A 51,217-nucleotide genomic window follows, 5' to 3' on the forward strand; every position below is an offset into this window, starting at 1 on the left:
AACACGGAAGTTAAGCTTCTCAGCGCCGATGGTAGTTGGGACGCAAGTCCCTGTGAGAGTAGGACGCTGCCGGGCAACAAAAAGACAACCTGAAAATGGTTGTCTTTTTTTGTTTATAAAGTGAAGCGTGAGTGATGCACGAGAACCGTCCCCATGCATCAATAAAAAATCGACATTAGACATACACCCAATTGTGAATGGCGACATATATTATTATTGCGGATACGAAAATTCGAAAAATTGTATACAAATTTTTGTTATCGGGCAGAATGGGTGTATGGAGGTGGAGCGATTGAGTTCAAACTTAGCACATAACCATTTGGGGGAAACATGCGTTATTTGTGAGAATCTTAAAGCGAAAGGCATACATCTATACACTTCTTTTATTTGCACAGAATGTGAAAATGATTTAATTCAAACAGACACGAGCGATCCAAAATATAAACATTATCTGAAACAGCTTAGAAAAATTACAACGCCCGAAATATTTTCATAACAAAGTCCTGATTGGGGCTTTATTTTTTTTCCCTAAAACGAGACAATAGGTTAGAATCTTAACAAGGATGTAAGGAAATGTTTAAGCAGATGAAAACACCTTTATATGATGCGTTAATAAAGCATGAATTCAGGAAACCAGTTTCCTTTCATGTTCCTGGACATAAATATGGTCTTATTTTTGATGCGAATGCACAGGAGCACTTTAAACAAATTCTAAAGCTGGATGCAACTGAGTTAACTGGACTAGATGACTTGCATTCTCCTGAAGGAGCAATTTTAGAAGCAGAAGACCTTTTAACGCAGCTTTATCAATCAAAGAAAAGCTACTTTCTTGTAAATGGCTCCACTGTAGGAAATATTTCCATGATTTTAACGGCGTGCTCGGAGGACGATACGGTCCTGGTACAAAGGAATAGCCATAAATCGGTCCTGAATGCTATACAGCTGGCCAAGGCAAGACCCATATTTCTGGAGCCGGAATATGACCAAGAATGGATGGTTCCCTCTGGAATATCAGTGGAGACTGTTAAAGAAGCCATCCGCAGGTATCCGAATGCAAAAGCCCTTATATTGACATACCCAAACTATTACGGGGTGGTCTATGATTTGCAAGGGATTATTCAGGAGGCGCACGGGCATAACATCCCAGTCCTAGTGGATGAGGCACACGGGCCCCATTTTATCCTCGGAAGACCTTTCCCAGCATCAGCTGTTCAACTTGGTGCGGATATTGTTGTGCAATCAGCGCATAAGACACTCCCGGCCATGACGATGGGGTCCTTTTTGCATTTTAATAGCTGTCTTCTTGACAATAAAAAGATCAAGGGTTACTTGGAAATGTTTCAGTCCAGCAGCCCGTCTTATCCAATCATGGCATCATTGGATTTGGCGAGAGGCTATCTAGCAGCCTATAAGCAGAGGGATTTAGAATTTTTACAAAGCGAGATCTCCTTATTTAAAAGGGATTTGGCCGATGTTTCCGCGATTAAGGTATTAGACTACCCAAATCAGCAAGGGGATTTATTAAAAATCACGCTTCAGTCACGAAGCAAATTAAGTGGCTTTGAGCTGCAGCAAAGGCTGGAGGAATACTCCATATATACAGAATTAGCAGATCCAAATAATCTCCTGTTCATTCTTCCACTACTGAAGGATGAACAAAAGTATTCCTTTAGGGAAACGGCCGCAAAAATAAATGAGGCTCTTAAAGATATTTTTTATGATTGTGACGAGGAAAAGGAAGAAATTCAATTAAGTAATAATCGAATTTCTGAGTTAGCTATTCCTTTCAAAAAGATGGGCGATTATGAGGAGTGGGAAATTTCTATTTCTGAAGCAGAGGACAAGGTTTGTGCGGAAACGATTATTCCTTATCCTCCTGGGATTCCGCTTTTGTTAAAAGGAGAGCGAATCACTGCTGAAAAGCTAAGCCGCTTACATAGGCTGATGAAAACGGGGGCAAGGTTTCAAGGTGGTTCCATATTAAGAAAAAGTATGCTGAAGGTTTTTTGGACAACTTAAGATATACAGTTTTGGAGGTTTCATAGATGACGAACGGAACGTTTATTACATTCGAGGGCCCGGATGGGGCAGGCAAATCTACAATCCTCAGTATGGTTGCTGAGCAGCTGTCAATGGCAATGGTTACAAGGGAACCTGGCGGCATTGATATTGCGGAACAAATCCGCCGCGTCATTTTGGCAAAAGAAAATACGGCCATGGACCCGCGGACGGAGGCGTTGCTCTATGCTGCCGCAAGAAGACAGCATTTAATTGAAAAAGTAAAGCCTGCCTTAGAAGAGGGAAAAGTTGTCTTGTGCGACCGCTTTGTTGACAGCTCCCTGGCTTATCAAGGTTACGCCCGGGGATTAGGAATTGAAGAGGTATGGACGATTAACCAATTTGCAATTGAGAAGATGATGCCGGATTTGACGCTTTACTTTGATATTGAGCCGGAAGCTGGGCTGGAGCGAATTAATAAGAATAAAGGCAGAGAAGTTAACCGCTTGGATTTGGAAGACCTGGAGTTTCACCAAAAGGTGAGAGAAGGCTATCATATCCTTTTAGACCGATTCCCCGGCCGGATTATCAAACTTGATGCCTCAGGAACAATTGAGGATGTTTTTCAACAAACACTCGACATAATCAAAACAAAGTTAACAGAAAAAAAGCCTTCGTGATAAGGCTTTTTTTTGCTAGCGAGGAAAACCTTCCTAATTATTGCGAATGTAAGTCCCCAAAGAAACTGTTATAATATAGGATAAGTAATGCCGGAAATTTTAAAGGAGAGGGCGGATTTACTATGAAACTTATTATTGCGGTGGTTCAAGACCAGGACAGCAATCGTTTGTCAAAGGCGTTAGTGGAAAATAATTTTAGAGCAACAAAGCTGGCGAGTACTGGCGGGTTTTTAAAATCAGGAAACACCACTTTCATAATCGGTACAGAAGATATTCGCGTTGACCGGGCTCTGCAGATTATTAAGGATAACTGCCGTGCCCGCGACCAGCTAGTGTCACCTGTTTCGCCAATGGGCGGCAATGCCGACTCATATGTTCCTTATCCAGTAGAAGTCGAGGTTGGCGGCGCAACGGTTTTCGTGCTGCCGATTGAGCAGTTTTTACATTTCTAGCTAATAAGAAAGTATAAACTTTCTTAACGCATAAGGGCAACTAAGCCTCATGAACCGCCCTAAGGGGGCTCGCCAATCGGCAAGTTTTCTTTAAAATTCCTATTCTTTAGTTAGTGAGTGATAATCTTGGTGAAAACCTGGGATCAACTGGAGGAGCTGCAGCCCGCGGTCCTCCGCATGTTAAAAAATAGCTTATTAAAAAATCGGGTGGCTCACGCTTACCTTTTTGAGGGCATGAGAGGAACGGGGAAAAAGGAAATCGCCGAACTTCTAACTAGGGCTCTTTTCTGTGAATCGTTAATTGATGGGTATAAACCTTGTGAGGCCTGCAGCAGCTGCCGGCGTATCAATAGCGGGAATCATCCAGATGTGCACATTATCGAGCCGGACGGTCAATCTATTAAGGTAGAACAAATCAGAAACCTCCAGGCGGAGTTTTCCAAAAAAGGAGTAGAATCCTTAAAAAAGGTTTATATGCTAGTTCATGCTGATAAGATGAGCGTAAGTGCTGCCAATAGCCTCCTTAAATTTCTTGAGGAACCAAATGCCGAAACGGCAGCATTATTACTAACCGAACAGCCTCAGAAAATCCTTCCGACGATTCTCTCAAGATGCCAGGCTTTGACCTTCCAACCGCTATCGCCGCAAAAAATGGTAAGTCAGTTGGTTGAAAATGGTGTAACACCGCAAAAAGCCCCACTACTTGCACAGTTGACTAATAGTCTGGATGAGGCGCTAGAATTAAATGTCGATGAATGGTTTGCACAAGCCCAAAAAATAGTGGTAAAATTATATGAGGTGTTAGAAAAAAATCCACTTGAAGCGATGGTCACGCTTCAGACCGATTGGTTCTTGCACTTTAAAGAGAAGGAACAAATTCAACGTGGGTTAGACTTATTACTTCTTATTTTTAAAGATTTATTATATATACAATTAGATAAGCAGGAGCAAATTGTTTTTCAAAATGATTTGGAACGCATGCGGCAGTTTGCTCTAAGAACATCAAGGCGGCGCTTAACGGCTCAAATGTCAGCTATTCTCGAAGCGAAGAGAAAGCTTGCTGCGAACATGAATCCTCAGCTGATGATGGAACAGCTTGTGCTTAAATTGCAGGAGGGATCTTGAATTTGTATGATGTTGTAGGAGTACGCTTTAAAAAAGCGGGGAAAATCTATTATTTTGATCCTGGAGACCTCCCAATTCAAAAAGATGACTTTGTCATTGTCGAAACCGTCCGCGGGGTGGAATATGGCAGGGCTGTGATACCCCGGAAGCGGGTTGAGGAGCATGATGTGGTCCTTCCGTTAAAAAAGGTTGTTAGAATTGCGGACCAGAAGGATCGGATGATTGTCGAGGAAAATAAGCAGGCGGCCCAGGAAGCCTATGAGGTTTGTAATGAAAAAGTAACTGAACATCAACTGGATATGAAGCTGGTGGATGTTGAATATACATTTGATCGTAATAAAATTATTTTCTATTTTACAGCGGATGGACGAGTTGATTTCCGTGAGCTTGTCAAGGATTTGGCAGCCATCTTTCGGACACGGATTGAATTGCGCCAAATTGGGGTCCGCGACGAAGCCAAGATGCTTGGCGGGATCGGCCCGTGTGGAAGAATGCTGTGCTGTTCCACTTTCTTAGGCGATTTTGACCCTGTGTCGATTAAAATGGCAAAGGATCAAAATCTATCTTTAAATCCTACCAAAATTTCAGGTTTATGCGGCCGGCTTATGTGCTGCTTAAAATATGAAAATGATGAATACGAATCTGCTAAAGAACAGCTGCCGGATTTGGGAGAAGTCATTGAAACTCCTAATGGCAGGGGAAAAGTGGTAGGTTTGAATATTTTAGAGCGGGTTCTTCAGGTGGAATTGACAGAACAAGAGCGGGTTCTGGAATATACACTAGATGAAATCATTAAAGAAGGTGCCTTTTCGATACAATCCACAGATTAATGAGGTGGAAGGCGTGGATAAAAAAGAGATATTTGAATCAGTAAGTAATATGGAAACACAAATTGGCCATCTTTACCAGCAGCTTGGGGAATTAAAGGAGCACTTAGCTGAAATACTAGAAGAAAATCATTGTTTAAAGCTTGAAAATGAGCATTTAAGACGCCGTTTAGATGTAACCACGGAAGCTGAGAAGAAGGATAGCAGCAGCAAAAAAGCAGAGGAGGCGGCACAAACACCATCTCCCAATGTAAAGCCATTTGATGTAGGAGAAGGCTATGATAATCTAGCCCGCCTTTATCAAGAGGGATTTCATATCTGCAATCTTCATTTTGGCAGTTTGCGCAAGGAAGGCGACTGTTTATTCTGTCTATCTTTCCTAAATAAGAAATAACGTTAAGAGGCTGACCTTTCATCAGCCTCTATTTTCATACTTTGATAAGGAATGAATGAACATGATTAACTTGAAGGATGATGAACGCTTAGATTATTTGCTGGCCGAGAACTTAAGAATTATTCAAAGTCCATCTGTATTTGCATTTTCACTGGATGCAGTCCTTTTGGCAAGGTTTGTTTATGTCCCCATCCAAAAGGGAAACCTTATCGACCTTTGCAGTGGCAACGGGGTTATTCCGCTGTTTTTAAGTGCCAGGACTAAAGGCAAAATTACAGGTGTGGAGATTCAGGAACGCCTTTACGATATGGCGGTCAGAAGTATTGAATATAATGGTCTTGAAAATAGGCTGGAGATGATTCTTGGGGATATTAAGGATATGCCGAAAAAATTGGGATACGGCAAATTTGATGTGGTTACCTGCAATCCTCCTTATTTTACGACACCATCAAAGGGAGAAATTAACCCAAATGAACATTTGGCGATCGCCCGTCATGAAATTCTCTGTACGCTTGAGGATGCTATAAAGGCATCCAGCGAACTTGTCAGGCAAGGTGGGAAAGTGGCATTCGTACACCGCCCGGGGCGACTATTGGATATCGTAACGTTTATGCGTCAATATAGGCTGGAGCCAAAGCGGATCCAATTTGTTTACCCAAAGATGGGGAAGGAAGCGAATACGATATTAGTCGAAGCCATTAAGGATGGAAGTCCTGATCTGAAAATTCTTCCACCGCTGATCGTTTATCAAGATAACGATGAATATACCCCAGAAATAAGAGAGATTTTATATGGAGAAAAATGAGCATTATTTTTATGTGCTGACCTGCAGGGACGGGAGCTTCTATGGGGGTTACACCAATAATCTAGAACGCAGGATTCAGCTTCACAATGATGGAAAAGGGGCCAAGTATACAAGGGGCCGCGGCCCGGTTAAACTGACGTATTATAAGGGATTTGAAAATAAGGGTGATGCCCTAAGAGCGGAATACCATTTTAAAAAGCTGACACGGAAACAAAAGTTGGATTTTTTAGTGAGAGAGATAGGTGATGATGATGTGGCAGCAAAAGAGCTTTGCGAATGAGGAGCATAAGGGAATTCTCTATTTGGTTCCAACCCCGATTGGAAATCTGGAGGATATGAGCTTTCGCGCGGTACGGATATTAAAAGAGGCAGACCTGATTGCCGCTGAGGATACAAGAAATACAAAAAAACTGTTGAATTACTTTGAAATTGACACCCCGGTGGTAAGCTACCATGAACATAACAAAGAAACGAGCGGGGAAAAGCTGATCCAAAGGTTAAATGATGGCGCCAAAATTGCCTTAGTGAGTGATGCTGGTACACCTGCCATTTCTGACCCTGGCTACGAGCTTGTCGTGCAAGCCACAGCCGAAATGCTGACGGTCGTTCCGCTGCCGGGAGCAAATGCGGGAATCACTTCGTTAATTGCCTCCGGCCTTGTCTGCCAGCCTTTCTATTTTTATGGGTTTCTGCCCCGTGGCAAAAAGGAAAAACGGGAGCAATTAGAAGGACTAAAGCGACAAACGGCTACCATCATATTTTATGAAGCCCCGCACAGGCTGAAGGAAACGTTAGCCCTCATGCTTGAAGTCCTTGGCAGCCGTAAGGTCGCCCTTTGCAGGGAGCTGACAAAAAAGTTTGAGGAATTCATCAGGGGGAATCTCGAAGAAGCCCTGCAATGGGCTAATGAAGAGGAGATCCGCGGGGAATTCTGCGTCATCGTTGAAGGAACCAGCGAATTACCGGAGCCCGAAGAGGCCGCTTGGTGGGAGCAGTTAACGATTGAAGAGCATGTCGGGCACTACATAACTGACAAAGATATGTCCTCTAAAGACGCCATTAAACAAACGGCGAAGGACAGGGGATTACATAAACGGGACGTTTACCAGGCATATCATATTGAACCATAAAAAGAGGCTGACAAAAATGTCAGCCTCTTGGTCTATTTATAAAAGAAGAGATTACCTCTGGCAAGGAATTCTTCTTATTTTACTACTTCAAAGTTGCTTTGGATTTCCTTGATTAACTGCTCTGCACCTTCGCGGCTTAGGATTAACTTTCCGCCTGCAAGAGCAAGATTATCATCAGAAACCTCACCAGTGATTTGGCAAGTCATATTTGGCTTGTATTTCTTTAAAATAATGCGGTCATCATCAACATAGATTTCAAGAGCATCCTTTTCAGCAATTCCAAGTGTACGTCTTAATTCGATCGGAATAACCACGCGGCCTAATTCATCAACCTTACGAACGATACCAGTAGATTTCATTTTTTGTAATCTCCTCTCACTATTAAACAATTATTTTTTTCTTTTATAATTCGTCATTATTCGACAAAAATTTCATATATTCATAATACCAGCGTTTCCCAAATTCGTCAATTATTTAATTTTGAAAAATAATAAGGAATTTTTACCCATTCGCAAAAGGCTGATTTAATAAGGGATTTTTGAATTTCTATTCAATAATTACTATCATTAACATTATAGATAACTAATATTAGTCATTGGACATAAATTCGACAATTCGACAAAATTCTACAAAATCCTATCTTATTTCAAAAATAAGTTTCGTAGTTTGTGGGGATTTTATGGGTGTGTTTTGGAAAAAATTTTTAAAAAATGGAATTCATCGAAATGCCGTTTCTTGCACAAAAACGTAATTTTCGGTATATTTTGATGTTAGAGACCAATAAAAAAGGGCAATAATGTTTAGATGGGGATTAATTGTCTATTACTAGAGGAGTGATACAAATGGCAGGAAAATCTTTTTATATTACGACACCGATTTATTATCCAAGCGGTAATTTACATATTGGACATGCCTATACGACGGTTGCAGGGGATGCAATGGCCCGTTATAAGCGCTTGCGCGGGTTTGATGTAAGATATCTAACAGGTACTGATGAGCACGGACAAAAAATTCAGCGCAAAGCGCAAGAATTAGGTGTGACCCCGCAGGCCTATGTCGATGAAATTGTTGGCGGAATTAAAGAGCTTTGGCAAAAGCTTGATATTTCCTATGATGATTTTATCCGAACAACAGAGGATCGGCATAAACAGGTTGTCGAAAAAATCTTTGCCAGACTGCTTGAGCAGGGCGATATTTATTTAGATCAATATGAAGGCTGGTACTGCACGCCTTGTGAATCCTTTTTTACTGACCGCCAGCTTGTTGACGGGAACTGCCCGGATTGCGGCCGCCCGGTCGAAAAAGTAAAGGAAGAATCGTACTTTTTCAGAATGAGCAAGTATGTGGACAGACTTCTGCAATATTATGAGGAGAATCCTGAATTTATCCAGCCGGAATCCCGCAAGAATGAAATGATCAACAACTTCATTAAGCCGGGACTTGAGGATTTGGCCGTATCTCGGACAACCTTTGACTGGGGCATCAAGGTGCCGGGCAATCCAAAGCATGTCATCTATGTTTGGATTGATGCGCTTTCCAATTATATTACCGCACTTGGGTATGGTACAGAAAACGACGCTAACTACTTAAAATACTGGCCGGCAGATGTACATTTAGTCGGTAAAGAAATTGTCCGTTTCCACACTATTTATTGGCCAATTATGCTGATGGCACTCGACCTTCCGCTGCCAAAGAAGGTATTTGCCCATGGCTGGCTGTTAATGAAGGATGGAAAAATGTCGAAGTCAAAGGGAAATGTTGTCGATCCAGTGACATTGATTGACCGCTATGGCCTTGATGCGCTTCGCTACTATCTGTTACGTGAGGTTCCTTTTGGAGCAGATGGTGTTTTCACTCCGGAAGGGTTTATCGAAAGAATCAACTTTGATTTGGCGAACGACCTTGGAAACCTCCTGAACAGGACCGTGGCGATGATTGAAAAATACTTTAATGGGGTTATTCCTGACTATGCTGGTTCTGTTGGTGAATTCGATGAGTCCTTGCTCCAAACAAATCGGGAAACCATTACAAAGTATGAAGAGGCGATGGAAAAAATGGAATTTTCTGTCGCATTAAGCTCTGTTTGGCAGCTAGTCAGCAGAACAAATAAATATATTGATGAAACACAGCCATGGGCGTTAGCGAAGGATGAGGCAAAGAAAAACGAGCTTGCGAGCGTAATGGTTCATTTAGCAGAATCGCTGCGCCGGATTGGCATTCTTCTTCAGCCGTTTTTAACCCGGACACCGAATGGCGTCTTTAAACAGTTAGGAATGAACGATGAAGGATTAAAAACATGGGAAAGCCTTGAAGCATTCGGCAATATTCCAAGTGGGACAAAGGTTGAAAAAGACGCACCATTGTTCCCAAGACTAGAAATCGCTGAGGAAGTTGAATTTATCAAGACTAAGATGCAAGGCGGAACGGCTCCATCACCTGTAGCAGAAGAAAAGAAAGAGGAGAAGCCTGAAGAACTTGCAGAAATTGCCATTGATGATTTCATGAAAATTGACCTGCGTGTAGCGGAGGTTATCCAGGCAGAACCTATTAAGAAGGCTGATAAATTATTAAAGCTTCAGTTGGATTTAGGCTATGAAAAACGCCAGGTTGTATCAGGAATTGCCCAGTACTACAAACCAGAAGAATTGGTAGGACGTAAGGTAATCTGCATCACAAACCTAAAACCGGTTAAGCTGCGTGGTGAATTATCACAAGGTATGATCCTGGCTGGCTCCAAAGATGGGCAGCTGTCTCTGGCAACAGTGGACCAAACACTGCCGAATGGCTCAAAGGTAAAATAAAAATAAATGGGGAAATGTTCCACGTGAAACAAATTTCGTGGAAATTTCCCTTTTTTCGTGTTTAAGCTGAAAAGGAGTAAAATATTGGAGAAAAAGGAAAGAAGGGGATTTTATGTTATTCGACACACACGCCCATTTAAACGCCGAACAGTTTAACGAGGACCTTGAAGAGGTAATTTCAAGGGCCCAGGAAGCAGGAGTAACAAATATGGTGGTTGTTGGTTTTGACCAGCCGACCATTACCAGAGCGATGGAATTGGCCGAAAGCTATGAGTTTATTTATGCCTGTGTCGGCTGGCATCCGGTAGATGCGATCGATATGACGGAAGAGGATTTAAAATGGATTGAAGAGTTGGCGGCCCATCCAAAAGTTGTCGCAATTGGAGAAATGGGATTAGATTATCATTGGGACAAGTCGCCAAAGGACATTCAAAAGGACGTGTTCAGAAGGCAAATCCGGCTGGCTAAAAAAGTAAAGCTGCCGATTGTCATCCACAACCGTGAAGCAACTCAAGATATTGTTGAGATATTAAAGGAGGAAGGCGCGGCAGAGGTAGGCGGGATTATGCATTGCTTTAGCGGCAGCGCGGAGACTGCAAAGGAATGTGTGAACATGAACTTTTATATTTCGCTGGGCGGACCTGTTACCTTTAAAAATGCCAAAAAACCGAAAGAGGTAGCCGCTGAAATTCCACTTGATAAGTTGTTAATTGAAACAGACTGCCCGTATTTGGCACCGCATCCATTTCGCGGGAAACGCAATGAACCGAGTTATGTGAAACTGGTAGCCGAGCAAATTGCCGAAATTAAGGGATTAACGTACGAAGAGGTAGCTGAGGCAACGACACAAAATGCTAAAAAATGTTTCGCCATAAACTGATAAGGGAAATTGTCGAAACAGTAAGAAGCTTGTCCAAATTTTTTCCGATAACTAAAAGTTCTACACGTCTCCTTTTCAACATAGGATAACCGTGTCGATAAGTTTTCCTTTGCAAAATTTCCAGTTATGTGCATAATTAGGAATATGTTCTCAGGGTATGCAAGGGTTGACAGCCGGCGGCATGGTTTCACTATATCTCCATAAGAAAAGGAGGCGTTTTTCATCGTATTCAAAAACATGAAAAGCCTGTTTTTCCGGTCTTGGAGTGCGAGGAATTTGACCATTGCTTTTGCTAGTTTCGTAGTTTTGCTAACAACTCTTGGAATTCTTTTTTATGAAGGATCAAAGAAAACGGTGGCAATTACTCTTAATGGCGAACAAAAGGTCATCAAAACGCATGCAGATACCATTAAGGAATTATTGGATGAACTGGATGTTTCAATGCGCTCCCAAGACTACTTGTATCCAAAGGCGAGTACGAAGGTAAATGAAAACCTACATATCGTCTGGCTGCAAGCGAAACAGGTTACCATTGTCAAGAACAACGAGAAGAAAACGATTTGGACTACAGCCGAGACTGTAGCGGAGGCTTTGAAAGAACAACATATTGTTTTAAACGAGCATGATAAAGTTTCACCCGGACCGCAAACGGCAATCAAAAATAAGATGAAAATCGGCGTCACTGAGGCCTATCATCTGACTTTCATTGACGGCGGAAAAGAGCAAGCAGTCTGGTCCACTTCGACTACGGTCGCTGACTTTTTAATGCAGCAGGGCACTAAACTAAATGATTTAGACCGAGTTGAACCGCCATTAACAGAAACCATAGCAGAGAATGGTGTTGTTAACGTCATTCGTGTAGAAAAAGTCACCGATGTAGTGGAAGAACCTGTTGAATTTGCCGTGGTTACTAAGAGGGATGACAGCCTTGAGAAAGGGAAAGAACAGACCATCTCTCAAGGTAAAAAAGGGCTCGTTTCGAAACAATATGAAGTCCTAATCGAAAATGGTAAAGAGGTATCAAGGAAGTTAATCAATGAGCAGATGGTTACAGCAAAACAGGATAGGGTTGTCGCTGTTGGCACGAAGGATTTAGCCCTTCAAGTATCCCGCGGTGAGGCACCTGCAGGAAAAGAGCTTTATGTGTCGTCCACAGCGTATACAGCCTATTGTAATGGCTGTTCAGGAAGGACTGCAACTGGTTTTAATTTGCGCTCTAATCCGGACGCTAAAATAATTGCCGTTGATCCAAATATCATTCCGCTTGGCACGAAGGTTTATGTCGAAGGCTATGGCTATGCGGTTGCTGCCGATACTGGCGGGGCCATAAAAGGGTATATAATTGACGTATTTATGCCCACAAAAGCTGATGCATATCGATGGGGACGTAAAAAAGTAAAAATTACGATAATGCAGTAATTCATTTTGCGGCAGGGGGAAACCCCTGCTTTTTTACTTTTTCTTAAAATTTCTTTATACTTAACAACGAACTCCTAAGCAAATGATTACTAAAGTTTATGAATGGTTTCGCTAATATAGACGATGGACATTACAAAAATGTTTCAACTTTTTTTCAATTTTATTTTTTTTTGGAGGAAAAATGAAAATTAAAGAATTTATCGTGGTGGAAGGCAGGGATGACACAACTGCCATCAATCGGGCAGTCGAAGCGGATACGATTGAAACGAACGGTTCCGCAGTTAATCAAACCACGATTGAAAAAATAAAACGTGCCCAGGAAACAAGGGGAGTCATTATTTTTACGGACCCCGATTACCCTGGTGAAAAAATAAGAAAAACGATTGCTGGGCAAGTTCCGGGCTGTAAACACGCCTTCCTGGCAAAAGAGGATGCCCTTGCAAAAAGAGATAAAGGAATCGGAGTTGAGCATGCCTCACCGGAAGCAATCAGGGCAGCTTTAAAAGAAGCACAAGTCATGCATGAAGATATTTTAGAGGAAATCAGCCAGGATGATTTAATCACTGCCGGCCTGATCGGCGGGGAAGGCGCCAAGGAACGCAGAATCCAATTAGGGAAGCTATTAAAAATCGGCTATACGAACGGTAAGCAGCTGCATAAGCGCCTCATGATGTTTCAAATCAGCAAACAGGAATTTGCCGAGGCACTAAGCAAGGTACGTCAGGAGGAGAGTAATGGATAAAGATATCGCTACCCCTGTGAGAACAAGGGCTATTTTAGAAAAATACGGCTTTTCCTTTAAGAAAAGCCTAGGGCAAAATTTCTTAATCGATACAAATATATTAAAAAAAATTGTCAGCTTTGCGGAGCTTACCGACGAATCAGGGGCCATTGAAATTGGCCCAGGAATCGGAGCCTTAACGGAACAGCTGGCCCGTTCGAGCAAAAAGACCGTTGCTTTTGAAATTGATCAAAGGCTTTTGCCAATTTTAGAAGATACGTTGTCACCATATCCGAATGTAAAAGTCATCCATAATGATGTGTTAAAGGCTGATGTCGGTGAGGTTATTGCTGCTGAATTTGCTGGCATTTCCGATTTGATGGTGGTTGCTAACCTGCCTTATTATGTAACGACGCCGATTATTATGAAGCTGCTTGAAGAGCATTTGCCGATTCGCGGCATCGTTTGTATGCTCCAAAAGGAAGTAGCGGACAGGATCTCTGCCAAGCCTGGAACGAAGGACTACGGCTCTCTATCCATCGCTGTTCAGTATTATACTGAAGTGGAGACCGTCATGATTGTGCCAAAAACGGTTTTTGTCCCGCAGCCAAACGTCGATTCTGCGGTCATCAGGCTGACACGGAGGGAAAACCGTGCTGTCCAGGTAAAGGATGAGAACTTCTTTTTCCAGGTGACAAAGGCGAGCTTTGCCCAAAGAAGAAAGACATTATTAAACAACCTAACAAGTGGTCTGCCGGATGGCAAACAAAAGAAAGAGGAAATCCTTGCGGCCTTGGCAGCCAGCGGCATTGAACCGTCAAGAAGAGGGGAAACACTGTCCCTCGAAGAGTTTGGCCGCCTAAGCGACGAACTATATGCATACTTCCAATAGACCTTTTAAAAAGGTCTATTTTTTTTCACAAGGACAACTATCCATGCATAGCCTATCAAAGAACCTTATTTGAAGGCCTTACCTGCGGTCTTATTGGAGTGACGACAGTGGATATAAAAATAAATGATATTGTCGGCAGACGTTCATATAATTGCGATATTCTCTTTCGAGTTATCGATATACAAAAAATTAGTGGCCAGACAGTGGTGATCCTCTATGGCGAGGATTTTCGCCTAGTGGCAGATGCCCCATATCAAGATTTGATGGTAATCAATCCAAATGAGCGGCTAAAGCTCACGAAGGAGTACCGGACGCTCGAGGAGCAATCCTTAAGGCTTTTTACACAGGATGTCGATTTATTGAGGGAGAGGCAGGAATACGAAGCCACCAGCGGCTATGTAAAGCCGAGCAGCTATTTTCAAATCCCCGGAAAAGTCCTTCACCTAGATGGCGACCCTGCCTATTTAAAAAAATGCATGGCCTTATATGAAAAAATCGGTGTTCCTGTTTTAGGGATTCATTGCAATGAAAAAGAGATGCCTGCGAAAATTGGCGGCTACATGGACTATTATCGTCCCGATATTCTCGTTATCACCGGACATGATGCTTATTCAAAAGCAAAAGGGAAGATGACCGATATCAATGCGTACCGCCATTCTAAACACTTTGTGGAAACGGTTAGGGAAGCGCGAAGGAAAGTGCCCCATTTGGACCAGCTTGTCATCTTTGCGGGCGCATGCCAATCTCATTTTGAATCGCTTATTCATGCCGGCGCAAACTTTGCCAGCTCCCCATCTAGGATCAACATTCACGCTCTTGACCCGGTCTATATCGTCGCCAAAATCAGTTTTACCCCTTTTATGGAAAGAATCAACGTTTGGGATGTGCTGAGAAATACACTTACAGGCGAAAAAGGACTGGGAGGAATAGAAACAAAGGGAGTACTCAGAACCGGAATGCCCTATCACCCCGTTCAAGAGGAGGAATAATCCTATTAGAGAGGCGAAAAGCTAGTCATCAATATTAAACTACTTTCGCTATGCTCTAATGGGTTTATTTTTTCCCTTGATACATATTCCCAAACATTTCAGGTAACGCTAGAAATGTTGAAATTTAGCAAAAAAAACAGAACAAAAAATATTGACAATCTTTTTGTCGGACTGATATAATTTATATTTTTGTTTGACATAAGTATGTCAGCGTGATATACTTTACATAGTGAGGTGGACCGAATGACTAAAACCTTAGCGGATATTAAAAAGTCCCTGGACTCCAATTTAGGGAAAAGGTTGTTACTAAAGGCCAACGGGGGACGTCGAAAAACAATTGAACGTTCCGGTGTCCTAGCAGAGACATACCCATCTGTTTTTGTCATCGAACTGGATCAGGATGAGAATGCATTCGAACGAGTTTCCTACAGCTATGCGGATGTTTTAACCGAAACCGTTCAAATTACCTTCTATGAAGAGGCAGCAGGAAATGCAGCTTTAAGCTAGAATATAATCAACGCATGGCGGTAAACCAAAGGTTTACTGCTTTTTGCTGTTCAAAAAGAACTAAAAATCTCCTTTGCTGATTCTTCTATCTGTTGATTGGAGCGAAATCAACAGACCTATATTAAAAAATTATTTAATATCCCAAATTATCTCATACTAATAATGCTGCGACAGGAAAGGGGTTGTTTAGATGGGCAGAAGAAGAGGAATGATGTCCGAACGCTTTAAAGAAGAATTAGCAAAAGAACTTGGATTTTACGATGTTGTCCAAAAAGAGGGCTGGGGCGGCATCCGGGCAAAAGATGCAGGGAACATGGTAAAGCGGGCCATCGAGCTTGCCCAGCAGCAATTAACCAACAGGAACTCGCATAAATCTTAATTCCGACAAGAACTTCCGCTATTTATTTAAACACTTAAACGCGCAGCAAAGCCGGAGGATCTCCTCCGGCTTTTTTCTTGGCTAAAAATATCACTTTTTTCTTAGCAAAACTATGATAAAATATAAAATTTGATAGGATTCACGTCTTACAATTGTCGTTTTGTGGTAAAATAGGACAATATATGGACTCGGAAAGCAGGAATGCAGGCAAAAGGAGCCTGTCTCTTAGGATATTTGTAAAAGTAGGTGGACGAGCGTGAAGCTTTTAGTTAAAGCACCGGCTAAAATTAATTTAGCACTGGATGTTTTACATAAACGGCCCGATGGATATCATGAGGTTGAAATGATTATGACCACCATTGATTTAGCCGACCGGGTTGAACTTTCCTTGTTACAGGAGGATAAAATACATATTCTTTCTCATAATCGGTACGTGCCTGATGACCAGCGTAATTTAGCCTACCAGGCTGCACTGCTGCTAAAAAACCGTTTTAATGTAAAGAAGGGTGTATCAATCTCCATTGAAAAAACAATCCCCGTTGCGGCTGGCTTGGCAGGGGGAAGCAGCGACGCAGCAGCAGCTTTAAGGGGTCTTAACAAGCTATGGAATCTTGGACTGACGTTGGATGAACTGGCCGAGCTTGGCAGTGAAATTGGTTCAGACGTCTCCTTTTGTGTGTACGGTGGGACAGCGCTGGCAAAGGGCAGAGGGGAATTTATCACCGAACTGCCAGCGCCGCCGACATGCTGGGTTATTTTGGCCAAGCCGTTCATCGGTGTCTCAACTGCTGAGGTATATCGGCGTTTGGATGTAAATGGAATCACCCACCCAAATATCAACGAAATGATCAATGCCATTGGGCAAAATGACTATCACAAGGTATGCCAGCATGTTGGCAACGTGCTAGAGGAAGTAACTTTACACCTTCATCCAGAGGTAGCACAAATAAAAGACCAAATGAAACGATTCGGTGCAGATGCGGTATTAATGAGCGGCAGCGGTCCGACCGTTTTTGGGCTGGTTCAGCACGATTCCAGAATGCATCGCATTTATAATGGCCTGCGCGGATTTTGTGACCAGGTTTTTGCAGTAAGAATGTTAGGTGAACGGCATACGCTTGATTAAAGGCGCACAATAATAGTATCCTTTAATTAGAATATTCGGATTCGGGGGGTTGTTATGAAATTTCGCCGCAGTGAACGTTTGATAGATATGACAAGTTATCTTCTCGATCATCCTCGCCAGTTAGTGCCGCTTACCTTTTTTGCGGAGCGTTATTCTTCGGCAAAGTCCTCAATCAGTGAAGATTTGGCCATTGTCAAAGAGACGCTTGAAGAAAGGGGAATCGGAACGCTGCAAACTGTACCAGGAGCAGCGGGCGGTGTTAAATTTTTCGTCAAGGTAAGCAAGAGAGAAGCTGAGCCTTTCATTAATGAACTTTGTCAGCTTATCGGCAGTCCTGACCGGCTGTTGCCTGGCGGCTATTTATATTTGACTGATATTTTAGGCAGTCCGCAGGTGGTTCAAAAGGCAGGAAGAATCATTGCTTCGGCCTATGCGGATGCAAAAATTGATGTCGTCATGACAATAGCCACAAAAGGCATACCGCTCGCGTATGCCGTTGCCAGTCAATTAAATGTTCCGGTCGTAATTGTCAGAAGGGACAGCAAAGTGACGGAAGGGCCAACTGTCAGTATTAATTACGTGTCAGGTTCAGCCAAAAGGATACAAACAATGGTTCTTTCCAAGCGAAGCATGAAGGAAGGGGCAAATGTCCTTATTGTTGATGATTTTATGAAGGCGGGCGGTACAGTCTTAGGTATGGTAAGCATGCTTGAGGAGTTCAACGGCCACGTAGCTGGGATTGCTGTTTTAGTCGAAGCGGAGAAAACTGAGGACCGGTTAGTGGATGACTACTTATCGTTAGTTAAGCTGTCGTATGTAGATGTTAAAGGAAAAAGTATCAATGTCGAAGTGGGAAACTTTTTTGATAGGTAAAGGAGAGGAATATACGATGAAAGTTGTACAAACCAATCAAGCCCCGGCTGCAATCGGCCCATACTCGCAAGGTATTATTGTAAACAATATGTTCTACAGCTCTGGACAAATTCCGTTAACTGCTGAAGGAACAATGGTAACAGGGGATGTAAAAGAACAGACACATCAAGTGTTCCGCAATTTGCAGGCTGTTCTGAGTGAAGCTGGTGCTTCATTAGAAACCGTCGTAAAGGCCACTGTCTTTATCAAAAACATGGACGAATTTGCCGAAGTTAATGAAGTCTATGGAGAATATTTTTCCGTCCACAAACCAGCCAGATCCTGCGTAGAAGTGGCTCGTCTTCCAAAAGACGCCTTAGTTGAAATCGAAGTAGTAGCGCTCGTAAAATAATACGGGCGTTTTTTTTTGTCAGCCAAAAGCCAAAATTTACAAATGTTCACCAATTTGCCCTAATTTTTCAAAAATTTTTTTAAAAATAAAGAAGGAAAACGCAAAATCTTGTTGAATTATTAATCTAACATTGAGAAAAGGGTGTGAGCACATGGAAGTAACTGACGTAAGACTACGCCGCGTTAATACTGACGGTCGTATGAGAGCGATTGCATCAATCACATTAGATAATGAGTTCGTTGTTCACGACATTCGCGTTATTGACGGAAACAACGGTTTGTTTGTCGCTATGCCAAGTAAACGGACTCCTGATGGAGAATTTCGTGATATTGCGCATCCAATCAATTCAGGAACACGTGGAAAAATCCAAGAAGCTGTATTGGCTGAGTACCACCGTTTAGGTGAATTAGAAGTAGAATTCGAAGAAGCCGGAGCTTCCTGAAGATAATCAACTAGGGCCTTTCTTCTGAGTAAGGCTCTTTTTATTATTTAAAACCCCCCCCTCTCATCTCCCCTCAAAAGTAATTTTCCCAATCTTAAAAAAGCGCAATATTATGACATTAGACACATTTCGTTCATTCCTTGAAATGAAACCCCATATACGATAATATTTTTAGTGGATAAAGTGAAACTTCAATCAGTGGGTGGTTTTTATCCACTGATTGTTAGTTGAACAGAATCGGGCTTTTACGGGCAGTTGGCCCAGCGGGGCTTACTGCCCGTTAATGCGGGATAAAAAGGTTAATTAAATGGAGGATCAGTCCATGTCTAATCGTTATGCTGTGATTTTGGCCGCCGGGCAAGGAACGCGGATGAAATCAAAGCTTTATAAGGTATTGCACCCAGTGTGCGGAAAACCAATGGTACAGCATGTTGTAGATCAAGTCAAAAAACTTGATATTAAGGATATCGTGACCATCATCGGCCATGGTGCTGAAAAGGTACGGGCCCAATTAGGTGATGAGAGTCTGTATGCCCTTCAAGAAAAGCAGCTAGGGACAGCTCATGCGGTGATGCAGGCTGCCGGCATGCTTGAGGGGAAAGAAGGAACAACGATAGTCGTATGCGGAGATACGCCGCTCATTAAAGCAGAAACGATGGAGGCTTTATTTAAAGAGCATGTAGAAGCAAAGGCAAAAGCCTCGATTCTTACGGCAAAAATCGACAATCCTACCGGTTATGGCCGTATTGTTCGCAATGAAAGCGGTTTTGTTGAAAAAATCGTGGAGCATAAAGATGCCACGGAAGAAGAGCGGAAAATCAATGAAATAAACACAGGAACATACTGCTTTGATAATCAGGCTTTATTCGATGCCCTGAAAAATGTTTCAAATGATAATGTGCAGGGAGAATATTACTTACCGGACGTTATTGAAATCTTGAAAAAGCAGGGAGAAATCGTTACAGCTTACCAAACTGAAGATTTGGATGAAACTCTAGGGGTTAATGACCGCGTGGCTTTGGCAGAAGCAGAACGGATTATGCGTGGGCGCATTAATGAAGCCCAAATGCGTAATGGGGTAACCATTATTGACCCGCAAAACAGCTATATCGAAGCTGATGTACAAATTGGACCTGATACGGTTATCCATCCAGGAACAATCCTAAAAGGTGACACTGTTATCGGGGCAGATTGCATCATTGGCCCACATACAGAAATTGCAAACTGCCATGTTGGCGATGAGACGGTTATCCGTCAATCTGCCGCTTATAATAGTTCGATTGGCTCCCATGTCAATATTGGACCGTTCGCCCATATCCGCCCGGATTCTGCAATTGCTGATGAGGTGAAAATTGGCAACTTTGTGGAAATCAAAAAGGCTGTATTCGGTAAAGGAAGCAAAGCGTCCCATCTCAGCTATATCGGTGATGCGGAGGTTGGCAGCGACGTCAATATCGGCTGCGGCTCTATCACGGTTAATTACGATGGCAAAAATAAATATTTAACAAAGATTGAAGATCATGTGTTTATTGGCTGTAATTCCAACTTGGTTGCCCCGGTCACGATTGGCGAAGGAGCCTATGTGGCTGCTGGTTCCACTGTCACAAAGAATGTTCCAGGCAATGCATTGGCGATTGCCAGAGCACATCAAGTGAATAAAGAAAATTATGTTGAAAAGCTTAATATAAAGAAATAAGCGAAATTAAAATGGAGGGCCCTCATGTCGAACCAATATTTAGATCCAAACTTAAAGGTATTTAGTTTAAACTCCAATGTTGCACTAGCTAAAGAAATTGCCAAGGTAATTGGGGTAGAGCTTGGAAAGAGCTCGGTTACAAGATTTAGTGATGGTGAAATTCAAATTAATATTGAAGAGAGTATCCGCGGCTGTGATGTCTATGTCATCCAATCGACAAGCGCGCCAGTAAATGAAAATATCATGGAACTATTAATCATGATTGATGCGCTAAAGAGGGCTTCTGCCAAAACAATCAATATTGTTATGCCTTATTATGGCTATGCCCGTCAGGACCGGAAAGCGCGCGCCCGTGAACCAATCACTTCGAAATTAGTGGCCAATCTGCTTGAGACTGCCGGTGCGACCCGCGTGCTGACTCTTGATTTGCATGCACCGCAGATCCAAGGGTTTTTCGATATTCCGATCGATCATCTTATGGGTGTGCCGATTTTATCGGAATACTTTAGAAATAAAGAATTAAATGGTGATATTGTGGTTGTTTCGCCAGACCATGGCGGCGTAACGAGAGCCAGAAAAATGGCTGAACGCCTAAAGGCACCAATCGCAATTATCGACAAACGCCGTCCAAGACCAAATGTGGCAGAGGTTATGAATATCGTTGGTAACATTGAAGGCAAAGTTGCCATTTTGATTGACGATATTATTGATACAGCAGGGACCATTACCCTTGCCGCTAACGCGTTAGTAGAAAACGGGGCAAAAGAAGTTTATGCCTGCTGTACACATCCAGTTTTATCAGGCCCTGCCATTGAAAGAATTCAGAATTCCAAAATCAAAGAATTAGTTGTAACAAATTCTATTGATCTTCCGGAAGAAAAGAAAATTGAAAAAATCCAAAGCTTGTCTGTTGCGCCATTAATCGGCGAAGCGATTATTCGCATCCACGAAGAGCAATCAGTCAGCACATTGTTTGATTAATCTAATGTGAACAGTCCCCGCTTTTCTAAAAAGAAACAGTACAAAGATGTTTAGACCTTCCTTTTTTGGGGAAATTTTATATAGATAAATGAAATAGGAAGGTGGACTATACATGAGTACTGTTTTACAAGCGAAGGAGCGGAAGGAGCTGCGCCGTTCAGAATTGAGGAAAATCCGCGATAACGGCAATATCCCTGCTGTGGTATATGGAGCAAAGGTTGAGAGCAAGCCGGTGTTTGTCAGTGGGGCTGATTTTACAAAAACCATTCGCACTGTAGGCAGAAATGGAATCATTTCACTCGATGTTGATGGCAGCAAACAGGATGTTATATTAACGGCTTACCAAGAGAATGCCATTAAAAAAGAAGTTATTCATGTTGATTTTCTGGCCGTTGATAAGTCTTCTAAAGTAACAGTTGATGTAAGACTTGTTCTAGCTGGAGAAGCAGCCGGCGTAAAGGACGGCGGCGTTCTGCAGCAGCCATTGCATCAGCTTTCCATTACGACTACACCAGACAATATTCCGCCGCAGATTGAAGTAGATGTTTCTCATTTGCAGGTAGGCGAAACTATTCTGGCAGGGGATATTCCGGCGTTTGATTTTACGATTAATCATGAGGATAGTGAAGTAATTGCCTCCATTCTGCCTCCTAAGGTAGAAGAGGAAATTAATGCTGGCGAGCAGCAGGAGGGCGGCCACCCTGACAACGAAGAAGGCAGGGAAACAGAGCCTGAAGGGAAAGAATAGAAATAGACGTAACCTAGCTTTAGGTTACGTCTTTTGTTGGCTAATAAGAACGTATAAACTTTCTGTCGAAAGCTTTATACGTTCTTAACGCATAAATTCAACTACCCCTCTGTCTTCGTCCTATCGGACTCGCCAATCGGCGAGTTTTCATTTACATAACTAATAGATACGGGAGTAGACAATGTTAAAAAATTTTTTTAACAGGCGGGCGAAACAGGAAGAGGAGGCGGGAGTCCCTATGAAATTAATTGTTGGCTTAGGCAACCCCGGGAAGCAGTACGACCAAACACGGCACAATGTCGGCTTTGAAGTCATTGACGAATTGTCTAACCGGCTGCAAATCCCCCTTAATCAGTCAAAATTTAAAGGATTGTACGGCATGGGCAATCACAAAGGGGAAAAGGTATTGCTGCTAAAGCCGCTGACCTATATGAATTTATCTGGTGAATCTATCAGTGCGGTGATGGATTATTATAAAATAGAGCTAGAAGATCTGGTCGTTATCTATGATGATCTGGATTTGCCGGTTGGGAAAATCCGCCTGCGGCAAAAGGGAAGTCCAGGCGGTCATAATGGAATAAAATCTGCAGTGGCCCATCTTGGCACTCAAGCCTTTAACCGTATCCGGATTGGAATTGACCGGCCGCACCCTCCGGGAATCAGTGTTCCTGACTATGTGCTAGGAAGGTTCCGTCCGGAAGAGCAGCAGCCAATCAAAGAAGCGGTGCAAAAAAGTGCCGATGCCTGTGAGGCATGGCTGGAAAGGCCATTTTTGCAGGTTATGAACGATTATAATCAGTGAATTGTTCATGATAAAGAAGTATCCCTCATACAATAAAGACAAGAAACGGGAGAGTGGAGAATGAATAAGTTCCTCCTGCAAGGTTCATACTATTATTAGGGAATCTTGAGATCAGGAGGGATTATATGGCCATCCATTACCATTGCCGACATTGTGGCTCAAATCTTGGTTCAATTCAGCAAACATCGATCCATTCGGAAGCGCTTGGGCTTCATAGATTAACGGACCAAGAGAGACAGGATATGGTTACTTATGATAATTCGGGAGAAATTCATATAAAGGCAATTTGCGAGGACTGTCAGGAAGCATTAGAGAAGAATCCAGATTTTCACCAATATGATTATCTTATTCATTAACCAGCTTTGGAGGGAAAATCCAAAGCGTTTTTCTATTTAAGAAATGAACTTGATAGAAGCATACATGTACGGGAGGAGGAGAAACCTTGGAGGGGTTAAAATCACTATTTCTTCAGCAGGAAGATATTTACTCGGTTATTTCCGGAGTGGAAGAGGGCTTAAGGGAACAGCTTATTGCGGGCCTTTCCGGCTCATCGAGAACAGTGCTGACGGCTGCAATCTACGAAAAAATGAAAAGACCCATAATGGTTGTCACCCATAATTTGCTGCAGGCACAAAAACTTTATGATGACATTGCAAATTTAGTGAATGAAAAGGAAGTTTTTCTTTTTCCTGCAAATGAGTTAATTGCTGCTGAAATGAGCATTGCAAGTCCAGAGCTCAAGGCACAGCGGATGGAAGCCTTAAATTATTGGAGCAAACAGACCAGGGGAATCATGATTGTCCCGATTGCTGGATTAAAGAAAATCCTCCCTCCAAAATCACTGTGGGAAAAATACCAGCTTTCCTTAAAAGTAGGAGAAGATATCAATCTTGAGTCCTTGTTAAACATTCTCGTGCAAATGGGATATGTACGGGGAGAAATGGTATCCACACCGGGAGAATTTAGTGTAAGAGGCGGCATCATTGATATTTATCCATTAACAGAGGAAAACCCGCTGCGTATTGAACTGTTTGATACGGAAATCGATTCAATTCGTTATTTTTCTCTAGAGGACCAAAGGTCAAAGGAAAAGGTGTCGGAGGTCTTTATCGGACCAGCAACAGAGGTATTGTTAGAGGCAGAACACTATAGCCGCATGGTTGGAAAAATAGAAGATGGTTTAGGGATTAGTCTTAGGAAATTAAAAAATGATAAAGCAAAAATTGAGCTTAGCCAAAATATCAGCTTCGAGCTCGAGCAGTTGAAAAATGGCCAAAAGCCTGATCAGGTTTTTAAATACCTGTCATTGGCCTATGAAACCCCTAGTAGTTTACTAGACTATCTGCCTAAGAACGGGCTGGTTATAATTGATGAAATCAGCAGGATTCAAGAGATGAATGAATCCCTTGTGAAAGAGGAGGCAGAGTGGTATACAGCTTTGCTTGCTGAGGGGCAAATTATCCATGATGTGCAAATATCCCACGATTTGCAGGCGTTTTTGCAAAGAAAGCAATTTCCAATTCTTTATATGTCGTTATTTTTACGGCATGTGGCCAATACAAGCCCGCAAAATATTATTAATATTTCCTGCCGGTCGATGCAGAATTTTCACGGGCAGATGCATTTGTTGAAATCAGAAATAGATAGATGGAAAAAAGGGAATTATACCATTTTATTTCTAGGGGCTAATGAAGAGAGAGTTGCTAAGCTAGAACGGGTGCTCGAAGACTATGAAATTGACGCAAGTATTACCTCCGAGAACCAGCAGCTTTTACCCGGAAAGATTCAGATTATAAGAGGAAATCTACAGACAGGGTTTGAACTTTCAATTCAGAAAATTGCCGTTATTACCGAGGAAGAGCTCTTTAATAAACGGGTGAAACGGTCCTCCAGCCGTCAAAAGCTATCCAATGCCGAGCGGATTAAAAGCTACTCGGAGTTGAAGATTGGCGATTATGTTGTTCATGTGAATCATGGAATAGGAAAGTATTTAGGCATTGAAACTCTTGTGATAAACGGGATTCATAAGGATTATCTACATATCCGCTATCAAGGGACAGATAAGCTCTATGTACCTGTAGAACAAATCGACCTTGTCCAAAAGTATGTCGGTTCCGAAGGAAAAGAGCCGAAAATCTATAAACTTGGCGGCACTGATTGGAAGAAGGTAAAGAAAAAGGTTCAATCATCGGTAGAGGATATTGCCGACGATTTAATCAAATTATATGCCGAGCGGGAAGCGGCAGTCGGTTACGCCTTTACGCCGGACGGAGATATGCAGCGGGAGTTTGAAACATCGTTTGCTTACCGTGAAACAGATGACCAGCTTCGATCGATTCATGAAATCAAAAAGGATATGGAAAGGCCGCGGCCAATGGACCGGTTATTATGCGGCGATGTCGGTTATGGGAAAACAGAGGTCGCCATCCGCGCCGCCTTTAAAGCGATTGCCGACGGTAAACAGGTGGCATTCCTTGTTCCGACGACGATTTTAGCACAGCAGCATCACGAAACATTAAGAGAGAGATTTCAAGATTTTCCGATTAATATCGGCTTATTAAGCAGGTTCCGTACAAAAAAACAACAAACAGAAACAATCAAAGGGCTGAAGGCAGGAACTGTGGATATAGTCGTTGGCACCCATCGCCTGCTGTCAAAAGACATTGTTTATCATGATTTGGGATTGTTAATTATTGATGAGGAACAAAGATTTGGTGTTACACATAAAGAGAAAATCAAAAAACTGAAAACAAATATTGATGTGTTAACCTTAACGGCGACACCAATCCCAAGAACGCTGCATATGTCGATGCTTGGCGTCAGGGACTTATCGGTCATTGAAACGCCGCCGGAAAACCGTTTTCCAGTGCAGACCTATGTAATGGAATACAATGGTGCCTTGGTAAGGGAAGCGATTGAGCGCGAGCTTGCCCGCGACGGACAAGTATACTTTTTATATAACCGCGTCGAGGATATCGACCGGAAGGCAGAGGAAATTTCCATGCTGGTGCCGGACGCAAGGGTCACCTTTGCCCATGGCCAGATGTCGGAAAACGAGCTTGAATCGGTGATGCTTGGTTTCTTGGCGGGTGATTTCGATGTCCTTGTCAGTACGACCATTATTGAAACGGGTGTCGATATACCGAATGTTAATACTTTGATTGTCCATGATGCCGATCGCATGGGACTCTCCCAGCTTTATCAGCTCCGCGGCCGGGTCGGAAGATCAAACAGGGTGGCCTATGCTTATTTCACATATCGGAAGGATAAGGTTTTGACAGAGGTAGCTGAAAAACGTCTCGAGGCGATAAAAGAATTTACCGAGTTAGGTTCCGGTTTTAAAATTGCGATGAGGGACCTGTCCATCCGCGGTGCAGGAAATTTACTCGGCGCCCAGCAGCATGGATTTATTGATTCAGTAGGGTTTGACCTTTATTCGCAAATGCTCAAAGAGGCAATTGAGGAACGGAAGGGTGACCTTAAGGCTGAGGCAAAACCTTCAGTGGAAATTGACCTTGAAATTGATGCCTATATTCCAGATTCCTATATCCGGGACGGCCATCAAAAAATCGAAATGTATAAACGCTTCAGAGGAGCTTTGGCACTTGAGGATATTGACGAGCTGCAGTCTGAAATGCTCGACCGCTTTGGTGAATATCCTGACGAGGTCGGCTACCTATTCCAAATTGCCGAAATGAAGGTATACGCCATCCAAAATGGCGTAGAGCTGATTAAACAGGTCAAGCAGGATGTCACGATTTTATTAACGGAAGAAATGACAAACACGATTGAAGGCAGCAAGCTTTTCCATATTGGCAACCGCTTTGGAAGAGCCGTTACCCCGGGTATGGAAGGACGTAAGCTGAAAATCATGATTAAAACAAAGGACCTTGAGACTGCACAATGGCTTAATATTGTGTTTGAAATGATCAAGGGAATTTCTTTGGCGAAAAAAGAACAGGGAAATCCTGTGAATTAACGAAAAGGGCCTGACCCCAACATTAACGCATTAAAGCGGGGTTCAGGCCCTTTTATGTGATGTTGGGAATCTTTCCTGAATATGTGAAAAAAATATGTCCTATGTGAATAGAACTTTCCAGTTGAAAGATACTAAGTTCAAAGTTGGTGATGATTTCAATTAAAGGAAATTAAGTCACTCACCAAGTTGAAAAATCATCAGATGAAAGTGAGGCAACATTGGATGAAAGCAACTGGAATAGTTCGTCGAATCGATGATTTGGGTCGTGTTGTAATTCCTAAAGAAATACGCAGAACGCTGCGTATCCGTGAAGGGGATCCGTTAGAGATCTTCGTGGACCGGGATGGAGAAGTCATTTTAAAGAAGTATTCACCAATCAGCGAATTAAGCGATTTTGCCAAAGAATATGCTGAAGCCCTATTTGACAGCCTCGGTAATCCTGTTTTAATTTGTGATAGAGATGCGTATATTGCTGTTGCAGGCGGTTCTAAGAAAGATTATTTAAATAAAAATATCAGTGATTTAGTCGAGAAAACAATGGAGGATCGCAACTCCATGCTCAGTACCCAGCAGGGCGATGTTGCCTTGGTTGAGGGTAACGACGAACCAGTAACATCTTATACAATCGGGCCAATAATTGCAAATGGCGACCCGATTGGGGCAGTTATCATTTTTTCAAAGGAAGGCTCCCTTGGTGAGGTTGAACAAAAGGCAGTTGAAACGGCCGCAGGTTTCCTCGCTAGACAAATGGAGCAATAAAATGCGGTATAACATTAAAAAAGGCAGCCAGCGCTGCCTTTTTTAATGTTTGCTAATAAGAAAGAGTGAAATTTTTACAAAATTTCACCCTTTCTTTAACGCATAAATTCAACTACGGCTCATGAACCGTCCTATCAGACTCGCCAATCGCCGAGTTTTCATTTATAATGGATGCGCTTATGCTAATTAGGCAGGTGAAACTGTGAAAAATATCAATCCTTCAAAGGCTGTGTTTAAAGGGGCCTTTATTTTAGCTTTATCGGCACTGATTACCAAAATTTTAAGTGCTTTTTACCGTATTCCCTTTCAAAACATTGTCGGGGATATCGGGTTTTACATATATCAGCAGGTTTATCCATTTTATGGGGTGGCTGTTGTTCTTTCTACTACCGGATTTCCGGTTGTCATATCAAAGCTGTATGCTGAGCTGCTGGAAAAAGGCGACCAGGAAAAGTCACGCCTTCTTCTATTTTTATCGTTTATCTATTTGCAGATATTCGGCCTTCTTTGTTTTCTTGTTCTTTATTTTGGGGCCGGTCAGCTGTCTCTTTGGATGAAGGATCCTCATCTGGCCGTCATCATCCGGGTAGTTTCGATAGTGTTTTTAACCTTTCCATTTGTCTCCGTTTTGCGGGGCTATTATCAGGGAAAAGGAGATATGGTACCGACTGCTTTATCTCAAGTGGCAGAACAAACAATCCGCGTTGTTACGATTCTTTTCCTATCGTGGATATTAATGGAAAAAGGAGTTTCCCTCTATCTTGTCGGCGGGGGAGCAATGTTTGGGTCGATTACAGGCAGTTTGGTTTCAGGCCTTATTTTGTTTATGTTCTTGTGGATTCGTAAAGAATGGAAACTAATGGAACCAAATAAAGGGAATTTAAAGACGAGCGCCCTTCAGGTAAAGCGGATTTTTAAGGCGCTCACGTTTCAAGGACTTACTATTTGTGTCAGCGGCATGCTGATGATTTTTATTCAAATGGCGGATTCTTTAAACCTCTATTCTCTGCTCGTTTCAAATGGAACCCCCGGGGATATGGCAAAAAGCTTAAAAGGAATCTTTGACCGCGGTCAGCCGCTCATCCAGCTGGGAACGATTGCAGCTTCTTCGATGTCATTAACGCTGGTGCCGTTGATCAGCCGCGAGAGGCTTGCTTCCAAACCGGAATTTTTACAACACAAAATTCAATTGGCGCTAAAGGTGAGTATCGTTATTGGCGTAGGGGCTTCGGCTGGATTATGGGCGATTATTCGCCCGGCCAACACTATGCTGTTTGAGAATGATTATGGTTCAGATGTTTTAGGGATGCTTAGTTTTGTTATTTTGTTTACATCATTGATTGCAACAATTGTCGCCATTCTCCAGGGATTAGGCAGTTTTGCCCTTCCAGCTTTGGCGGTAGCTGCAATATTTCCCGTTAAGTATGTACTAAATATGATATTCGTACCAATGTTAGGAACAATGGGGGCAGCTCTTTCTACTTTGTTGTCGCTTGGCATTATTATCATTTTATTAATTATTCATTTTAAAAAAATAGCAGCCATCCCGCTTTTTCATCTTCGCTTAATAGGGACTGTTTTTTTTGCGGCGCTAGCTATGGTTCTATTTTTGAAAGGCTGGCTGTTTCTGGCGGAACATCTATTAGAACCACTCGGATTAAGCCGCTTTGGTGCAGCTATCCAGTCTTTAAGTGCGGTATTTTCCGGTGGAATTCTATTTACGTTGATTATTATTAGAGGAAGCACTTTTCTTGAGGAAGAGCTTGCCCTTTTCCCGTTTGGCAGCAAACTCATTCATTTTATGGCTCGAAAGGATCGAAGATAATATGGCGAAAAAAATTGAAATTGTCGGCTTAGGTGCGGGCGACCTGGAGCAGCTGCAGGTCGGCGTATATCGAAAACTTATTAAAGGACGGCGGCTTTTTTTACGAACAAAGGAGCATCCGGTAGTCGCAGAGTTAGTAAAAGAAGGAATGGTTTATACTTCGTTTGATTCCGTTTATGAAAAGCATGAGCAGTTTGAGGATGTCTATCAGGAAATTGCCGAAACCTTGCTGGAGAAGGCGCAATCGGAATCAGTAACCTATGCTGTGCCGGGGCATCCCCTTGTGGCAGAGCGGACGGTTCAAATTCTTTTGGAAAATGGGGCAAAGGCCGGGGTTGAAATTATCATTGGCGGAGGTCAAAGCTTTATCGATGCCTTATTCACTTCTTTAAAAATTGACCCCATTGACGGGTTTCAGCTGTTAGACGGCACTTCGCTTCAGGCTGGCCAGATCCAAATAGACCAGCATATCATCATCAGCCAGGTTTATGATGCCTTTGTTGCTTCGAATGTGAAATTAACCTTAATGGAGCAGCTCCCGGATGATTATGAGGTATATATTGTCTCGGCAGCAGGCAGTCAGGAAGAGTCAATTATGAAAGTACCTTTATATGAATTAGATCGGAATTTATCTATTGATAATTTAAGGTCCATCTATGTTCCTCCAGTACAAGAGGAAGAAATTTTATGGAGAACCTTCCCCAAGCTGCGCAACATTATTGCCGTCTTGAGGGGACCAAATGGCTGCCCATGGGATAAAGAACAAACCCATGAGTCATTAAAGAAATATTTAATTGAAGAAACGTATGAAGTGATTGAGGCGATTAATAGCGAGGATATTGACCATCTCATCGAAGAATTGGGAGATGTTCTGTTGCAGGTTATGCTGCACGCGCAAATTGGCGAGGATGATGGATATTTTTCCATTGAGGATGTGATTGAAGGCTTGTCCGCGAAGATGGTCCGCCGCCATCCTCATGTTTTTGGAAATGCTGAAGCGGCCAATGCCGATGAGGTGGTCAAGAATTGGCAGGAGATTAAGAAGCAGGAAAAAGGGGAGGAACTCGCTGATGTCTCCTTGCTTGCTGGAGTTTCGCTGGCCCTGCCTAATCTGCTGCGTGCCTATGAGCTCCAAAAGAAAGCGGCAAAGGTGGGCTTTGATTGGAAGGAAATCGGCCCTGCTTTGGAGAAAGTTAAAGAGGAGCTGGATGAATTTATTGCCGAACTTGATGGAACGGAAGAAGGCCGTGCCCGTGCAAATAAAGAATTCGGCGATTTAATGTTTGCGTTTGTCAATGTAGCCCGATTTTTAAAAATTAATCCGGAAGAAGCTTTGTTTGCAACAAATGAAAAGTTTATCCGGCGTTTTCAGTACATTGAAGATAAGGTAAAAATGAGCGGAAAAGCGATCGAAGCCCATTCCCTAAAGGAATTGGATCAATACTGGGATGAGGCAAAATTAAAAGGGCTATGATGCATGGGGACGGTTCTCATGCATCAATGCTGGAATTAACCCAAAATTTAAGGGGTTTTAGAAGGGGTAGAGTTAACATGCGCTTAGATAAATTTTTAAAGGTTTCAAGGTTAATTAAAAGAAGAACGCTGGCAAAAGAAGTGTCAGACCAAGGAAGAATTGAAATCAACGGCAAGGAAGCAAAGGCAAGTTCCACGGTAAAGGTCGGAGATGAATTAACACTCCGCCTCGGCCCTAGGAGAATTACCGTCAAAATTGAACGAATTCAGGAGACTACCCGTAAGGAAGAAGCAGCGGAAATGTATACAATTCTAAAAGAAGAACGCGTTGGCTATTCCGAGGAGCAAAACGACTAATGATGTTCTAATTCTTTTACCTCACACATAGAAATGTACAAAAAGGTTGTACAAATAGAAAAGCTCAAGCGCCTTGGCGCTGAAGCTGGACAAATGATTGTGAGGGATGAAGGATGAGCCAATATTATGATAATACTCCTGCTAAAAGCAGTATTCCTGACCATGATGTGATTATGAGAGGGAGAAAGCTTCTAGATATTACCGGTGTAAAGCAAGTGGAAAGCTTTGATAATGAGGAGTTTTTATTAGAAACTTCAATGGGCTTTTTAGCGATCAAGGGACAAAACCTGCAAATGAAAAACCTCGATGTTGAAAAAGGAATCGTTTCAATTAAAGGGAAAATATTCGATTTGGTCTATCTTGATGAACACCATGGGGAGAAAGCTAAAGGATTCTTTAGCAAGTTATTCAAATGACCCTTTCCGCGCAATTTCTGACGATGCTTTCTATGATTGGCATGGGGTCATTATTTGGCGCCATGCTTGACACGTACCATCGGTTTTTAAAGAGGCCCCATCGAAAAGGCTGGATTGTATTTTTAAATGATCTGTTATTTTGGATGATTCAAGCCTTACTAATATTTTACGCGTTATTTTTAGCGAATAACGGAGAATTGCGGTTTTATATTTTTGTTGCTCTTCTATGTGGCTTCGCCGCCTATCAAAGCTTATTAAAAGCGATGTACCTGAGGCTCCTGGAGCTTTTGATTGAGACTGTCATCTCCGTCTCCCAATTTACAAAAAGAACTTTCCTCCTCTTAATTTATAAACCAATTGTCGGACTGATCCAGCTTGTCATCGCCATCCTATTAACATTTGGCAGGGGGTTATTATCCCTTGTCAAATTTATTTGGAAGGTCCTTCTTTATATCCTGAACGTGCTATTTGTCATTGTAAAGAAGATTTTGTTTGTTTTTTGGAAACTTTTGCCGAAAGGTATTAAAAAATTCGTCGAGAAGTTATATAATAGAACGGCAGGAAAATCCAAGGAAATCGTGAATTATATTAGTAAGTGGATGGACAAGTTGAGAAAAAGAAAAGAGTAAGGAAGGATATAAATGGGAGCAGAACGACAAAAAGCAGTATCAAAAATCCAAACAGCTTATGTCCAACAGCAGGAATATGCTGAAATTGCATCAGCCCGCAGGAAAAAGCTGCTTCTCAGAAGGCTGTCGCTGTTTTTTGTGTTTGTCTGTTTGCTTTCTTATTTTATGATATCCAGTTATCTTTCCCAAACAAGAATCTTGGAGGCGAAAGTGGCGGAGAAGCGGAAGCTTAATCATCAGCTGGCAGATTTAAAAAAGCAAGAGAAGATATTAAAAGAGAACATCGTCAAATTAAATGATGATGATTACATTGCGAAGCTTGCCCGCAAAGAGTATTTTTTCTCGGACAAGAACGAAATAATCTTTAATATTCCAGACGAAAAGAAGGAAAAATGAACCAATAAGTAGTGTTATTGACACTCAATTTTCCCTTTCTGTATAATATATAGTAAGTTGATTTTTAAATTTTTAAGGAGGAACATTTTTTTTATGTCAATCGAAGTAGGCAGCAAGTTACAGGGAAAGGTGACAGGCATTACTAATTTCGGAGCGTTTGTGGAGCTGCCGGATGGTTCAACAGGACTCGTTCACATCAGTGAGGTCGCAGACAACTATGTAAAAGATATTAATGACCATCTTAAAGTTGGCGACCAGGTTGAAGTGAAGGTTCTTAATGTTGAGAAAGACGGAAAGATTGGACTATCCATTAAGAAGGCTAAATATAGACCGGAACCAGAGAAAAAACATTCGCATTCCCATTCACAACGTCCTCGTCAGGGAAGGGCAAACGATCGTAATAATAATAGGCCGGAATCCTTCGAGCAAAAAATGGCAAGATTCTTAAAAGACAGTGAAGATCGTTTATCTTCCCTAAAGCGGCACACCGAGTCCAAGCGTGGCGGAAGAGGAGCTAGACGGGGTTAACTTGCTGCAGACTTTTTAAACAAATAGAGCAGGCTTTACAAAAAGACAGGTCATAATGGCCTGTCTTTTTTTAGCTAATAAGAAAGTATAAACTTTCTGTCGAAAGCTTTATACTTTCTTAACGCATAAATTCAACTACCCCTCTGTCTTCGTCCTATCGGACTCGCCAATCGGCGAGTTTTCATTTATGTACCAATATATATTAAAAACTTTGAAATAATGACAGCAAATTAAGATAGATAATATTATTTGAATGAAAATAGTGAAAACCGTCGAACGATTCTTTGAACTCGTTCACTATTTTGACAAACTTTTAAATCTAGCAAACTTATAATAGATTCTAACAATAATGAATCGGGAGTGTGGATATATGGAAAAGCCAAATGCGAGTTTAATAGAACCGATCGGGGAAGTCAATCTTCACACGCCAAAATGGAATTTGAACTATGGATTTAAAAAGCTTCAATTTATGCTAGAGTCCTTTTTCATCAAAAAAGGATTTCTATTATTAATCGTAGGATTTTTACTTGGACGAGCCCTGATATTGGCAAAGCTGACTCCGTTTAGTCTGCCCTTTTTTGCCGCTGTTTATTTTATTAAAAAGGATCGGGCACCGCTTGCCTTGATTGGACTGGTTACAGGGGCTGCTACCCTGTCATTAGGAAATGCCGCCTTTACCTTTATTGTCACTTTTCTGTTCTTATTCATTTACCGTATCAGTCAAAAATGGTTGAACAATGAGATGAGAGCGCTGCCCTTTTTTGTTGGGATTATTTTAGGGCTTTCGAAATTGGCTGAAGCCTTTATTCTCTCCCGAGCAATAACCCTTTATGATGTCATGATGGTTGGGGTTCAGGCCAGCCTTGCTTTTATTTTGACGATGATTTTCCTGCAGAGCATACCACTGCTAACGGCTAATAAACGCAGGCAGCTATTAAAAACAGAAGAAATCGTCTGCTTGATCATCATGCTGGCTTCGATAATGACGGGAACGATTGGCTGGAAGGTCTATGATCTATCGCTTGAACATGTCTTGTCCCGTTATTTGGTGCTCGTCTTTTCTTTTATAGCAGGGGCAACAGTCGGATCAACGGTTGGAGTTGTCACTGGTCTAATTTTCAGCCTGGCAAGTGTGTCGAGTTTCTATCATATGAGTCTATTAGCCTTCTCAGGTGTTTTAGGGGGTCTTCTCAAGGAAGGGAAAAAGATTGGTGTATCAGTCGGCTTGTTTATCGCTACCCTGCTGATTGGCATGTACGGTGAAGGGGGCGGCTCACTACTGTTGACAATCTATGAAACAGCGGCAGCTATTTGTTTATTCCTATTAACACCCCAAAGCTTAACCTCCAGACTGGCAAAGTATATACCCGGAACACCCGAGCATATGGCTGAGCAACAAAAATATATGAGAAAAATGCGCGATGTAACGGCCCAAAGGGTTTCGCAATTTTCAAATGTCTTTCATGCCCTCTCCAAAAGCTTTTCACAAACGGATGCATTTCCTGTTGAAAATGAAGATGAGCGGGAAATGGATTACTTCATGAGTCATGTAACCGAAAAGACATGCCAAACGTGCTTTAAAAAAGAGCAGTGCTGGGCAAAGAATTTTAGTACAACCTATGCCTGCATGGAGGAAATTATTCATGAAATGGATCAAAACGACGGCAATATTTCTTTAAGGATGTCAAGAGAATGGGAAAAGCTTTGTTCGCGGCCGAAAAAGGTGTATGAAACAATTGCCCAGGAACTGACTTTTTACCAGGCCAATATAAAATTGAAGAAAAAAGTACATGAAAGTCGAAAGCTGGTTGCGGACCAACTTTTAGGTGTTTCTGAAGTGATGAACAATTTCGCCAAGGAAATCCAGCGTGAGCGGGAAAATTACTACAAACAGGAGGAGCAAATCATGGAGGCCATGCAAGGATTTGGCATCCATATTGAACAGGTGGAAATTTACAGCTTGGAGCCGGGAAATGTTGATATTGAAATGTCTGTTCCGTTTTGCAATGGCCACGGGGAGTGTGAAAAGTTAATTGCTCCCATGCTGTCCGATATTCTTGGGGAAACGATTGTGGTTAGATTGGAGGAATGTGCAACTTATCCAAATGGCTTCTGCCATGTTGTCTTTAGGTCTTCAAAGGCCTATACGGTCGACACGGGTGTAGCCCATGCTGCCAAGGATGGCGGTTTAGTGTCTGGTGACAGCCATTCCACGATTGAACTGGGACTTGGAAAAATGGCACTCGCCATCAGTGACGGAATGGGGAATGGCGAACGGGCTCATTATGAGAGTGATGAAACACTAAAGCTGTTGCAAAAAATTCTCCAATCAGGCATTGAAGAAAAAATCGCCATCAAATCGGTTAACTCCATCCTCTCACTGCGGACAACCGATGAAATATTCTCGACATTGGACTTGGCGATGATTGATTTAAAAAACGCATCTGCCAAATTTCTTAAAATAGGATCTACGCCGAGCTTTATTAAAAGGGGGAAAAAAGTCATTAAGATACAGGCAAGCAACCTGCCGATGGGAATTCTTCAAGATTTTGAGGTAGATGTAGTGGATGAACAGTTAAAGGCAGGGGACTTGTTAATTATGATGAGCGACGGTGTCTTTGAGGGGCCGAAGCATGTAGAAAATTATGATTTATGGATGAAACGGAAAATCCTTGAATTGGAAACAGATGACCCTCAAGAGGTAGCTGATTTAATCCTAGAAGATGTGATTCGCTCCAAATCGGAAATAATTGACGATGATATGACCGTCATGGTGGCAAAGATCAGACATAATACACCGAAATGGGCAACTATTCCTGTTCAAAAGATGAAGCGCCAAGCGTAACTAATTATTTTACACTGGATTCTGCTAATTTATGTATAAATACTTTTTCCCTCGTCGACAATGATACCAATTCATTTGTGGAGGGAGAAGGTTATGTACACAGGGAAGATTCGCCAAATCCTATTAATTACAGATGGCTGCTCCAATCAGGGTGAGGACCCGATTGCGATGGCTGCACTAGCTCATGAACAGGGAATAACCGTCAATGTCATTGGTGTAATGGAGCATGATGTGATTGATGAAAAAGGAATGACAGAAATAGAAGGAATCGCTGCTTCAGGCGGCGGCGTGAGCCAGATAGTCTATGCAGAGGCGCTCTCACAAACGGTTCAAATGGTCACAAGAAAAGCAATGAACCAAACCATCCAAGGGGTGGTAAATCGGGAATTGCAGCAAATCCTCGGCCGTTCCAAGACAATGGAGGACCTGCCCCCGGAAAAAAGAGGCGAAGTGATGGAGGTTGTCGACGAACTCGGCGAGACTGTCGAATTAGAGGTGTTGATTCTTGTCGATACAAGCGCGAGCATGAAGCAAAAGCTTCCGACCGTAAAAGAGGCGCTGCTTGACCTTTCACTAAGCTTAAACGCAAGGACAGGAGATAACCAATTTTCTGTTTATGTATTTCCCGGGAAAAAGAATGATGTCGAAAGATTGCTGGATTGGACGCCAAACCTACAAAATTTGACAAGCATCTTTTCCAAATTGACCACGGGGGGAATAACCCCGACAGGGCCAGCCATCCGGACTGCTTTAACGTCCTTTAATCAAAAACGATCATTAAGGAGTCTCCTATCAGACGATGATGAATCATACATGGAAGAATCAATATAAAATCAGTCCGGGAACAAATGTTACAGGGAGATGGCATTCCAAACAATATAAAATCATAAAGGAACTAGGATTTGGAGCAAACGGGGTGGTCTACCTTGCAAAGAATAATAATACACAGGTCGCTCTAAAAATGAGCGATAACGGTATGTCCATCACGTCTGAGGTAAACGTTTTAAAATCCTTTGCAAAGGTCCAGGGCCAAGAAACCCTTGGGCCTTCTTTGTTTGATGTCGATGATTGGCAAGTTGGCAGAGGGAACTCCCGCCCTATTTCGTTTTATGTGATGGAATATATTCAGGGACCCGATTTGCTGTCCTTTTTAGAGCAGAAGGGAAAATCATGGATGCCGATTTTGTTCCTGCAATTATTAAGTGATCTTGATAGGCTGCATGGCAGCGGCTGGATTTTTGGGGACTTAAAACCGGAAAACCTGATTGTGACTGGCCCTCCTCCGAAAATCAGGTGCATTGATGTCGGCGGAACAACAATTGAGGGAAGAGCCATTAAAGAATTCACGGAGTTCTATGATCGCGGCTATTGGGGCTTGGGCTCCAGAAAGGCCGAAGCAACCTATGATTTGTTCTCGGCAGCGATGATGATGATTAATACTGCATATCCTAAGCGTTTTAAAAAAACAACAGGCGGAATAGAGCAATTAAGGGAGTCGATTCGTTTAAAACCGGAACTGCATCGCTATGAACGGGTTATCCTAAAGGCTTTAATGGGACATTATCCTAGTGCCAGCCAAATGAGATCAGACCTATTGGACACCATCAGCGACCAGCCAAAAAAGGATTCCAAACCGGTATCCAAGGGGGTCAGACCCGGCCAGCATTCAGCACAATCCCCAAAAGGGAATATTAACATTTCCCGCCGCGATTTCCGAAAGAAAAAGAAAAAAAGCGGCTGGCTGGAATTTTTCTTTATTGCCATAGTGCTAAGTGTATTGTATGGGCTATATATTTTTTTAAAACTGCTTTAAATGAAAACTCGCCGATTGGCGAGTCCGTAAGGACGATGACAGAGGCGTAGTTGCATTTATGCGTTAAGAAAGTATAGAATTTGAAAAAAATTTATACTTTCTTATTAGCAAAAAAATGAAACTTTTTTATTCTTTCTCCGTAAATAACAAGAGTTCAGGTTTTTATGAAATATTTCTTTTTCAAATGGGCCTATAATTTTGATAGTTACTCTAAAAGAGTGGTATTCTAAACTTAAGTTTTTCTAAAAACATTGATTTTAGAGAGTGTGTATCTGTATGTTAGAAGCCAAGGTTGAGGACTTTCTTAACCGGCATTCATTTAAGCTTAAAGATAAAAGAATTGTTGTCGGGGTTTCAGGCGGGCCTGATTCGTTGGCGCTGCTCGACTTCCTGCTAAGGAAGAAGGAAAAACAGAACCTGACGATTATAGTTGCCCATGTTGACCATATGTTTCGCGGCCAGGAATCCTATGAGGATGCTATGTTCGTTAAGGAATTTTGTCAACAGTATGGAGTTCCTTTTGAAATGATCCGGGTTAATGTAACGGACATCATGAAGAAGGAAGGGAAAAGCTCACAGGTAGCTGGCAGGGAAGTACGATACTCCTTTTATTCGCAAGTTATGGAAAAGTATCAAGCCCCCTATTTGGCTCTTGGACATCATGGTGATGATCAAATCGAAACGATTCTCATGCGCTTTACAAGGGGCAGTACAGGATTGGCTAGGGCTGGCATTCCTTTCTCCCGCCCCTTCCATTTCGGCACAATATTTCGCCCGTTCTTATGTATAACAAAGCGTGAAATTGAACAGTATTGCCAAAAGCATCAGCTTACACCAAGAATCGACCCAAGCAATAAAAAGGGTGTATACAGTAGAAATCGGTTTCGCAGTGAAGTTCTTCCTTTTTTAAAATCGGAAAATCCTCTTGTCCATGAACAGTTTCAGCGATTTAGCGAAGACCTGCAAGCGGATGAATCGTTTCTTCAGGAATTAACGATTGAAAAAATGAATACAGTAGAAAAACAAAGGAAAGCCGATAAAATTTTGATTGACATTGGGAGATTTCGCGAATTGCCTTTGCCTTTACAAAGAAGGGGTATTCAACTAATATTAAACTATCTTTACAAAAAAAGGTGCGCAGATCTTTCAGCCATCCATATCGACCAAGTTTTTAATCTAATTCAGCGCGGCGGACCATCGGGGAAATTGGATTTTCCGGGCGGGTTAAAAGTAATCCGTTCTTATCAGGAATTATCCTTTGAATTTAAGCCCGTTAAAGTGGAACAATACCTTTTTGAGGTGAATGAGCCTGGAATGATTAATCTGCCTAATGGCACCACTGTTAAGGCAGAGTATACCGATTTGGGTATTGCTGATATTCCTGCCAATATGGCGGTGTTTGACACCGAGAGAGTAACCTTTCCGATTATCATTCGGACAAGAAACAAAGGCGATCGAATGACCTTAAAAGGGATGACAGGTTCCAAAAAGTTAAAAGATATCTTTATTGACCAAAAAATCCCGCTTCATGACAGGGATACATGGCCGGTCATAACAGACAGGGAAGGGAGTATCCTATGGCTGCCAGGTCTTAAAAAGTCATCATTTGAAGGTATAGAAATGTCAGCTAAACAATATATACTACTTACATATATTAAGTAAACATCTTCTAGGGGGCACACTAATAATGAACCAGGATATTAAGGAAGTATTAGTATCAGAAGAGGAAATACAAGAAAAAGTAAAGGAGTTAGCGGCTCAATTAACCGAGGAATATAAAGATCGCTTCCCCCTTGCAATTGGAGTCTTAAAAGGTGCATTGCCTTTTATGGCTGATTTGTTAAAACGAATGGATTGCTATTTGGAAATGGATTTTATGGATGTTTCCAGTTACGGAAACGCGATGGTTTCCTCCGGAGAGGTAAAAATAATTAAGGATTTGGATACATCTGTAGAAGGAAGAGACATCCTAATTATCGAAGATATTATCGACAGCGGTTTAACACTCAGCTATTTAGTCGATTTATTCCATTACCGTAAGGCAAAATCCATAAAAATTGTCACGCTGCTGGATAAGCCGGCGGGTAGAAAAAGCAAGATACAAGCTGATGTTGTTGGCTTTATTGTTCCTGATGAATTTGTGGTAGGTTATGGATTGGATTACATGGAAAAATACCGGAACCTTCCATATATTGGCGTTTTAAAGCCGGAAGTATATAGCAAATAATCATTAATCGAAACCAAAAAATGAGGCGTTATTCTCGCTGTCCAAAACCTATTATGGCGAGGGCAATTCCTTGAATTAACAGGATTTTCTATGATACTATTTAATATAGTCTTTACCCGCGGGAGGAGGTAAGAGATGAATCGGATTTTCCGTAATACCATCTTTTATTTATTAATATTTTTAGTCATTATTGGCGTAGTCAGTTTTTTTAATGGCAGCAATGAACCAACCGATCATATTTCCTATGATAAGTTCGTAACACAACTGGAAAATGGTGAAGTTAAATCATTTTCGATGCAGCCTGAGCGGGGAGTATATGAGGTTCGTGGAGTGTTGGAAGCTGGGGATAAAAAATTTATTACCTATATTCCAAACAGCGAAAAAATCCTTGATCGCATTGATAAAGCTGATTCCAAGGTAGAAGTAATGCCTGCTAAAGAAACAAGCGGCTGGGTAACTTTCTTTACTTCGATCATTCCGTTTGTGATTATCTTTATTTTATTCTTCTTTTTATTAAACCAAGCCCAAGGCGGCGGCAGCCGAGTTATGAACTTTGGGAAATCAAAAGCAAGACTTTATAACGACGATAAGAAAAAGGTCCGTTTTAGAGATGTTGCCGGTGCAGATGAAGAGAAGGCCGAGTTAGTGGAAGTCGTTGAATTCTTAAAAGACCCTCGTAAGTTTGCTGAGCTTGGCGCGCGGATTCCTAAAGGAGTTCTGTTAGTCGGACCTCCAGGAACTGGTAAAACCTTGCTTGCCCGGGCAGTAGCCGGTGAAGCAGGCGTTCCGTTCTTCTCGATCAGCGGTTCTGATTTCGTAGAAATGTTCGTCGGGGTCGGTGCATCCCGCGTGCGTGATTTGTTTGAAAATGCGAAGAAAAACGCACCATGTATTATTTTTATCGATGAAATTGATGCTGTAGGACGTCAGCGTGGTGCCGGTCTAGGCGGCGGGCATGATGAACGCGAACAGACATTGAACCAATTGCTTGTCGAAATGGATGGCTTTGGTGCCAATGAAGGAATCATTATCATTGCAGCTACCAACAGACCAGATATTTTAGACCCTGCATTACTTCGTCCAGGACGTTTTGATCGTCAGATTACGGTAGACCGTCCGGATGTCAATGGCCGTGAGGCAGTGCTTAAAGTCCATGCCCGCAATAAGCCTTTGGATGAAGCTGTTAATTTAAAAAATATTGCGATGCGTACACCTGGTTTTTCAGGTGCAGACCTGGAGAACTTATTGAATGAGGCAGCCCTTGTTGCCGCCCGTCAAAATAAAAAGAAAATCGAGATGGTTGATATCGATGAAGCAACTGACCGCGTGATTGCCGGACCAGCGAAAAAGAGCCGGGTCATTTCAGAAAAGGAAAGACGGATTGTTGCTTTCCACGAAGGCGGCCATACTGTTATCGGCTTAGTCCTGGATGAAGCGGATATGGTTCACAAGGTAACGATTGTGCCGCGCGGGCAGGCAGGCGGTTATGCCGTGATGCTTCCGAGAGAAGACCGCTACTTTATGACAAAGCCAGAATTGCTTGATAAGATTGTTGGTCTATTAGGCGGACGGGTTGCAGAAGAGATTGTGTTTGGTGAGGTAAGCACCGGCGCTCATAACGACTTCCAGCGTGCGACCGGCATTGCCCGTAGAATGGTTACGGAATTTGGAATGAGCGATAAGCTTGGGCCGCTCCAATTTGGCCAGGCGCAAGGCGGTCAGGTGTTCTTAGGACGTGACCTTCATAATGAACAAAATTATTCTGATGCCATCGCCTATGAAATTGACCTTGAGATTCAACGGATTATAAAGGAATCTTATGAAAGATGCCGACAAATCCTTACTGAAAATCGTGATAAACTTGACCTTATTGCAAAAACCCTGCTAGAAGTGGAAACACTAAATGCAGAGCAAATTAAGTATTTGATTGAAAATGGCCATTTGCCGGAAAATCCTGCTGAATTAGAATCTGTTCGCTTAGATACTAAAAAAGCAGATGATGTGAAGGTAAATATTAACATGAAAAAGGATGAAGACGTTAAGGAAGATGCTCCTAACGATCCTGAAAATAAATAAAATGAAGAAGAGTGCTTCAGCAGAAGCACTCTTATTTTTTTTCACCCGCAATGTAAATATGGTATTATGTTTGCATATAAATGAAAATTTCCTAAAAAGTGAGTGATAGATGTGATTTTCGTTATTGATGTGGGGAATACAAATATTGTCCTTGGTGTTTACAAAGGAGAAGAGCTGAAATACCATTGGCGGGTAGAAACAAGCCGGAACCGTACAGAAGATGAATTCGGGATGAATATTAAGTCTTTGTTTGATTATTCAGGCCTTGCTTTTTCTGATATAGATGGAATTATTATTTCATCTGTTGTTCCGCCAATCATGTTCGCCTTAGAGAGAATGTGTCATAAGTATTTTCATGTGAAACCGCTGGTTGTTGGTCCTGGCATTAAAACAGGCCTAAATATTAAATATGAAAACCCTCGTGAGGTTGGAGCAGACAGAATTGTAAACGCTGTTGCAGCGATCCATGAGTACGGCAGTCCATTAGTAATTGTTGATTTCGGAACAGCCACTACCTATTGCTATGTAAATGAGGAACGCCAGTACATGGGCGGTGCCATTGCACCGGGAATTGGCATTTCTACTGAAGCTTTGTATTCAAGAGCAGCAAAGCTCCCGCGTATTGAGATTGCCCGTCCGGAAGGAGTTATTGGGAAAAACACCGTTGCTGCTATGCAGGCTGGCATTGTTTATGGCTATGTTGGACAGGTTGAAGGCATTGTTAGACGGATGACAGAGAATAGTGAGAAAAAGCCGACTGTTATTGCAACTGGCGGGCTTGCCAGTTTAATTGCTCAAGAGTCAACCGTTATAGATGTAGTCGATCCATTTTTAACTTTAAAGGGGCTTCACCTTATCTATAAACGGAATATGGATAATATAAAGAATAGCAACTAGAAAGGGGTTTAACATGAACGATTATTTAGTTAAGGCGCTTGCCTATGATGGAAATATAAGGGCATATGCCGTCCGCACGACGGAAACAGTCAGTGAGGCGCAAAGACGCCATCAAACATGGAGAACGGCTTCAGCCGCGCTTGGCCGCGCAATGACCGCAGGGGTGATGATGGGGGCGATGCTTAAGGGCGACGAAAAGCTGACCATCAAAATCGATGGCGGCGGCCCGCTTGGTCCGATTCTCGTCGATAGTAACGCAAGCGGTGAGGTGCGCGGATATGTGACCAACCCAGAGGTTGATTTTGAATCGAACGAGCATGGTAAGCTTGATGTCCGCCGCGCGGTCGGAACGGACGGGACATTAGCGATTGTAAAGGATATTGGCCTCAGGGATTTCTTTTCGGGCCAGGTTCCGCTTGTTTCCGGAGAACTCGGAGAGGATTTTACATATTATTTTGCAACATCTGAGCAAGTCCCGTCCTCAGTAGGTGTGGGTGTCTTGGTGAATCCTGATGATTCCATTCTGGCAGCTGGCGGCTTTATCCTGCAAATCCTGCCTGGAACAGAAGATGTCGTTATTACCAAATTGGAGGAACGGTTAAAGACGATTCCACCTATTTCGAAATTGGTGGAAAAGGGTTTAACCCCTGAAGAAATTTTAAATGAACTTTTTGGACAAGAGAATGTGAAAATCTTGGAGACCATGCTGGTCAAATTTCAATGCACTTGTTCAAAACAGCGCTTTGCTGATGCCATCGTCGGATTAGGTGCCCATGAGATTACCGCGATGATTGAAGAGGATGGACAGGCAGAGGCTCATTGCCATTTCTGTAACGAGAAATACCTCTTTACTAAAGAAGAGCTGGAGGAATTGAAAGAATCAGCTAAATAATCGTTTATGGGGAGAGAATTAGGCTTGGGGAAAAAGCAACTGTGGATGGTAATCGCCGGCCTTATCATGCTGAATTGTTTAACCATCGCCTTTTTTCTGGCAAAGGGAACCGGAGATGGCGGGACTGCAATAAATGATGAAGCTGTGGCAACCGTGGGGAAGCAGTCAGTTACAAGGCAGGAATGGCTAAATGAATTGGAAAAAAGATATGGGAAAGATATCTTAAAAGAGTTGATTGACCAAAAGGTTATTCGTGAGATGGCAAAGAAGTATGACATTAAAATCTCAGACCAAGAGGTTGAACGTGAATTTCGGCTCTTGCAGGCCACGAATAGCGCATTCAGCCAAAAAAGTCAGCTGGATGAGAAAAGGTGGAAGGAACAAATTCAGGACAGTCTTCTCCTGCAAGAGCTTTTGACAAAAGATGTAATCATTTCTGATAAAGAATTACAGAGCTATTACCAAAAGAACAAGGATTTATACGATGTCCCGGAAATTTATCATCTATCCCATATTGTAGTGAAAACCAAGGAAGAAGCGAATAAGGCGATAAAAGAATTGGCGCAGGGGTCGAGTTTTTCAGCTTTGGCCATGGAGCGTTCCATTGATGAATTCTCTGCGAATGAAGGCGGAGATATTGGATATATTAGTGATGGGGATGAGCGATACCCAGAAAGTTATATTGACACGGCAAAAAAATTAAAGAAAAAAGCTTATAGTAAACCCTTTAAGATTGACGATGGGTACGCCATCATCAAAATGGAAGACAAAATCAGCGGTAAAAAGTACTCCTTCGACGAGGTTAAAAAACAAGTCCGCCGCCAATTGGCCTTAGAGCAGATGAAGACCCCAGCCTCTGCTTCTTCCTTCTGGAAAGAAGCCAAGGTAAACTGGTTTTACGGGACAAATAACGAAACAAATTAAAGCACAGGAATCCATCTTGTGTTTTTCTTTTAGGCAAATCTGTTTCGGAAATTTTCACAAAATTCCCTAGTCAAAATGATTGACAAAACAAGTATAAAACTGGTAAATTCAATATATATAAATCCAATAAAAATACTCGGAATAGAATGGAGAGAGATTTCAGATGGTTCGTGTGGCAAATTCCATTACAGAATTAATTGGGCAAACACCGATTGTAAAGCTTAACAAATTAGTTGATGAAAATAGCGCAGATGTTTATTTAAAGCTTGAATACTTTAATCCAGGTAGCAGTGTAAAAGACCGTATCGGATTAGCAATGATTGAAGCTGCAGAAGAAAAAGGCTTAATCAAACCAGGTGTCGATACAATTGTTGAGCCTACAAGCGGCAATACAGGTATCGGACTTGCGATGGTAGCTGCTGCCAAGGGCTATAAAGCTGTTTTTGTAATGCCAGAAACAATGAGCTTAGAAAGACGGAATCTGCTTCGCGCCTATGGTGCTGAATTAGTTCTTACACCAGGACCAGAAGGAATGAAGGGGGCTATTGCTCGCGCAGAAGCTTTAGTTGCTGAAAACGGCTACTTTATGCCGCAACAGTTCAAAAACGAAGCAAACCCTGAGGTTCACCGCAAAACAACAGGGAAAGAAATTGTCGAGCAAATGGATCAGCTTGATGGATTTGTTTCCGGTATTGGTACAGGCGGAACTATTTCAGGTGCAGGCAGTGTTATCCGTGAAAAATTCCCTAATGTAAAAATCTATGCTGTTGAGCCGCAGGATTCAGCAATTCTATCTGGCGGTAAGCCGGGTCCGCATAAGCTGCAAGGCCTTGGTGCTGGCTTCGTGCCTGATACATTAAATACAGAAATTTATGATGAAGTTGTTCAAATTAGCACGGAAGAAGCATTTGATGCTTCCCGCCGTGCGGCCAGAGAAGAAGGAATTCTTGGCGGTATTTCTTCCGGCGCTGCTATTTCTGCAGCATTAAAAGTGGCAAAGGAACTTGGAAAAGGCAAAAAAGTATTAGCAATTATACCTGATAACGGCGAGCGTTATTTAAGTACTCCTCTATATCAATACGATGTAGAATAAGTGAACGGACAGGGGGTCGTCGGCAATTGCCGGCGTCCTCTTTTTTTTGTGTCCTAGTCCTCTTTTATTGTATGATTAAAGGATAAGAGTTTTTAGGAGGGAATGGGATGAATGCAGCTTTTGAACAAAACATCCATTGCGGGCCATACACATTGGACATGAGCAAAAAAACCATTGTGATGGGAATCCTCAATGCCACACCAGATTCATTCTCCGACGGCGGTAAATTTAATAATATTGACAGGGCTGTTGAACATGCTAAGAAACTGGTTGAAGCAGGCGCTGATATTATTGATATCGGTGGAGAATCTACCCGTCCTGGCTTTGCGGTAGTTCCTGAGGAGGAAGAAATTAAGCGGGTAGTTCCGATTATTGAGGCCATTGCCAAACAAGTTCAAGTGCCAATTTCGATTGATACATACAAAGCGGAAGTGGCCAGGCAGGCGATCCAAGCTGGTGCCCATATTATTAATGATATCTGGGGGGCAAAGGCGGATGAGCGGATGGGTGAGGTTGCGTCGGAATATGATGTTCCAATTATCTTAATGCACAATCGCCATGATCGAAATTATCGATTGTTTGTAAGGGATGTCATCAATGATTTATATGAAAGCATCGCGATTGTTAAAAAAGCGGGTGTGAAGGATGAAAATATTATTCTCGACCCGGGCATTGGTTTTGCTAAGGACTATCAAGAAAATCTGTTGATGATGCAAAATTTGGATAAGCTTGTGATGCTTGGCTACCCGGTTCTCTTGGCAACCTCCCGAAAAACGATGATTGGACAGGCCTTAAATCTGCCTGTTAATGAAAGAATGGAGGGTACAGGGGCAACCATCTGTTACGGCATTCAAAAAGGCTGCCAAATGATCCGTGTTCACGATGTCAAAGAAATGAGCAGGATGGCAAGAATGATGGATGCAATGATGGGAAAGGGTGACATGCTTGGATAAAATATATGTTAATGGTATGGAGTTTTACGGGTACCACGGCGTTTTTCCCGAAGAAACCGTATTGGGACAGCGCTTTTCTGTCGATTTGTCGGTCTCATTGGATTTAAAAGCAGCAGGTGAAACTGACGCGCTTGAACATTCTGTTCATTACGGTGAGCTTTATCAATTATGTAAGGAAGTAGTCGAGGGTGAACCTAAAAAGTTGGTCGAGGCAGTCGCTGAGAAAATTGCCGGAAGTGTCTTATTAGGATTTCCTTTAGTTGAAGAGGTTACGGTGAAGGTGATTAAGCCTGATCCTCCTATTCCCGGCCATTACGAATCCGTTGCTGTCGAGATTACAAGGAGAAGATAAAAGTGGAAAATACAGCATTTATTTCCCTTGGCTCAAATATCGGAAACCGTTATGATAATATGGCAAAGGCTATCCAAATCTTAACCAATCATCCGGGAATTCAGTTGGTAAATAAGTCCTCTATATACGAGACAGATCCTATCGGTTATGAGGATCAGGATTTATTTTTAAATATGGTAATCGAGGTTAAAACAGTCTTAAACGCCAATGAACTATTGGATACATGTTTAAAAACCGAGCAGGAACTTGGCAGGAAAAGGGAGATCAGATGGGGGCCGCGGACGATTGACCTTGACATTTTGACATTCAATCACGAAAATATTGAAACAGAGAAGCTTATCGTTCCGCACCCGCGGATGCTGGAACGGGCGTTTGTGATGATTCCGCTTTTTGAAATAAATCCAGATATTCATATTTCGGGGATGAAGAAGCCTCTTAGAGCATATATGGTTGAATTACAAGATAAAGAAGGAGTCCGAATATGGAAGCAGAAAAGTGGGGAAGGCGGATTCGAGCCTATCGGAAGCTAAAAGGTTTTACACAAGAGAGCTTTTCAAAGGAACTGGGGGTATCAGTTTCCATTTTGGGAGAAATTGAGCGGGGCAACCGTCTGCCAGCAGAGGAGCTGTTGGAGAAAATTGCGTTGTCTTTAAAAATAACCAAGGAAGATTTAGCACCAAAGGAATAGATGGATAGAAAAATTTTAGTTAAGGAGGACGTTTAATGCTGAAAATTGGCAATATTGAAATGAAGAACCCTGTCGTCTTGGCGCCTATGGCTGGAGTCTGTAATTCGGCATTCCGTCTGACGGTAAAAGAGTTTGGCGCCGGATTGGTCTGCGCCGAAATGGTCAGCGACAAAGGTATAGTTTTTAAAAATGAAAAAACAATGAACATGCTTTATATTGATGAGCGGGAAAAACCATTGAGCCTGCAAATTTTTGGCGGCGAAAAAGAAACGCTTGTCGAGGCAGCAAGATTCGTCGATAAAAATACGAACGCTGATATTATCGATATTAATATGGGCTGTCCGGTTCCAAAAATCACAAAATGTGATGCAGGTGCGAAATGGCTGCTTGATCCTAATAAAATCTATGAAATGGTTTCGGCAGTGGTAGATGCGGTTGAAAAGCCTGTTACGGTTAAAATGCGGATGGGCTGGGATGAAGACCATATCTTTGCAGTTAAAAACGCACAAATGGTTGAAAAGGCAGGCGGGAAAGCTGTTGCGCTGCACGGTAGAACGCGCGTCCAAATGTACGAAGGAAAAGCGAATTGGGATATTATCCGTGAAGTAAAGCAGTCAGTAAATATTCCTGTCATCGGCAACGGTGATGTGGAAACACCACAGGATGCAAAAAGAATGCTGGATGAAACCGGTGTTGACGGCGTCATGATTGGCCGGGCTGCACTTGGAAACCCGTGGATGATTTATCGTACGGTTCAATATTTAGAAACGGGGAAATTAATGGGCGAACCATCTGTCCGTGAAAAAATTGATGTCTGTATCCTTCACCTCGATCGTTTGATTGCGTTGAAAAACGAGGATATCGCAGTCCGTGAAATGCGCAAGCATGCTGCTTGGTATTTAAAAGGTATCCGCGGCAATGCCAAGGCGCGTAACGCCGTCAATGAGTGTCTTACACGTGAACAGCTCGTTTCCTTGTTAAACGAATTAGTAGTAGACGCAGAGGCAAAAGAACAAAGCCAGGCAATAGTAGGCTGAATTTGACATAAATTGTGCCATTTTCTATAATTATTTTGTTTGATGTTAAGGCTGCCAGTGGGTTACTGGCAGTTTTTATTGTATTCTATCTTTTTTAGATGTCTGAATTCTTCAGTTTGTGTAAAATAATAGAAGTATGCAGATGCGCGGTTTAACATGCGTTTTACATAAAATGATTAATGGAGTTGATAGTGTGAGTGAAGAATTAAATGACCAATTAAAGGTCAGACGTGAAAAAATGCATTCGATGCGGGAAAAAGGTCTAGATCCCTTTGGTAAACGTTTTGATCGTACACATAGCAGTCAAGAGTTAATCAGTCAATATGGCGAAGTTGATAAAGAAGAATTGGAAACCCTAAATGTGACTGTTGCTATTGCTGGGAGAATTATGACGAAACGTGGCAAAGGGAAAGCTGGATTTGCCCATATCCAGGATTTAACTGGCCAAATTCAATTATACGTAAGACAGGACGCAGTTGGCGAAGAGTCATATGAGATTTTTGATTCAGCTGACTTAGGCGATATTGTAGCAGTACACGGAACCTTATTTAAAACGAAAGTTGGCGAGTTATCTGTAAAAGTTGATAACTTTGTGTTCTTAACGAAAGCACTCCGCCCGCTGCCGGATAAATTCCATGGCTTAAAGGACGTCGAACAGCGCTACCGTCAGCGTTACTTAGATTTAATCATGAGCCAGGAAAGCAAAGAAACCTTTATTACCCGCAGTAAAATCATTCAATCAATGCGTCGTTATTTAGATGACCATGGTTATCTAGAGGTTGAAACACCGATGATGCATGCCATTGCTGGCGGAGCATCTGCGAGACCATTTATCACACATCATAATGCTCTTGATATGCCGCTGTTCATGCGAATTGCGATTGAGCTTCATTTGAAGCGTTTGATTGTCGGCGGTCTTGAAAAGGTTTATGAAATCGGCCGGGTATTCCGTAACGAAGGTGTTTCTACACGTCATAATCCTGAGTTTACGATGATTGAATTATATGAGGCATATGCTGACTATCGCGATATTATGAGTTTGACAGAAAACCTCATTGCTCATATTGCGCAAGAAGTATTAGGTACAACAACTGTACAGTACGGAGAATATGAAGTAGACCTCAAGCCGGAGTGGAAAAGACTCCACATGGTTGACGCCATCAAAGAATACACTGGTGCTGATTTCTGGAAAGAGACGAGCGTCGAGGAAGCCCGTCAGCTTGCGAAGGAACATGGTGTAGAAATTACTGAGCATATGCTGTATGGTCATATCGTTAATGAATTCTTTGAGCAAAAAGTAGAAGAAAAGTTGATACAACCTACATTCATTTATGGACATCCGGTTGAAATTTCTCCGCTTGCGAAGAAAAATGACGAGGACCCGCGCTTTACAGACCGTTTTGAGCTGTTTATCGTTGCCCGTGAGCATGCTAACGCATTTACAGAATTGAACGACCCGATTGATCAGCGTGAGCGTTTTGAAGCACAGTTAAAAGAACGCGAGCAGGGTAATGATGAAGCGCACGAGATGGATGAAGATTTCGTAGAGGCATTGGAATATGGAATGCCTCCAACAGGCGGTCTAGGAATCGGTATTGACCGTTTAGTAATGTTATTGACAAACTCACCATCGATTCGTGATGTTCTGTTATTCCCACTAATGCGTCATAAGTAACAATATGGAAAAGTGCTGTTAAGACAGCACTTTTCCTTTTATTTTTCAATAAAAAGAGTGAATATTTAAACTTGTATTTAGGTTTGAAAAAACTGATAAAAACTATTGCACGAAATTATTAATGGTGGTATATTAATAACTGTTGTTGCGAGACATTAAGTCTTCGACAAAAGATTTCGAAAAAGTTGTTGACATTAAGTCGATAACTTGGTATGATAAGAAAGTCGCTTTTAGGCGGCGAGTTAAATAGTTCTTTGAAAACTAAACAAACAAAAACGTCAACAAACAATAATATTCGTTTCATTTGAAACGAAGCCAACGTAAC

Annotated in this window: 54 protein-coding genes; 52 read left to right on the forward strand and 2 right to left on the reverse strand. The window is 42.2% G+C overall.

Features of this window, described 5'->3' with window-relative positions; all coding sequences use genetic code 11:
• Positions 1 to 183, reverse strand: a 183-nt coding sequence (locus tag ACFPA1_RS28750; RefSeq protein WP_378588540.1) for a hypothetical protein, incomplete at its 3' end; no start/stop codon positions are given.
• Positions 184 to 277: 94 nt separating this feature from the next.
• On the opposite strand from ACFPA1_RS28750, the gene ACFPA1_RS28755 reads away from it, so the two are divergent.
• The 10 genes from ACFPA1_RS28755 (at position 278) to rsmI (ending at position 7,411) form a co-directional block, all read left to right on the forward strand.
• Positions 278 to 496: a sigma factor G inhibitor Gin gene (locus ACFPA1_RS28755; RefSeq protein WP_378588543.1), complete on the forward strand. Its 219-nt coding sequence runs from the start codon at positions 278 to 280 to the stop codon at positions 494 to 496.
• Between the two features lie 77 nt (positions 497 to 573).
• Positions 574 to 2,019 (forward strand): aminotransferase class I/II-fold pyridoxal phosphate-dependent enzyme, encoded by a 1,446-nt coding sequence (locus ACFPA1_RS28760; protein WP_378588546.1) that lies wholly within the window; start codon positions 574 to 576, stop codon positions 2,017 to 2,019.
• 26 nt (positions 2,020 to 2,045) lie between these two features.
• A complete protein-coding gene (tmk, locus tag ACFPA1_RS28765; protein WP_378588549.1) occupies positions 2,046 to 2,678 on the forward strand; it encodes a dTMP kinase in 633 nt (210 codons plus the stop codon).
• 122 nt (positions 2,679 to 2,800) lie between these two features.
• The gene (locus ACFPA1_RS28770) at positions 2,801 to 3,130 is read left to right on the forward strand and encodes a cyclic-di-AMP receptor (protein WP_213121161.1); all 330 of its coding nucleotides are present in this window, start codon (positions 2,801 to 2,803) and stop codon (positions 3,128 to 3,130) included.
• 126 nt (positions 3,131 to 3,256) lie between these two features.
• Positions 3,257 to 4,255 (forward strand): DNA polymerase III subunit delta', encoded by a 999-nt coding sequence (holB, locus tag ACFPA1_RS28775; protein WP_213148339.1) that lies wholly within the window; start codon positions 3,257 to 3,259, stop codon positions 4,253 to 4,255.
• Positions 4,256 to 4,257: 2 nt separating this feature from the next.
• Positions 4,258 to 5,085: a PSP1 domain-containing protein gene (locus ACFPA1_RS28780; protein WP_213121159.1), complete on the forward strand. Its 828-nt coding sequence runs from the start codon at positions 4,258 to 4,260 to the stop codon at positions 5,083 to 5,085.
• A gap of 13 nt (positions 5,086 to 5,098) precedes the next feature.
• On the forward strand, positions 5,099 to 5,476 hold the full coding sequence (gene yabA, locus ACFPA1_RS28785; RefSeq protein WP_213121158.1) for a DNA replication initiation control protein YabA: 378 nt from the start codon (positions 5,099 to 5,101) through the stop codon (positions 5,474 to 5,476).
• Between the two features lie 61 nt (positions 5,477 to 5,537).
• Positions 5,538 to 6,281 (forward strand): tRNA1(Val) (adenine(37)-N6)-methyltransferase, encoded by a 744-nt coding sequence (locus ACFPA1_RS28790; protein ID WP_378588554.1) that lies wholly within the window; start codon positions 5,538 to 5,540, stop codon positions 6,279 to 6,281.
• Positions 6,268 to 6,561 (forward strand): GIY-YIG nuclease family protein, encoded by a 294-nt coding sequence (locus tag ACFPA1_RS28795; RefSeq protein ID WP_213148337.1) that lies wholly within the window; start codon positions 6,268 to 6,270, stop codon positions 6,559 to 6,561. Before ACFPA1_RS28790 ends, ACFPA1_RS28795 begins: the two co-directional genes overlap by 14 nt.
• A complete protein-coding gene (gene rsmI, locus ACFPA1_RS28800; RefSeq protein WP_213148346.1) occupies positions 6,533 to 7,411 on the forward strand; it encodes a 16S rRNA (cytidine(1402)-2'-O)-methyltransferase in 879 nt (292 codons plus the stop codon). Before ACFPA1_RS28795 ends, rsmI begins: the two co-directional genes overlap by 29 nt.
• A gap of 74 nt (positions 7,412 to 7,485) precedes the next feature.
• Here rsmI and ACFPA1_RS28805 read toward each other — a convergent pair whose 3' ends face one another.
• Positions 7,486 to 7,770, reverse strand: a complete 285-nt coding sequence (locus ACFPA1_RS28805) for an AbrB/MazE/SpoVT family DNA-binding domain-containing protein (protein WP_213148336.1) — start codon at positions 7,768 to 7,770, stop codon at positions 7,486 to 7,488.
• Between the two features lie 483 nt (positions 7,771 to 8,253).
• Between ACFPA1_RS28805 and metG the strand changes: the two genes are divergently transcribed.
• The 42 genes from metG (at position 8,254) to lysS (ending at position 50,892) form a co-directional block, all read left to right on the forward strand.
• Positions 8,254 to 10,212 (forward strand): methionine--tRNA ligase, encoded by a 1,959-nt coding sequence (gene metG, locus ACFPA1_RS28810; protein WP_213148335.1) that lies wholly within the window; start codon positions 8,254 to 8,256, stop codon positions 10,210 to 10,212.
• A 112-nt stretch (positions 10,213 to 10,324) separates the two neighbouring features.
• On the forward strand, positions 10,325 to 11,092 hold the full coding sequence (locus ACFPA1_RS28815; protein WP_378588558.1) for a TatD family hydrolase: 768 nt from the start codon (positions 10,325 to 10,327) through the stop codon (positions 11,090 to 11,092).
• Positions 11,093 to 11,329: 237 nt separating this feature from the next.
• The gene (locus tag ACFPA1_RS28820) at positions 11,330 to 12,511 is read left to right on the forward strand and encodes a ubiquitin-like domain-containing protein (RefSeq protein WP_378588561.1); all 1,182 of its coding nucleotides are present in this window, start codon (positions 11,330 to 11,332) and stop codon (positions 12,509 to 12,511) included.
• 181 nt (positions 12,512 to 12,692) lie between these two features.
• Complete coding sequence (gene rnmV, locus ACFPA1_RS28825) at positions 12,693 to 13,253, forward strand: ribonuclease M5 (RefSeq protein ID WP_213148333.1); 561 nt, start codon at positions 12,693 to 12,695, stop codon at positions 13,251 to 13,253.
• On the forward strand, positions 13,246 to 14,124 hold the full coding sequence (gene rsmA, locus ACFPA1_RS28830) for a 16S rRNA (adenine(1518)-N(6)/adenine(1519)-N(6))-dimethyltransferase RsmA (protein ID WP_378588565.1): 879 nt from the start codon (positions 13,246 to 13,248) through the stop codon (positions 14,122 to 14,124). The genes rnmV and rsmA overlap by 8 nt, the downstream gene beginning before the upstream one ends.
• A 98-nt stretch (positions 14,125 to 14,222) precedes the next feature.
• Entirely contained in the window at positions 14,223 to 15,113 is an 891-nt protein-coding gene (gene yabG / locus ACFPA1_RS28835; protein ID WP_378588568.1) for a sporulation peptidase YabG, read from the forward strand.
• 243 nt (positions 15,114 to 15,356) lie between these two features.
• A complete protein-coding gene (gene veg, locus ACFPA1_RS28840; RefSeq protein WP_213121148.1) occupies positions 15,357 to 15,620 on the forward strand; it encodes a biofilm formation stimulator Veg in 264 nt (87 codons plus the stop codon).
• 190 nt (positions 15,621 to 15,810) lie between these two features.
• On the forward strand, positions 15,811 to 15,999 hold the full coding sequence (locus tag ACFPA1_RS28845; RefSeq protein ID WP_213148330.1) for a small, acid-soluble spore protein, alpha/beta type: 189 nt from the start codon (positions 15,811 to 15,813) through the stop codon (positions 15,997 to 15,999).
• A gap of 256 nt (positions 16,000 to 16,255) precedes the next feature.
• Positions 16,256 to 17,125 carry a 4-(cytidine 5'-diphospho)-2-C-methyl-D-erythritol kinase gene (gene ispE / locus ACFPA1_RS28850; protein WP_213148329.1) on the forward strand — a complete coding sequence of 290 codons (870 nt, stop codon included), beginning with the start codon at positions 16,256 to 16,258 and terminating at the stop codon, positions 17,123 to 17,125.
• Between the two features lie 54 nt (positions 17,126 to 17,179).
• The gene (gene purR, locus ACFPA1_RS28855) at positions 17,180 to 17,998 is read left to right on the forward strand and encodes a pur operon repressor (protein ID WP_213148328.1); all 819 of its coding nucleotides are present in this window, start codon (positions 17,180 to 17,182) and stop codon (positions 17,996 to 17,998) included.
• A 16-nt stretch (positions 17,999 to 18,014) separates the two neighbouring features.
• Positions 18,015 to 18,389: a 2-iminobutanoate/2-iminopropanoate deaminase gene (gene ridA / locus ACFPA1_RS28860; protein ID WP_213148327.1), complete on the forward strand. Its 375-nt coding sequence runs from the start codon at positions 18,015 to 18,017 to the stop codon at positions 18,387 to 18,389.
• 151 nt (positions 18,390 to 18,540) lie between these two features.
• A complete protein-coding gene (spoVG, locus tag ACFPA1_RS28865; RefSeq protein ID WP_003347151.1) occupies positions 18,541 to 18,831 on the forward strand; it encodes a septation regulator SpoVG in 291 nt (96 codons plus the stop codon).
• Between the two features lie 322 nt (positions 18,832 to 19,153).
• Positions 19,154 to 20,527: a bifunctional UDP-N-acetylglucosamine diphosphorylase/glucosamine-1-phosphate N-acetyltransferase GlmU gene (gene glmU / locus ACFPA1_RS28870; protein ID WP_378588573.1), complete on the forward strand. Its 1,374-nt coding sequence runs from the start codon at positions 19,154 to 19,156 to the stop codon at positions 20,525 to 20,527.
• Between the two features lie 24 nt (positions 20,528 to 20,551).
• Positions 20,552 to 21,508 carry a ribose-phosphate diphosphokinase gene (locus ACFPA1_RS28875; RefSeq protein WP_378588576.1) on the forward strand — a complete coding sequence of 319 codons (957 nt, stop codon included), beginning with the start codon at positions 20,552 to 20,554 and terminating at the stop codon, positions 21,506 to 21,508.
• Between the two features lie 112 nt (positions 21,509 to 21,620).
• Positions 21,621 to 22,256, forward strand: coding sequence for a 50S ribosomal protein L25/general stress protein Ctc (locus ACFPA1_RS28880; RefSeq protein WP_213148325.1), 636 nt, complete (start codon positions 21,621 to 21,623; stop codon positions 22,254 to 22,256).
• A 238-nt stretch (positions 22,257 to 22,494) separates the two neighbouring features.
• Positions 22,495 to 23,058, forward strand: a complete 564-nt coding sequence (pth, locus tag ACFPA1_RS28885) for an aminoacyl-tRNA hydrolase (protein WP_213148324.1) — start codon at positions 22,495 to 22,497, stop codon at positions 23,056 to 23,058.
• A gap of 125 nt (positions 23,059 to 23,183) precedes the next feature.
• Positions 23,184 to 23,414 (forward strand): anti-sigma-F factor Fin family protein, encoded by a 231-nt coding sequence (locus ACFPA1_RS28890; protein ID WP_213148323.1) that lies wholly within the window; start codon positions 23,184 to 23,186, stop codon positions 23,412 to 23,414.
• A gap of 86 nt (positions 23,415 to 23,500) precedes the next feature.
• Positions 23,501 to 27,037, forward strand: a complete 3,537-nt coding sequence (gene mfd, locus ACFPA1_RS28895) for a transcription-repair coupling factor (protein WP_378588581.1) — start codon at positions 23,501 to 23,503, stop codon at positions 27,035 to 27,037.
• Between the two features lie 222 nt (positions 27,038 to 27,259).
• The gene (gene spoVT / locus ACFPA1_RS28900; protein WP_213121138.1) at positions 27,260 to 27,796 is read left to right on the forward strand and encodes a stage V sporulation protein T; all 537 of its coding nucleotides are present in this window, start codon (positions 27,260 to 27,262) and stop codon (positions 27,794 to 27,796) included.
• A gap of 202 nt (positions 27,797 to 27,998) precedes the next feature.
• Positions 27,999 to 29,621 (forward strand): putative polysaccharide biosynthesis protein, encoded by a 1,623-nt coding sequence (locus ACFPA1_RS28905; RefSeq protein ID WP_378588585.1) that lies wholly within the window; start codon positions 27,999 to 28,001, stop codon positions 29,619 to 29,621.
• A gap of 1 nt (position 29,622) precedes the next feature.
• On the forward strand, positions 29,623 to 31,095 hold the full coding sequence (gene mazG, locus ACFPA1_RS28910) for a nucleoside triphosphate pyrophosphohydrolase (protein ID WP_378588587.1): 1,473 nt from the start codon (positions 29,623 to 29,625) through the stop codon (positions 31,093 to 31,095).
• Positions 31,096 to 31,172: 77 nt separating this feature from the next.
• Positions 31,173 to 31,451 carry an RNA-binding S4 domain-containing protein gene (locus ACFPA1_RS28915; protein WP_213148320.1) on the forward strand — a complete coding sequence of 93 codons (279 nt, stop codon included), beginning with the start codon at positions 31,173 to 31,175 and terminating at the stop codon, positions 31,449 to 31,451.
• Positions 31,452 to 31,564: 113 nt separating this feature from the next.
• Positions 31,565 to 31,867, forward strand: coding sequence for a sporulation protein YabP (gene yabP, locus ACFPA1_RS28920; protein ID WP_213148319.1), 303 nt, complete (start codon positions 31,565 to 31,567; stop codon positions 31,865 to 31,867).
• Positions 31,864 to 32,496 (forward strand): spore cortex biosynthesis protein YabQ, encoded by a 633-nt coding sequence (gene yabQ / locus ACFPA1_RS28925; protein ID WP_378588590.1) that lies wholly within the window; start codon positions 31,864 to 31,866, stop codon positions 32,494 to 32,496. Before yabP ends, yabQ begins: the two co-directional genes overlap by 4 nt.
• A 12-nt stretch (positions 32,497 to 32,508) precedes the next feature.
• Positions 32,509 to 32,892: an FtsB family cell division protein gene (locus ACFPA1_RS28930; protein WP_378588593.1), complete on the forward strand. Its 384-nt coding sequence runs from the start codon at positions 32,509 to 32,511 to the stop codon at positions 32,890 to 32,892.
• Positions 32,893 to 32,985: 93 nt separating this feature from the next.
• Positions 32,986 to 33,420, forward strand: coding sequence for a S1 domain-containing RNA-binding protein (locus tag ACFPA1_RS28935; protein ID WP_378588596.1), 435 nt, complete (start codon positions 32,986 to 32,988; stop codon positions 33,418 to 33,420).
• Positions 33,421 to 33,790: 370 nt separating this feature from the next.
• On the forward strand, positions 33,791 to 36,265 hold the full coding sequence (gene spoIIE / locus ACFPA1_RS28940; RefSeq protein ID WP_213148316.1) for a stage II sporulation protein E: 2,475 nt from the start codon (positions 33,791 to 33,793) through the stop codon (positions 36,263 to 36,265).
• 93 nt (positions 36,266 to 36,358) lie between these two features.
• On the forward strand, positions 36,359 to 37,096 hold the full coding sequence (locus ACFPA1_RS28945) for a VWA domain-containing protein (RefSeq protein ID WP_213148315.1): 738 nt from the start codon (positions 36,359 to 36,361) through the stop codon (positions 37,094 to 37,096).
• On the forward strand, positions 37,065 to 38,078 hold the full coding sequence (locus tag ACFPA1_RS28950; RefSeq protein WP_378588600.1) for a protein kinase domain-containing protein: 1,014 nt from the start codon (positions 37,065 to 37,067) through the stop codon (positions 38,076 to 38,078). Before ACFPA1_RS28945 ends, ACFPA1_RS28950 begins: the two co-directional genes overlap by 32 nt.
• A gap of 276 nt (positions 38,079 to 38,354) precedes the next feature.
• Complete coding sequence (tilS, locus tag ACFPA1_RS28955) at positions 38,355 to 39,740, forward strand: tRNA lysidine(34) synthetase TilS (RefSeq protein WP_378588602.1); 1,386 nt, start codon at positions 38,355 to 38,357, stop codon at positions 39,738 to 39,740.
• A 25-nt stretch (positions 39,741 to 39,765) separates the two neighbouring features.
• A complete protein-coding gene (gene hpt, locus ACFPA1_RS28960; protein ID WP_277398324.1) occupies positions 39,766 to 40,305 on the forward strand; it encodes a hypoxanthine phosphoribosyltransferase in 540 nt (179 codons plus the stop codon).
• 135 nt (positions 40,306 to 40,440) lie between these two features.
• A complete protein-coding gene (gene ftsH / locus ACFPA1_RS28965) occupies positions 40,441 to 42,381 on the forward strand; it encodes an ATP-dependent zinc metalloprotease FtsH (RefSeq protein ID WP_213148312.1) in 1,941 nt (646 codons plus the stop codon).
• Positions 42,382 to 42,492: 111 nt separating this feature from the next.
• Positions 42,493 to 43,278, forward strand: coding sequence for a type III pantothenate kinase (locus ACFPA1_RS28970; protein ID WP_213148311.1), 786 nt, complete (start codon positions 42,493 to 42,495; stop codon positions 43,276 to 43,278).
• Between the two features lie 13 nt (positions 43,279 to 43,291).
• On the forward strand, positions 43,292 to 44,170 hold the full coding sequence (hslO, locus tag ACFPA1_RS28975; RefSeq protein ID WP_378588606.1) for an Hsp33 family molecular chaperone HslO: 879 nt from the start codon (positions 43,292 to 43,294) through the stop codon (positions 44,168 to 44,170).
• 24 nt (positions 44,171 to 44,194) lie between these two features.
• A complete protein-coding gene (locus ACFPA1_RS28980; RefSeq protein WP_378588609.1) occupies positions 44,195 to 45,094 on the forward strand; it encodes a peptidyl-prolyl cis-trans isomerase in 900 nt (299 codons plus the stop codon).
• Positions 45,095 to 45,257: 163 nt separating this feature from the next.
• Positions 45,258 to 46,187: a cysteine synthase A gene (gene cysK, locus ACFPA1_RS28985; RefSeq protein ID WP_213148308.1), complete on the forward strand. Its 930-nt coding sequence runs from the start codon at positions 45,258 to 45,260 to the stop codon at positions 46,185 to 46,187.
• Between the two features lie 107 nt (positions 46,188 to 46,294).
• Positions 46,295 to 47,140 carry a dihydropteroate synthase gene (gene folP, locus ACFPA1_RS28990; protein WP_213148307.1) on the forward strand — a complete coding sequence of 282 codons (846 nt, stop codon included), beginning with the start codon at positions 46,295 to 46,297 and terminating at the stop codon, positions 47,138 to 47,140.
• Positions 47,133 to 47,492 (forward strand): dihydroneopterin aldolase, encoded by a 360-nt coding sequence (gene folB, locus ACFPA1_RS28995; protein WP_213148306.1) that lies wholly within the window; start codon positions 47,133 to 47,135, stop codon positions 47,490 to 47,492. The genes folP and folB overlap by 8 nt, the downstream gene beginning before the upstream one ends.
• Positions 47,493 to 47,494: 2 nt before the next feature.
• A complete protein-coding gene (gene folK / locus ACFPA1_RS29000; RefSeq protein ID WP_213148305.1) occupies positions 47,495 to 48,022 on the forward strand; it encodes a 2-amino-4-hydroxy-6-hydroxymethyldihydropteridine diphosphokinase in 528 nt (175 codons plus the stop codon).
• Positions 47,974 to 48,180, forward strand: coding sequence for a helix-turn-helix domain-containing protein (locus ACFPA1_RS29005; protein ID WP_213121119.1), 207 nt, complete (start codon positions 47,974 to 47,976; stop codon positions 48,178 to 48,180). The genes folK and ACFPA1_RS29005 overlap by 49 nt, the downstream gene beginning before the upstream one ends.
• 35 nt (positions 48,181 to 48,215) lie before the next feature.
• On the forward strand, positions 48,216 to 49,217 hold the full coding sequence (gene dusB, locus ACFPA1_RS29010; RefSeq protein ID WP_213148304.1) for a tRNA dihydrouridine synthase DusB: 1,002 nt from the start codon (positions 48,216 to 48,218) through the stop codon (positions 49,215 to 49,217).
• 172 nt (positions 49,218 to 49,389) lie between these two features.
• Entirely contained in the window at positions 49,390 to 50,892 is a 1,503-nt protein-coding gene (gene lysS, locus ACFPA1_RS29015) for a lysine--tRNA ligase (protein ID WP_378588615.1), read from the forward strand.
• Positions 50,893 to 51,217: the final 325 nt, after the last annotated feature.

The organism is Neobacillus sp. GCM10023253 (genome assembly GCF_042653105.1).
GTDB classification, from domain to species: Bacteria; Bacillota; Bacilli; order Bacillales; family Cytobacillaceae; genus Neobacillus; species Neobacillus citreus.

Excerpts from the sequence above, each read along its gene's own strand:
- veg (WP_213121148.1), top strand. The coding sequence starts at position 15,357 with ATGACTAAAACCTTAGCGGATATTAAAAAGTCCCTGGACTCCAATTTA.
- ACFPA1_RS28880 (WP_213148325.1), top strand. The coding sequence starts at position 21,621 with ATGAGTACTGTTTTACAAGCGAAGGAGCGGAAGGAGCTGCGCCGTTCA.
- ACFPA1_RS29005 (WP_213121119.1), top strand. The coding sequence starts at position 47,974 with ATGGAAGCAGAAAAGTGGGGAAGGCGGATTCGAGCCTATCGGAAGCTA.
- metG (WP_213148335.1), top strand. The coding sequence starts at position 8,254 with ATGGCAGGAAAATCTTTTTATATTACGACACCGATTTATTATCCAAGC.
- ridA (WP_213148327.1), top strand. The coding sequence starts at position 18,015 with ATGAAAGTTGTACAAACCAATCAAGCCCCGGCTGCAATCGGCCCATAC.
- ACFPA1_RS28795 (WP_213148337.1), top strand. The coding sequence starts at position 6,268 with ATGGAGAAAAATGAGCATTATTTTTATGTGCTGACCTGCAGGGACGGG.
- ACFPA1_RS28820 (WP_378588561.1), top strand. The coding sequence starts at position 11,330 with ATGAAAAGCCTGTTTTTCCGGTCTTGGAGTGCGAGGAATTTGACCATT.
- ftsH (WP_213148312.1), top strand. The coding sequence starts at position 40,441 with ATGAATCGGATTTTCCGTAATACCATCTTTTATTTATTAATATTTTTA.
- hpt (WP_277398324.1), top strand. The coding sequence starts at position 39,766 with ATGAACCAGGATATTAAGGAAGTATTAGTATCAGAAGAGGAAATACAA.
- ACFPA1_RS28815 (WP_378588558.1), top strand. The coding sequence starts at position 10,325 with ATGTTATTCGACACACACGCCCATTTAAACGCCGAACAGTTTAACGAG.
- ACFPA1_RS28915 (WP_213148320.1), top strand. The coding sequence starts at position 31,173 with ATGCGCTTAGATAAATTTTTAAAGGTTTCAAGGTTAATTAAAAGAAGA.
- ACFPA1_RS28890 (WP_213148323.1), top strand. The coding sequence starts at position 23,184 with ATGGCCATCCATTACCATTGCCGACATTGTGGCTCAAATCTTGGTTCA.
- ACFPA1_RS28755 (WP_378588543.1), top strand. The coding sequence starts at position 278 with ATGGAGGTGGAGCGATTGAGTTCAAACTTAGCACATAACCATTTGGGG.
- rsmI (WP_213148346.1), top strand. The coding sequence starts at position 6,533 with ATGTGGCAGCAAAAGAGCTTTGCGAATGAGGAGCATAAGGGAATTCTC.
- folP (WP_213148307.1), top strand. The coding sequence starts at position 46,295 with ATGAATGCAGCTTTTGAACAAAACATCCATTGCGGGCCATACACATTG.
- spoVT (WP_213121138.1), top strand. The coding sequence starts at position 27,260 with ATGAAAGCAACTGGAATAGTTCGTCGAATCGATGATTTGGGTCGTGTT.
- glmU (WP_378588573.1), top strand. The coding sequence starts at position 19,154 with ATGTCTAATCGTTATGCTGTGATTTTGGCCGCCGGGCAAGGAACGCGG.
- spoIIE (WP_213148316.1), top strand. The coding sequence starts at position 33,791 with ATGGAAAAGCCAAATGCGAGTTTAATAGAACCGATCGGGGAAGTCAAT.
- cysK (WP_213148308.1), top strand. The coding sequence starts at position 45,258 with ATGGTTCGTGTGGCAAATTCCATTACAGAATTAATTGGGCAAACACCG.
- hslO (WP_378588606.1), top strand. The coding sequence starts at position 43,292 with ATGAACGATTATTTAGTTAAGGCGCTTGCCTATGATGGAAATATAAGG.
- ACFPA1_RS28845 (WP_213148330.1), top strand. The coding sequence starts at position 15,811 with ATGGGCAGAAGAAGAGGAATGATGTCCGAACGCTTTAAAGAAGAATTA.
- yabP (WP_213148319.1), top strand. The coding sequence starts at position 31,565 with ATGAGCCAATATTATGATAATACTCCTGCTAAAAGCAGTATTCCTGAC.
- pth (WP_213148324.1), top strand. The coding sequence starts at position 22,495 with ATGAAATTAATTGTTGGCTTAGGCAACCCCGGGAAGCAGTACGACCAA.
- ACFPA1_RS28770 (WP_213121161.1), top strand. The coding sequence starts at position 2,801 with ATGAAACTTATTATTGCGGTGGTTCAAGACCAGGACAGCAATCGTTTG.
- spoVG (WP_003347151.1), top strand. The coding sequence starts at position 18,541 with ATGGAAGTAACTGACGTAAGACTACGCCGCGTTAATACTGACGGTCGT.
- lysS (WP_378588615.1), top strand. The coding sequence starts at position 49,390 with ATGATTAATGGAGTTGATAGTGTGAGTGAAGAATTAAATGACCAATTA.
- ACFPA1_RS28935 (WP_378588596.1), top strand. The coding sequence starts at position 32,986 with ATGTCAATCGAAGTAGGCAGCAAGTTACAGGGAAAGGTGACAGGCATT.
- dusB (WP_213148304.1), top strand. The coding sequence starts at position 48,216 with ATGCTGAAAATTGGCAATATTGAAATGAAGAACCCTGTCGTCTTGGCG.
- tmk (WP_378588549.1), top strand. The coding sequence starts at position 2,046 with ATGACGAACGGAACGTTTATTACATTCGAGGGCCCGGATGGGGCAGGC.
- ACFPA1_RS28950 (WP_378588600.1), top strand. The coding sequence starts at position 37,065 with ATGATGAATCATACATGGAAGAATCAATATAAAATCAGTCCGGGAACA.
- ACFPA1_RS28930 (WP_378588593.1), top strand. The coding sequence starts at position 32,509 with ATGGGAGCAGAACGACAAAAAGCAGTATCAAAAATCCAAACAGCTTAT.
- ACFPA1_RS28790 (WP_378588554.1), top strand. The coding sequence starts at position 5,538 with ATGATTAACTTGAAGGATGATGAACGCTTAGATTATTTGCTGGCCGAG.
- rnmV (WP_213148333.1), top strand. The coding sequence starts at position 12,693 with ATGAAAATTAAAGAATTTATCGTGGTGGAAGGCAGGGATGACACAACT.
- ACFPA1_RS28805 (WP_213148336.1), bottom strand. The coding sequence starts at position 7,770 with ATGAAATCTACTGGTATCGTTCGTAAGGTTGATGAATTAGGCCGCGTG.
- purR (WP_213148328.1), top strand. The coding sequence starts at position 17,180 with ATGAAATTTCGCCGCAGTGAACGTTTGATAGATATGACAAGTTATCTT.
- yabQ (WP_378588590.1), top strand. The coding sequence starts at position 31,864 with ATGACCCTTTCCGCGCAATTTCTGACGATGCTTTCTATGATTGGCATG.
- rsmA (WP_378588565.1), top strand. The coding sequence starts at position 13,246 with ATGGATAAAGATATCGCTACCCCTGTGAGAACAAGGGCTATTTTAGAA.
- ACFPA1_RS28760 (WP_378588546.1), top strand. The coding sequence starts at position 574 with ATGTTTAAGCAGATGAAAACACCTTTATATGATGCGTTAATAAAGCAT.
- mazG (WP_378588587.1), top strand. The coding sequence starts at position 29,623 with ATGGCGAAAAAAATTGAAATTGTCGGCTTAGGTGCGGGCGACCTGGAG.
- tilS (WP_378588602.1), top strand. The coding sequence starts at position 38,355 with ATGTTAGAAGCCAAGGTTGAGGACTTTCTTAACCGGCATTCATTTAAG.
- ACFPA1_RS28875 (WP_378588576.1), top strand. The coding sequence starts at position 20,552 with ATGTCGAACCAATATTTAGATCCAAACTTAAAGGTATTTAGTTTAAAC.
- ACFPA1_RS28945 (WP_213148315.1), top strand. The coding sequence starts at position 36,359 with ATGTACACAGGGAAGATTCGCCAAATCCTATTAATTACAGATGGCTGC.